We start from the raw sequence: 55,052 nt of genomic DNA on the forward strand, positions 1-55,052 counted from the left end.
AGAGGCTGACTCAAAAAGACCTCAGCAATATCTGTATCTTGCGAGCCGCCGCGTGAGGATGCGGATGTGGGCGATTGTGATCCATGCCTCGGCGGAGGCGATCGTTTTCTCCCAATCTTTGGCCAGTCTACGGCAACGACCGAGCCAGGCGAAGGTCCGTTCCACCACCCAGCGACGCGGCAGCACGGTGAAGCCCTTGCCCTTGTCGGAACGCTTGACGATTTCCATCGTCCACTGGCCGAACTTCGCCAATCTCCCCTTCAGCTTGTCGCCCGCATAGCCGCCATCGGCGAAGACATGTCGGAGCCAGGGCCAGCGGTGGCGGATTGATTTCAGGAGGCCGGATGCCCCATCACGGTCCTGAATGTCCGCGCCATGCACCACCAGGCCGACCATCAGCCCCAGCGTGTCGACAATGATGTGGCGCTTGCGCCCCTTGATCTTCTTGCCGGCGTCATAGCCCGAAATCCCGCCGCTTTCCGTGGTTTTCACGCTCTGGCTGTCGATCACGCCAGCAGACGGCGAGGCTTGCCGACCTTCCAACTCGCGCGTCTCCATCACAAGACGATGGTTGATCCCGCTCCATAAACCCGTCGCCCGCCATTCGTAGAAATAGGCCTGAACTGTCGTAAACGGCGGAAAGTCCTTTGGCAGCATTCGCCACTGACAACCCGTCGAAGCAATATAAAGCAGCGCATTCACGACCTCGCGAAGATCGGTACGACGTGGCCTGCCCAAACGCCTTGGCCCAGGTAGATAAGGCGAGATCAATCCCCATTCCCGGTCCGTCAGATCACTTGCATAACGACTCGCGCGTCGGGCATATTGCCGACGGGTGAAATCAGTCCAACCCATTGTGGTCTCCGTTCGTCCTAAGCAAACAAACAGAATCACAAATGACTGATTTCACTCAACTCTTTTTCGGTCAGGCTCTTAGATATTCCGATGGATGAGGAGGTTCGACGTGAATATTTCAATGAAGATCTTGCCGTTTATATTTGTTTCCATGACGGCAATAATTGTTTCTTACAAGGCATATCGCGATACATTATTCTATTTTCGAAATAATTGGGATTTCAATATAGACAATAAATATTCTGGAACAACGTATAAGATAGACGGTCCGCACGAAGATTACAAAGAAAGCAATAGACGTAGGGTTTTTGGATCTCCGCTTATAGCGGCTCGCGTCCCCGGGCGCGGGCCCACGCGCTCACGCTCCCGCGATTGGGTGGGGCAGACAGCGGGGAGGGCAGCGCAACCCTGCAGGAGCGTTCCGAAGGATCGATTATTAGAACGAATAGGCGCGAGCGCAGCGAAGCCACCGTCAACATCACGCGGGTCATCCTCCGCAGTTCCTATGTACCCCCCGCCAACGGCCGATCTCGCCTAACTTTGGCCGGCAACAAACCTTTGCTCTTTTGGTTCGTACGTCTCCCTCACCAATCCCTTTCAGCGGTTTCCTAGCACGCGGGCCCGTAAGATCCGCTTATCGGCCGAAGTGCGAGCCCGCTAAACCGCGCTCTGACATATTCTCTGGCGACCGATCGAACCAATTCCGCCGATGTGAGTTGTTAGTACAGGCACCATTTCAGGGAGGAACGCACATGGATTGGAATCGGGTCGAAGGCAATTGGAAGCAGTTCAAGGGTAAGATCAAGGAGCAGTGGGGCAAGCTCACCGACGACGATCTCGACGAGATCGCCGGGAAACGCGACCAGCTCGAAGGCAAAATCCAGGAACGCTATGGTCTTGAGAAGGACCGCGCCAAGCGCGACATTGACGACTGGTACAGCAAACAGGATGATTGGTAAGGGTCCTCTCTGGCATAATCGAAACCCGCCGTCGGCGGGGTTGGATTTCCACTAGTCCGTTGTGCGTGATCGACGCACAAGCAGTTGCGCACCCTCCGTGGTTCTTGGTCGAACTACCGGGTGCGCAAATCATCCGTAATTCACTGAGGACGTTGGAACTTTAACAACCGTCATGGCGTTTTCGGGTTCCTGAACATCATCAAAGGAGTGGGACCATGCGACGCATTCTAATTGCTCTTGCAGCGACAACGATGATGGTTGGAGCGGCTGCCGCGCAGACGGCGGAAACCGCCACCACGGAAACCTTCGTTACCGCCAAGCCGACCGATGTGTTGAGCTATAACCTGGTCAATCTCAATGTCACCAACAATGCCAACGAGACGATCGGGGAAATCAAGGATCTGATCCTGTCGGAAGATCGGCTGACGGGTTACATCGTGTCGGTCGGCGGGTTTCTCGGGATGGGCGATCGCTACGTGATCGTGAGCCCGAAGGCCGTCAAAATCACCTATGTCGAAAATGACAAGAAGTGGACGGCGGTGATGGACGCGACCAAGGATCAGCTCAAGGCGGCCCCTGAGTTCAAATACGAAGGCCGCTGGGAACGCTAATCCGGGCGACGACCAAATATGAAAAGGTTCTGGAACTGACCTTTTCATTCGCAAGGGGCCAAGGATTTGTCCGCGACACGTGGATTGTACAAGGCCTTTTTAAGGATGCGTTGAATGGCCAAGCTCTCGAAGCCCGCCGCTCCGGCTGTCGGCGATACCCAGGACGCCCTGGAAAAGCAGATCGCGACGCTTCGCCATGAAGTGGCAAAGGTCAACAAGCTGCTTGCGGATCGAACGAACGGCGTGTTGGATCAAGCGCGCGAGCGGGCAGCCGATCTTTACGAGGATGTGTCGAAATCGGCGGCGGGGGCGGCGAAGCAAATGGGCACGCAGGCCCGGGCGGTATCAGAGGCCGCTCGAAAGAACCCGGGCACCACAGCGACTTTGCTCCTTGGGGTCGGCATACTCAGTTTCCTCCTGGGGGTGGCTGTCGGGCTGACTTTTTCGGATCCGCGTCGCCGTTGGTATTGATACAAACTCATCAAAACTTGGGTCGGATAATCGCTCTTCCCGCCACTTGTAAAAGGCAAGATTGGCTCTCATGCAGCAAAACAACACTCTCTACCTGATCATCGGCGGCCTGGTTGTCGCCGTTACAGTCCTCGGCGTCTACCTCTATCGCGAGGAAACGAAGCCGGCCGGCGTTGAACTGCGGCTTGACCGGAATGGCGTGTCCGTTCAGGAAAACTGAAGCCGAAGGCAGAGGGGAGGCAGTCGACCCAGCGTTCATCAGCCGTTTCCATGGTCGCGACTTCCACCGGTTCGGTCCCGAGGTTTCTCACCCAATTACGATCGCAACGTCGCCACGCTGACTGTTTAAAATGCGCGCTCTTGGTGGTAGTTTTGCCATTCGAGCATGCACGTGGACGTGTGGTCGGAAGAAGATCGATGACCGGTGACAATTCGCGAATAGTCTCCGAAGAGGAGATTGCTCTCTACGCTGCCATTGAACGAGCGATCGCGAATGTGCGCGCGGCTCTTGCTGAAATCGATCGCGCCTGGGTTCGCATCACTGCGGAACGGCCCAATCCGACTGCGGCTGCTTTCGCGGCTCTGGATACGGCAGACGCGATGTTGACCGTCGCCCGCGAAGATCTCGCCCGCGCCCGCGCTTCGCTCATGGCGTATCCCCGGACGAGACGCATCCAGTAATCGTAAGAGATGCGACGGATTTCGTCCGCCGCATCTCACGACCGTGAAGTCGATGTCAGGTCGCCTTCACCTCGATCTTCCTCACGTGCGACAGCGCTTCCTCCGTTTTTGGGAGCGTCACAGTCAGGACACCATTCTTGAATTGCGCGGCGGCCTTGTCCGTATCGACGCCCGACGGGAGCGGGATTGAGCGGTAGAACGACCCGTATGAGCGTTCCAACAAGTGATACCCCTTCTTGCTCTCTTCCTGCCCACTCTTTTTTTCTCCCTTAATCGTGAGCGCGCTGTCCGTCAGGGAGACATCGACGTCCTTCTGATCGATTCCAGGAAGTTCCACCGAAACCTCGAGCGCACTCTCGGTTTCGGCGATGTCAGTTCGCGGCCCACCGGTATCCCAGCGCCCGAAAGCGCCGAACGGTTGATCGAACCGCTTCCAGAAGTCCTCGAAGATACGGTTCACATCGCGCTGCAAAGAAAAGACGGGGTTTCCATCGTCTGGCTTCGCAATTTCGCTTCCCTTGTTGTTGCCCCAGGGGATCTGATCTCTAATCTGCATGGTCAACCTCCTTTCTCCGGACGAATTACGCCATCTTCAGCTGGATCTTTCTCGCCTTGGCCGGCGCGGCCTTCGGAAGGACCAGCCGTAGGACGCCGTTCTTCTGCGATGCCTCGATACTGTCCCGATCGATATCCTCGGACAGGGTGAAGACGCGCTCATAATTGCCCGCGCCATATTCGGCGTAGATTTGGCGATAGTTGTCATGCTGCTGGTCCGTCGCGTAGCCGCGAATCGCCAGCGTCCGCTTCTCGAGCGTGATGTCGACACCCTCCGAGGCGACGCCGGGCATGTCGACGAGAACAACGACATTGTCCTCTGTCTCATAGATATCGGTGCGCGGGACAAACACCGGGCGCGAATGGGTCGGTTCGCCACCGTCAAGCTTGCTTGGGGCCCGGCGCTCGGTCGTTTTCAGTTCCTGAGCCATGTTTACCTCCTTATCCTTTGATCTGGATCTTCTTCGGCCGATCCGTCTCAGGCCGGTGCAGTTCGACTTCGAGTAGCCCGTTGGCGAAGCGCGCCTCGACCTGTTCCGGATCGACGCGGAAAGGCAATTGCACCGTTCGAGAGAAGTTTCCGTACACTCGCTCGCGCCGGTGCCAGACGGACCTCTCGTCCTCCGCCGGGGATCCGCGTTCGCCCGTCAATGTCAGCGTGTTCTCGCGAACCGTGAGATCGACATCGTCAGGCGCGATCCCAGGCAATTCAGCAGTCACCGCCACGCTGTCCTCACCCATCCAGAGGTTGACGGGTGGAAACTCCTGGGCGGCTTTGGCTGTCATGTCGGACAAGCGCTGATTCATTTCCTGCTGCATGCGCAGCATTTCCAGAAACGGGTCGAACCCGATGCGGCCAAAATCCGATACCAGCATGTGCATCCTCCTTCGTTTCTTAATCAGCCATGTTGCTTGCGACGTGCCAAGCACGTGCATGCCGGAGGCCGAATGGATCGGAGGCGGTCGGGACCAGACGATGAGAAGACCGAGACGGTCGATCGCACACCGCGCTACGCAAGAAGGTGGGGGGGTCGGGCGGACGCCGGACCATATCCTCCTTGCGAAGCGATATGAACCGAACCCGGTCCAACACATGAATGGACCATCGTTCCCGTGCCAGGACCCGAGAGGGGCATCCGGCAAAAATGAGGTAGTTGAGCAAAACGCGCGTTTCAAGGGCCGACGTTGCTTGAGAGTAGTTCATTCTTTGCTCGGGCGGGCTCTGATCTCACCGAACGCGCGGCCTGGCTTTTGCGTTTTGATCGTTTCCTAGCCGGTGCCTCGATCAGCTCCTCTGGGGCTCGCGGACACGCGATGCGTGCTCGGGCGGCGTCAGCCGTCCAAACACCAGCCGCCATCCGGGAGGGGTGACGTTTGGTACGCTCCTGCGATTGCTCATGTTATGTGCGTCTGGGATCGCATAATGTATCATCGGGAATGACATCGTTGTCGGAATGCCGGACGGGTGTTCCGGGGCTCCACGGGGACGTAGATGGTGTGGGCGACACGTTCCTCGATCGACTCTGACTGTCACCCCCTTGAGGCCGCCGCATCAGACGGCACGAGCGGCCTCGTAAAATGTGAACGTTTCCATCATGCTTGCCTCGCTCGCCTAGACCGCATAATCGACCTGGTAGCGGGCCGTTCGGACGCCTTCGAGCTCTTTTCTTATCCGTAGATGGGCGGGATGTTCGGCGTAGGCGGCCAGCGATGCTCTGTCAACAAACTCTGAATAGAGCACGGCATCGCAGGCAAATGATTGACGGCTTATGTCGATGCCAATTTCCAGAGTTATGAGTCCCGGTATCTGGCCAATGAGCCTCTCAAAACGCGCCTTGAGATCAAGAGCCGACGCATTTCGCTCTTCTTCGTTCTCACCTCGAATGTTCCACATCACGATATGCTTGATCACTCGGTGCATCCGTCTCTGTTGGGTGTGGTGGGCCAAATGGCTGCATCAGCCGATCGTACAAAATAATCTGGGGCGAAGACTGTCTGCCGGGCNGGCCGGCCCGGAGCGGCGTCTATTTGTTATTCGTCGTACCGGGCCAACACGAAATTGTACTCGGATCGCCATGGGGTTTCGCCGTCCATCGTCCGTTCGAAGGCCGCAACAAGCGATCGCTTCACTCCGAAGACCGTATCTGAAGCCAGGTACGGATCCCCTCCCACGAAGGTATGTGTCACGAGCTTCTGAAATCCGTCGGCGTGAACCATGTAGTGCATGTGCGCAGGTCGGTACGGGTGTCGACCGAGCGCCTCAAGCATCTTGCCGACCGGGCCGTCATCCGGAATCGGATAGGAGATAGGCTTGATCCCCACAAAGCGGTAGCAGCCATCAGGACCTGTGAAGAACGTCCCTCGGTTGTTCCATTTCGGCTGCACTTCCGGTTGCTGGACGTCATAATAGCCGTCGGCATTGTCTGACCAAACGTCAATTCGGGCGCCCTCGATCGGTTTCCCATCAAGATCCATGACGTGTCCTTCGAAAAGGCACCCTTCTCCCTTTCCATCCAGGGTGATCCTGTCGCCGGCATTTCTAATGGGCGCGCCCGCGACGAAGAATGGACCGAGAACTGTGTTTTCGGTAGCTCCTTCCGGCCTGCGATTGTTGATTGCGTCAACCAGCATGGAGAGACCGAGAGTGTCGGACAGGAGGATGAATTCCTGGCGCTCTTCCGTGCAGATCTGCCCGGTGCGCGTGAGGAAGCTGATTCCGGTTTCCCAGTCCTCCTGCGAGAGATTGATTTCGCGAACGAACGCATGGAGGTGTTTCACCAGGCACGTCATCACCTCGGCCAGCCGCGGTGATGCGTCCGGCCCAATCCTCGCATTGACGACGTCCACGGAATTCGCCTCGGTAAAGAAGGCGGATGGCAAATCCGCGTTGGATGGGAAATGTGTCATGGGTAATTCCTTATGGTAGCGAAGGCCGTATGCGACGACGTCTTCCTTGCTGTCAGCTTCGAATAGGACCAGAGAAGCGATCATCGCCTCGTTGTCATCAGCAAGCGGCGGGCCTNAAGACGCCGACGCGGTCCTTGTCAGGCAGCGTCGACGCTGACCCGCTCGCCCGACGAGCCGATGTAGCCCTCGTGTACGTCCTGAGCCCGTGCATACTCGGGCTGGAAGCGGACGTTGGCGTAGTGGGAGTTCTTTTCGGCTTCCTGCGCGCGCTTGCCCAGTTCGGCAGTGTCGCCGAAGCCGAGCACCTCACGGGCGAGCGCCGTCAACGGGCCGTCCACGTGATATTCGGTCCGCTGCATCGTGAGCAGGTTGATCAGATACAGCGGCGTGCCGTTGAACTTCTCGAACATCTCGTGGCGCGTGCCCCACTCCGTCAGGAAGCGCTCGCTGATCTGGCGGAAGATCTTGATACGGTCGTAGGCACTGATCTCAGGCCCACGCAGCGCCTCTGCAAGCTTGGGACCGATGTACGGGTCGTCAAGCTCACGCTTGGTCGGCTGCAGGACGATCCCACGACCGCAGAACTCAATCAACAAATTGACCATCTTGGGCTGGTGCTCGAGATAGTGGGCGCGACCAAAATCGATATAGATGTTGTTCGGCTTGAACAGCCCGCCAGGTGTCGCGAAGCCTGTCTCTTCGGCGGCGAGCATGAAAGCCGTGCAGGTCTCGCGGAACCTGATGAGCTCGGCGAGTTGCGACTGGACGACTGGGTTATTGCTCGTGCCGAGGGATTGAGTAAGCAGCAACGCCAGCCCGACCATCAGTTCGGCATGAACGCAATGGCGGATCTGTGTTTCGAGATGAACCCAGTCGAACTGACGCTGGGGATACCACTTGGCATGATCCGGATTGCCGACATGCTGGACCTGCGGCCACGGAATCAGGACATCATCGAAGTAAACCATCGCGTCGAGTTCATCGCCGATCGTTGCCAACGGACGATCATAGGGATCTGCATCCGGCTGTACGCGTGACTCGCGGGCAACGATCGAGAGGCCCTTGGTGGCGATCGGTACGAGAGCGTAGATGGTCTGTTCTGCTGTCTGACCAGGCCGCCACAGGTTGCCAATCAGAAGGTGATTGACGAATGGGACTGAAGTTCCGATGGCTTTCCATCCCTTTACGATGATGCCTTCGTCCGTCTCTTCGACGATGCTCAGCATCGGCGTTTCGCCCAGTGCGTCCGTTCTGCTGCGGTCGAACTGGACATCGACGAACATCGGCGAAATGGCCAGGTCCTTGCTGGTGACTTCATCCCACTGACGCTGAATGTTGCCTGACAGATCGCGATGACCATTTTTGAACCGCGAGTTCTTCGCCCACGGCTCCTGGTCGTCGACCTGCGTGAACATCACGCAATTCATGCCCATTGGCGGGCGGGTAAAGATGCCACCCTTGAAGTGGCGGAAGATGAAATCGGCGTACTTGCGTCTGCGGACGGTGTCTTCCTTCGAACGCGGCAGGAACCAGTGCATGGACTGACGATTGCCCTTCTCGTCGATGAACGTGGCGATGTCCTGGTTCTTGGGATCAAGATGCAGATCGTAATATTCGGCAATCGCTTGGGCATAGCCGCGCGTCTTGGGGTGCGTGGTCACGTCGTCGATGAGCTCGCCGCCGACGTACACCCGACGATTGTCGCGCAATGACTCAAGGTATTCCTTGCCCGTTCTCATGATTTCTCCTCCGGAGTGTTGAAACTCAGTTGTTTCTGGAACGTCGTTGCGTCCCAGTAGTCTTCACTGCGCTGAATCTTGCCGTTCTCGATCTTGAGAACCTGTATTCCGCGCAACGAAATCCTCTGACCGCGTGGTGCCACGGGCCCCATTGGCATTTGAAGCGTGCCGGTAAGTGTGTAGGCGACGGCGACTTCGTGGCCTTGACCCGCGATGATCGACCGAAGCTCTCAAGCGGCATCGGGAAACCAGCCCAAAAACTTGCGCAAGCCGTCCGCGATCGCAACGCCTCCCACTTTGGGCCTGCCATGTGCTACATCTTCGTGCGTCGCGTTCTCGGCATAAAGTTGCGAGACAATGTCCAACCGGTGACCGTTGCAGGCAGCCAAAAGCTGCTCTGCGACCGATGATGATTCGACCGACGTTTCCATCACGCCACCGCCATCTGCAACTCGACGCCATGCATGTACTGTCCTTCCCCATAAAGAAGCGGCTTTTTGGCAGTTGGGGCGAGAACTGAGGTCACCCGGCCCATCACGACCAAGTGGCTGTTGACCACCAGGGTTGCCGTCGCACTGCAATCGAATGTGATGAGAGAATTCTGCAGGACCGGCATGTGGATCCTGTCCGGATGTTCGCATCGCGGAACTACGAACTCTTCGACGAACTTGTCTTCGCGCGGCCGCGAACAAAACTGCGAGATTGCCAATTGATCCTGGCTCAGGACATTGACGGCAAACCGCTGCAGCTTTGTGATGCAGTTCGCTGTGACGGTATCGCGGTTCACACAAACCAGCAGTGTTGGGGGATCCATGCAGACGGGAGTGAATGCACTGACCGTCATGCCCCACGGACGATCCTCGTGCAGCGTGGTGATGACCGTGACGCCACCGACGACCTTGCGCATTGCCGAGCGGAAGGCAACGGTGTCAGGACCCGCGTCCAGTTCCCAGTTCCGGCAATATTCCTCGGGTCGATCATTGCACACGGCTAGATCTTCATTCGTAAAATTGCGCATGACTCCTCCAGTTGCACGAGCGTTACTTGCCTCGCGCATGTGCAATTTTCGCATTACCTAGAATTCCGCAGAGTCGCACTCGATGTACTACTGCGACCTCTGTTCCAACTGCTGTTGTTTTTGTTGACAGTGATGTTATCGTTCTGTCGTATTGTGTCCAATCGATAATTCGGAAGCTATCTATCCACCGCATCAATACCTAGACGGAGCACCCGATGAACCTTCGCGCTGTCGATCTGAACCTTCTGGTCGTGCTGGACGCGCTTTTGAGAGAGAAGAGCGTCAGTCGCGCGGGTGAGATCGTTGGTCTTAGTCAGTCTGCGACCAGTGCGGCCCTTAGCCGTCTGCGGGAAATCTTTCACGACCCGCTGCTTGTGAGGGTGGGTCGACAACTCGCGCTTACGCAGAACGCTGAAAACCTTATCGAACCCCTTCGCGACGCGCTCAGTAAAATCCAGCAAACGCTCATGCAACAAGGCGGATTCGATCCCCTCGTAGACAAGCGGACGTTCACGATCAGTGCGTCGGACTACGCCGTTCTAGTGCTGTTGTCGCCGCTCGTGAAACGGTTGGAGGCAGAGGCTCCCAATGTGACGATTCACCTTCTTCCGCGGTCACGAGAAACGGAAAAAATGCTGGTCGAAGATCGCGTGGACGTGGTCATTGAACCCAGCGAACTCTTACCCGATAGCGAGTTTCCGTCAGAGCCTCTAATATTCGACAGATGGCTGTGTGCGGCGGATTGTGACAACAAACTCATCGGGGGCGAGAAAACGCTTTCGCTGGAAAAATTTCTGGCTGCTCCGTTTCTAGCTTACGGGATAGGTATGGACCGCCAGTTCAATCTCGCCGATCAGCACCTCGCACGTGCGGGCGTGAATCGGAAAATCGCAGCAACGGTGGAAAGCTTCGTGCTCGTCCCGTTCCTTCTTCGCGGGACCAACTTGATTAGCCTGGTCTTGGAACGAGCAATCCAAAAACTCGCCGTGCCCGGTATCGCTGGTTTTGAACCGCCACTATCACTGCCAGACATCCACGAGCGCATGTTCTGGCATCCGCGTCACACGAGCGACCAAGCACACATTTGGCTTCGGAATCGCATATCGGAAACCGCTGCAAGTATTGCTCGCGTTGAATGAAGGGTTGTTTCCGAGTGACAGCCCGCCCATCGTTGAGGTCGAGCCCCCACGACGTTAGGCAGAAAACCAAAGTCATCGACGGGTCCCACAACCCCTCCCTGATGGCCTTACAAGTTTGAAAAGAATATCTTGGCCTTGCGACCGGTTCAAATCGAGGTCGCTATCCGGCTTGTCGTCCCCGCGGGCAGCGCTGCCACAGATGAAAAGGCTCACGACCAGCTTGTTTGCGGCGTGAAGCGCTATTTCCTCTGTCTTGAGGTTGAAGCTGGTCTGCAACACTGGAGGGACCGATGCAAGTCGCCTCACAGAAATGGGGCTCGCTGACGATCAACGGCACGGATCGCTACAACGCGCTCGCCGTCGAGCTTGCCGCCGGGCACGGTTTCAAGATCACCAATCCGGAGATGCAGCGATACGCGAAACGTTGATTATCACCAAGAACGGTCGCCCGCGGACGAATCTGATCGCCTATGAAATTATCTTCGCTTGATGCGGCGCGAGCGTTGTGCCGAACTTACGAGCGCCTGGGACGCGGACGAGCTCGCCGCAGTCGAACCTTCCGCAGGCGAACGTTCGGCGCTACGATCTGCGGCGTCGATATCCCTAAGCGGGATCAATCGCGAGAGAACCGGGCGCCGCTGGCCTCACGCATCACCATGGGCAGGGTCTCCCAAGCCCTGATCAACTCGCCGATCGACCCGGCTCCCATCTTGCGCATGACGTTGGCCCGGTGCAGCTTGACCGTGACCTCGCTTATTCCGAGGTCGAAGGCGATCTGCTTGTTGAGCCGCCCCTGTGCGACTTCGCGCAATATCTCGCGTTCCCGGTGGGTCAGCGTCTCCAGGCGTTCAATGTTGCGACTGACGATTAAGGCGTTGGCCCGTCGCGCGGCGTCGAGCGCAATGCCGGTTATTACTGCATCGAGCAGCGTCTGGTCGCGCACTGGCTTTGTAAGAAAGTCGACGGCGCCCGCCTTCATAGCCTGCACGGTCATCGGAATATCCCCGTGTCCGGTCAGGAAGATGATCGGCTTCGCGTTGCCGTTTTCCGCCAGATGGCGCTGCAGGTGAAGGCCGCTCGCTCCCGGCATGCGCACATCGAGGATCAGACAGCCGGGCCTGTCCAGTATGTCGGCGTCGAGCACTTCACGGGTCGAGGCAAAGCTCAGGGGCTTCAGGCCCGCCGAGAGGATCAGCTCCGACAAGGCCTCACGAACAGCCGCATCGTCATCAACTATGATAACGATGGGCTCACTTGTGTCATTCTGCTGCCGCGGGGGCGGTGGCGATCTCCGGAGCGGCTGGTCAATTCTCATGTCACCCTCCTTTAGTCGATTTCTGAAAAGCTTCGCCTATCGCGTTGAGTAGGGCAGGCGCGTCGAATGGCTTCCGGAAAAAACCGTCCACGCCCTTGGCGCGGCGTTGGTCGCCGATCTCGTGGCGGCCGGTAACCAGAAACACCGGTAGTTCTGGACGCTCCTTGTTGACAATGTCACGAAGTTCAAAGCCGTTCATGCCCGGCATGCCGATATCGGTGATCAGAAGGTCCAGGTCCGCGAGGCCGTGGGCGAGAAGGTGCTCGGCCGAGCGGAGACAGCAGGCTGCATATCCAGCGGATTCCAGTAGCTCCTCAAGCGACTCAAGCAACCGAGGATCGTCATCAACCACCGCGACGGTCGGTCTTGTCTTGTCCATGCTCAGTTTCCTCCCGCACGGCGCGAATGGGTGATTGGTATCCCCAATCGCTCTGCTATGCGCACCAAGTCGGCGAGCGATGCTGCCGCCATTTTCTGCATTACATTCCTCCGATGGATTTGCAGTGTCACTTCGCTGATTCCGAGTTGTGATGCCGCCTGCTTGTTGAGCAGGCCACTGACGACGAGCGGCAGTACGTCCCGTTCGCGTGGCGTCAATTCGAGATAGCGTTGTCTCAGCATGCCGAGTTCAGCCCGCTCTGATCGGTTTCGCCGATCCACGGAAATTGCCGTATACACCGCAGTCATAAGGTCCGCGTCGCTGAACGGTTTGGTGAGAAAATCCACCGCACCGTGCTTAATCGCCCGCACCGAGGAGGGGATGTCGCCATAGCCCGTAATGAAGACGATCGGCGGATGATCACCGTCGGCAATCTGCCTTTGTAGTTCCAAGCCGTTAATATCGGGCAATTCCACGTCGAGTATCAGGCAGGCCGGTAGATCCGGTTTCTCGGCGTCCACATAATCGCCCGCCGAACCGAACGCGATGGCGCGCATGGCGTGGGTTTCCAGGAGCTCGCCGAGCGCCTCCCTGATGCGTTGGTCATCATCGACGATGAAAACAACAGGATCATCCGTCGTCATGGTGCCGCTTTCCCTATGATTGGTAAGGTGAAAATGAACCGCGCGCCATGCGGCTCATTTTTCTCGGCCCGCAAACGTCCACCATGTGCCTCGACGATAGAGCGGCAGATGGCAAGCCCCATGCCCATTCCGTTCGCTTTCGTCGTGAAGAAGGGTTCGAAGATCTGATCCGGGAACTCGATGCCATTTCCTTGGTCGCCTATTTCGGTCTGCACCTCACTGCCCACGCGATGGGCGCGCACGGTGACCGATTTTTCCATTGCGACGTCCTCCATTGCCTCCATGCCATTACGCATGAGATTGATCAGCACTTGCTGGATCTGTATGCGGTCAATAGCGACAGGCGGAAGATCACTTTCCACGTTGATGTCGATCCGGATGCGACGACGCAACGCCTCCCCAGCCACGAGGTTGCATGCTTCTGCAATGACGCCGGGGAGAGCCAGGCTGGCTCTATCCTCCACGGATTGCTTGAAGAGGGCCCGGATACGGCTGACTACTTCCGCGGCCGAGTTGGCGTCTCGGATGACCCGTTCGGTGGTGATTTTGGCGCGCGCAACATTGACGGGCTCAGCCGAGAGCCAGCGGAAGCACGCATGCGAATTGGCAACGATCGCTGCCAACGGTTGATTCACCTCATGGGCGATGGAGGCAGACAGCTCCGCGAGGCTCGCAGCTTGACTGGCGCGCGCAAGCCGTTCTTGAGCTAGACGCAGCTCCTCCTGCGCGCGGACCTCGCCGTCCACATCCAGGCAGATGACGTTCCATTGCACGATGGTACCATCGTCCTTCCGCATCGGCGCGGCGCGCGTTTCGACCCAGATATAATCGCCATCGAAGCGCCGCAGGCGGTGCTTTCTGCGATAGGGTTCGCCGGTGGCCAGGCAATGGGCATATTGTTCCTTGACGCCCGCCACATCGTCGGGATGAACTCCGTCATCGAGCGTGCCGTTCAGACGCGATTTAGCCTTCCCATCTAGTTCCTCCAGTTCATATCCAAGGAATTCGCGCAGTTGCTGGCTGCGATAGACCGGTTCGCCGTTCGGCGCTGCACAATCGATCATCGCCGGGAGTGTTTCAACTAGTTGCCAAAGGAAGCGTTCTCTCTCGCGCAACGCCGCCTGTGCGCTCATCTCGTCTTCAATGTCGATCGAAGCAATATACCATTGCACGATTGTGCCATCTGCGTTGCGCAAAGGCTGTGCGCGCGCCTCTATCCAGCGATAGACGCCCTGTTTGTTGCGCCGGCGGAACCGGTTCACGAAAGGCTGACCGGTTGCAAAGCCATCCATCGCCCTCTGAAACATTGTTGAAAAGTCGTCTGGGTGGGCCACGTCTCGGGCCAGCGCATCGAAGTCTTTAATGTCCGCCGTCGGCGAACCAACGTCGTCGAGATATCTCTTGCTGGTGTAGGTCATATCGCCTGAAGCAGCAAAGCTCAGGATATTGAAGGGCATGGCGTCAATCATTTGTTCCAATTGCCGCTTGCTGCTCTTCAGCGCTTCTTCGGCCCGCACCTGATCGTCGATGTCGATAGATACCTGATACCAGTGAACGATCGCTCCGTCTTGATCGCGCAGAGGCTGCGCGCGCGCCTCCATCCAGCGATAGTTGCCGTCTTTCCAACGCCGGCGATACCGCATCATGAAGGCGTCGCCAGTTTTAAGCGAGTTGGCTGACGCTCGCAGCACCTCGGGGGCATCTTCGGGATGAACCAGCTTTTGAGCCACCCGGACACTTTCTTCGAAGTTCGCCTTTGTAAGGCCGAGATCCTCCAAAGATCGCTTGTTGACGTAGGCCAGCTTGCCATCAGGCGTCCAGCTCCAGATGTGGACTGGCAAGGCGTCCACAAGCTGCGAAAGCTCGCGCTCCCGGTCGCGCAAGGCTTCCTGTGCGCGCACCTCATCATCGATGTCGATGGAGATTGCGTACCATTGCACGATCTTGCCGCTGTCGTCCCGCAGTGGTTCCGCCCGGCCGTCAACCCAGCGATACACGCCGTCGGCGCGACGCATGCGATATTTCATCGAGTATGATTCGCCTGTGGCGACGGCGTAGCGCACCGCCTGCAATAGACTGGGCGCATCATCCGGATGGACAAGAGTCTCGACGTTTGTCGCCAGTTGGCTTGTGCCCGGCCTTTTCAACTGTTGCAGGTCAAACCCGAAAAAATCCACCAGGCGCTTGTTGAAGAAGGTCGGCTCGCCTTCAGGCGTCAGCCGTCTGATGTGGACTGGGACCATGTTCACGATCTGCGAGAGCTCCCGCTCTCGATCGCGCAGGGCCGCCACACTCTCGCGCAATGTCAGCAACGCGAGCTGGTGCTGCCGCGATATGGCCGCCACGACCAAGGCCGAAAAGGCCGAGATCGCGAGGAAGAGTTGCAGCATGATCTGGTTGTGGCGCTGATTCTCAACATTTCCGGCAAACTGGCTGGCGCCGGATATCGTGAAGATCGCGGCTATCACCGCGAGCAGGGCGAGAGTAACGGCAGCCCCCTTGAATTCGAAGCGCACAGCAGCCCAAAGCAGCGGCGGCATGATGATGTAAGCGAAAGGCAGGTAGCCGCCGAGAGAAAGGGCCGCTACGCCGAGAAGAATCAGTCCCAGGACGCACGCTTCAATCCATCGCGCAGCCGACAGCTTGGCCTTGCCGTTCCAGTTCTCGATTACGACCAGCGCGAGCGGCGCGACGATCAAGATCCCAGCGGCATCCCCGATCCACCAGAGAGGCCACGCCCCAAAGAAGGTCTGCGAAAATATGCCGAACCAGGCAAGCGTCGCGCTACCCAGCGTAGCACTCACGACTGGCGCAGCCACCGCGCCCAGTGCGGCGAATAGGAGAACTTCCTGCAGCGTTTCCAGTCGAGCCGGTCGGCCTAGGACCCGGTTCACGACCCACGCGCCGAACACGGCTTCGAGCGCATTGCCTGCATATATCAGGAAGGCTGCAGGCAGCGGGCTATGGAACCAAAGGACATTGGCGAGTAGCTCAGCCAGCCCACCCACTATCACCCACCACGGCCAACTCTTCATGGGGGCAAGGATGAGGGTGGCGATGAACAGCCCGCTCGGAGCCCAGATGGAAATGCCCGTTCCAGGAACGATTGCAAGAGCCTGCGCGAAGCCGCAACCCAGGACATAGGCCACAAAAAACAGACCCAGGTGCAGGAGTTGGGGGCGGTTCGACCAGACACGCGTCATCGGCGGCTCCTGCAGGGAACATAAAGCTTGGGCGGCGCCAGCATGTCGAATGGCTAGTCTCGACATCAGCGCCAGCGATCCCGTGTCGCACCCTATTCGCGCCATTGCACGGCCGCAACTTATGGAAATCCATGTATTGGCGGGAATACCGTCGCTTGGCAACCCTGGTGAAAAACTGTCAAGCCTCAATGATATCCGACACCGCTTGGATGTTTTTGTCTCAGTCCAAAAACAGCAAGGGCGTGGCATCCTCGTCGAAGTCCGTCGACGGCTGACCTTGTTCCACTGCAGTGCGGCTGTCGATCGGACCACGGGATCGAGGAACTGGNCCAGTTCTGGACGGGACGGAGCACGGCGGTTTGCTCCGCGATCCGTAGCGAATTCAAGCCTTAATGAAGGCGAGCAGGTCGGCGTTGACCTGGTCCTGATGCGTGGCGGTAATGCCGTGCGGGGCGCCGGGATAGTAGATGTCCTTGGCGCCTTTGATCAGCCGAGCAGACTTGACGGCGGAATCCTTTACCGGAACGATTTGGTCGTCCTCCCCGTGCAGGACGAGCGTCGGCACATTGAACTTCTTCAGATCTTCGGTGAAGTCGGTTTCCGAGAATGCCTTGACGCATTCGTAGGCGTTCAGGAGACCCGCCTGCATGCTCCAGAGCCAAAATTGGTCGAGCATGCCCTGGGAAACGTTCGAGCCGGGTCGATTAGCGCCGTAGAATTGTGGGGCAAGGTCACGGTAGAATTGCGAGCGATCCTTGACGAGGCCCGCGCGGATCGCGTCGAACGCTTCGATCGGCAACCCTTCCGGATTGGTCGCTGATTTAACCATGACCGGCGGCACAGCAGCGATGAGGACGGCCTTGACGACGCGCTTCGTACCGTGCCGGCCGATATAGCGGGCGACCTCGCCGCCGCCGGTAGAGTGACCGACCAGCGTTGCGTCCCTGAGATCCAGCGCCTCGATAACGGCGGCCAGATCGTCGGCATAGCCGTTCATGTCGTTCCCCGACGTCGTTTGGCTGGAGCGTCCATGACCACGGCGATCGTGCGCCACGACGCGGAAGCCGTGCTGAGCGAGGAAGTGCATCTGGCCGTCCCACGCATCGGAGTTCAGCGGCCAGCCGTGCGAGAAGGTGACGACCGGACCGGTGCCCCAGTCCTTGTAATAGATTTCTGTGCCGTCCTTGGTGGTGATCGTGCTCATGGCTTGCTTTCCGTGACTGATGGTGGCGGGGAGAGGCTGCTTCGAAGTCTTTGCGACGGCAACCGCGGGCAAGCCCACTGCGATGCCGGCGGTGAGGCTGCCGAGCAGGGCTTCGCGGCGTGTAACGCCGACAGGCAATGGGTTCTGCATTTTTTTTCCTTCACGATGATTGAAATGCGAAAGAGGATGGCGACCGGCGGCCCAAAAAACTATTGGCCGAAAGCATCTGCGGACTGTGCGAAAGTTTAGCTGATCGGATCGGACGCCTAGACAGCAGGTCTGTCGGCCTTGATGACGAGCGAAGCCGATTGAACGACAACGATTGACCGCGTGGGATAAGGTTATCGTCGGAATAGTAGAGGACGTCGGAGACTTCCTTACGGTGCAGGAAGCAATTCAGCCGCGCTGACGTTTGAGATGTCTTAGGGAACAATCCTTTTTGATTGCCCTACCCAAACTTACGCATAGCTGACCGGCAAAATTCACGAACCTAGAGTTCGCTACGTGGCCCGTGATTGCCACGCCTCAAAACCTACAATTGGAGCGTATCATGTCGAACGTAGAAGCAACATCTCCACCGGCGGGTCGGCAGGTCAAGCCGGGACCCGGCGAGCCGGTACCATCGCGCTACGCGGTGCGAGTCGGTGATATCGACGTAATGGTGATCAGCGACGGTGTACTGACGCCGCCGGCTGAATCGATGGCAACAAACGCCGATCCAGCCACCCGTGGGGCTTGGTTGGATAATCAATTTCTTTCGAAGGAGGCCTTCGACTGGGCACTCAACGCGGTCGTGGTCCGCACCGGGAAGCAGACGATACTGATCGACAGTGGCCTCGGCGAGGAATATCCGGACTTTCCGCGTGCAGGACAGTTCGTGCACCGGCTGGAGGCGGCTGGCGTCGATCTCGGGGATGTTACGGATGTCGTGTTGACCCACATGCATTTCGACCATGTGGGCGGGCTTCTGGCCGAAGGTGTGAAGGAGAAGATGCGTCCCGATCTGCGGGTACACGTCTGTGCCGCTGAAACCGAATTCTGGAAGTCGCCGGACTTCTCCCGCACCGCTATGCCGCCGACGCTCGCCGCGCTGGCCCGCAAGGCGTCGCTTGATTTCATGAATGTCTATGGCAACCAGATACGCACCTTCAAGGACGAGGCCGAAGTGGCTCCCGGCGTTTCCGTAAGCCGTACAGGCGGTCACACGCCCGGACATAGTGTCGTCCGCGTGAAGTCTGGCAAGGAACGGCTGATGTTCGGCGGCGACGCGATCTTCCCGGTATCGTTCGATCATCCGGAATGGCACAACGGCTTCGAACATGATCCGGAAGAAGCCACGCGCGTTCGTCTTCGTCTCATGCGCGAGCTTGCAGATAATGGCTCCTGGCTGATCTCAACGCACATGCCGTTCCCGTCCGTGGGTCGCGTCGCGGGGGCCGGCGACCTCTTCCGGTGGGTGCCGGTCTGGTGGGACTACTGAGCTCAGTATCTGTAGATAGATAGCCGGCGCATCGTTTGATGCGCCGATTTTCGCAACAATGGCATGCCCCCCTTGTTCGGATTGTGGAGCGCTTCGCTTGGATGCCGTCCGGGCTAAGTCAAGAATCATGCCGCGATTTCGTTTGGGGCGAAACTTCTCCACACCGACAGTGACGCTCCGTTCAGCGAGCGGATGCCGCTTATCTTCGATAACCTCGCCAGTTTGTGAGACCATTAGCGCGTGCGAGCCCCCGTCGACCACGACAGTCTTACGGATTGCCCTTTGCCGCTTCGGTGATGATCGGTCCACCGTACGAGTGGCTGACCAGAACCCCAGGCCGGTCGATGGCGCGAACGACCGCCGCGACGGACACCGCATCCGACGCGACACTGCGAAGGGAGTTGGCTGCCGCGATCGCCACATAGCCATCCTTGGTCAGGCGGGCGACCCCAGCTTCAGGATTCGGCAAAAGCGCCATGAGAACGATTGTCGACTCGACCTGAGATCGTGATCTTGGGACTGTGCGCTGGCGACGGTCAATGTGGCGATCACGGCGCCAAGGGCCAAAGGCCTTGATGGTTCTGAACATCTGTTTCTCCAATGAAAGAACGCAAGGGGCAAAACGCCTTGAACCGGCGGCTTTTCCTTGGGTTCGGTTCGGTTTTGATCGGCATTGGCGCCGATCAGCTCAATCGTTCCTTTCCGCTGGGCAGGTTTGTTTCCCGTCCTTCGGTTCTCGAACCATTCTCCAATGCGTGACCCTGATGCCGTGTCTGGCTTCGGTCACAGAGTGGTGTTCGGCTCCCGGTTTCCCATTCTCCTCCTTTAAGAGCGCAGCCCAGTCCTGCCGGGCTCGCTAGAAACACATCAGGACAACCGGGATATCGTCGACGCCCCTTCCGTCTTGGTGCCGCGCCGCTCGTAGGCGCGCTGGTCACGCAGGATCTGGAAGGCGATCGTCAAAAGCTTGCGCGCAATCGCCACACGCGCCTTGTTGGTTCCTCTGATCTTCAGGTGCTCGTACTGGGCGCGAAGCTCGAGGTCGCTGGCGACGGCCGGTGCGACCGCCTCGACGAACGCCCAGCGCAGCCACTTGTTGCCCTGCTTGATGATCTTGCCGTGGAAGGTCTTGCCGCCAGACGAATAGGTCGACGGCACCAGTCCGGCATAGCCGGCCAGCTTCTTCGGGTTGCGAAAGCGGGATATATCGTCAATCTCCGCATCGATCAGCCGGGCGAAGAACTCGCCGATGCCGGGGATCGTCTTCAACAGCTTGACGTTGGCATTGGCCTTGGTCAGTGCCCGGATCGTTGTCTCCGCCTGCTTGATCCGCACGTCGATGTCGCCGATGAAGTCGAGGCCACGGTCGATCTGGACGCGGTCGATCTTAGAGACGTCGACCTGCGCCAGTTGGATGCGACCGGCCTTGCCGAACAGATCGCCAAGCTTCTTGAGTTGGGCTGTCTGCTCCGGATAGCGGTCAAACACCGTGACGATGCGGTTTTTCGTCATCGTGCGCAGCCGCACGTAAAACATCCGCTCGCGCAGCGCGACACGCAACTCGCGGGCCTTGTCGCTCGGTGCCCAGGCCTGTGGCACCAGGTCGGCCCGCAGCAGATGCGCCAACACCGTCGCATCGATCTTGTCGGTCTTGATCTTGGCGTCGGCAATCGCCTTGACCTTCAACGGATGGGCGAGGACGACATCATCACAAATGTCGTCGAGCCAGTCGTAGATCACCATCCAGTTGCGCGTTGCCTCGACAACCGCATGGCTGTTTTCGCGGTACCGCTCGAGAAAGCTGCCGAGCGACTGGCGGTCGTTCTTCACCCGACCGGATCTGAGCGTCTTGCCGCCCGAATCCTGCACCACCAGATGGCTATAGGATTTGTGGTAGTCGACCCCGATATGGTAATCACAGGACGCAGTCATGCTACCAACTCCCGTGTTGAGATCTGCAAAACCCCAACAGGATAAGCCGAAAGGCTGGAAGCGTGACTGTCCCTCGATCATCACCGCCATCTCAGTGATCCGTTCTCTCAGCGGGCGCGGCCTCTTTCATGCCACCTCCTAACGCGCGGTTGCTTACGCTTGGAGAATGCGCGGGGTTTGAGGTCGCTCTGCGTAGGACAGGCCCTTGCACTGCCTAAGTATGGGATTGGATGGCCAAACAGCGGTGAAACCTGATCGACTGGCAAGGCTCAGCTCCATCTGATGTTAGTCGGCGAATTGGTTGCGATCGGGGTGCCCGGATCACCAATTATTCACGGTATGGCGAATCACCTATCTGGCCGGGAGGACGCTCCCGACGGGGGCAAGATGACCAGAGGGTTGAGCATATTCGCAAGGAAGATGGCGGCATCGCTTCCTCGCCGTCGAGGCCTGAATTGCCAAGAGCTTCGATCCCAAACTAATGGAGCTCTTCAAGGTGCGCGTGTCACAGATCAATGGCCGCGCTGAAAGCATAGGCTACCCTATCCTCAGGTATGGCCCTTCCTCTTCTCCCGCCGGATCGACCGCCAAACGTGCCTCAACATAAAATCCGCGCCGTGGCTTGTAACCGACACGTTTCGATCACGCAAAACAGGAGCGCATCATGTCGCAGACAGAAACAAAACCCCGTTCGATTGCTCAGCAGGAGACTAACATGAGCTTGGAAAACAACTCACGCGTCGGGAGAACAGGCGCCGACGAACTGGTCCCGTCGCGCTACGCGGTGCAGATCGGTGATATTGAGGTGCTGGTGATCAGTGACGGCGTGCTGCCGCTGCCGACGAAGATGCTGGGATACAATGCCGATCCGGCCGAGCGCGCGGCCTGGCTGAACCACATGTTCCTACCCCCGGACGCGTTCGATTGGGCGCTGAACGTGGTCGTGGTGCGCAGCGGCAAGCAGACGATCCTCATCGACGCCGGCCTGGGGCTGGACCCGGAATTGAACCTGCCTCGAGCTGGGCAATTGATCAAGCGACTGGAAGCCGCCGGCATCGACCTTGGATCCGTAACCGACGTGGTGCTGACCCACATGCATATGGACCACGTTGGCGGGCTGCTCGTCGACGGGGTGAAGGAGCGGCTCCGTCCAGACCTTCGGATCCATGTAGCGACGGCAGAGGTCAAATTCTGGGAGTCACCCGATTTCTCTCACGTGTCCATGCCGCCCGGCTTCCCGGACGCTCTTCGGGCGGCTGCGAAGCAGTTCAGAAAAGAATATGAGAGCCACCTGCGATTGTTCGACGATGAGTACGAGGTGGCGCCAGGCGTGGTGGTCTCTCGAACTGGCGGCCACACACCCGGGCACAGCGTGGTCCGCGTGGCATCGGGTAAAGACCGGCTGATGTTTGCCGGCGATGCGGTGTTTGCGGTCGGCTTCGATCACCCCGACTGGTTCAATGGCTTCGAACACGACCCGGAAGAAGCTGCCCGCGTCCGCGTTCGTCTTTTGCGGGAGCTGGCCGAGACCGGCGAGCTTCTGGTGGCCACTCATATGCCGTTCCCCTCCGTCGGCCATGTGGCTGCCGACGGCGAACACTTCCGTTGGGTGCCGGTCTTCTGGGACTACTAACCGCCTGCTGCACCAGAGTGAGCCGGCGCACGGCCCCCTTTAAGGCCACGCCCCGGCTCATCTGAGTGGATTTGCAGAACCGGCAGGGCCGGCCCGATCCTCGACCAATCATTCAAAAACGAATGAACAGTGCGGTGCGCAAAGCGGCCGCAAAATTGGAGAAGCTCATGAAAATCGTCATCATCGGCGGAACCGGCCTGATCGGTTCGAAGACAGCCGACCGCCTTCGCAAGCAAGGCCATGAAGTCATTGCCGCCGCTCCTAACACCGGCGTCAACACGATCACGGGTGAAGGTCTCGCCAAGGCGCTCGCCGGGGCCTCCGTCGTTATCGACCTCGCAAACTCGCCGTCCTTCGAGGACAAAGCCGCGCTCGAATTCTTCGAGACGTCAGGCCGCAATCTGGCGGCGGCGGAAAAGGCCGCCGGTGTAAAGCACCACATCGCGCTTTCCATCATAGGCACCGACCGCCTGCCTGAGAGCGGCTACATGCGCGCCAAGGTTGCGCAGGAAAAGATCGTCAGGGGCGCCGGCATTCCCTATACGATCATCCACTCGACGCAGTTCATGGAATTTCTCGGTGGCATCGCCCAGGCGGGCACGGTCGGCGACACGACCCACCTGTCGACCGGCTTTTTGCAGCCGATCGCCTCCGATGACGTCGCCGACTTCGTGACGGATGCGGCCCTTGCGGCGCCAGTGAATGGCGTCATTGAGATTTCCGGCCCCGAGCGAGCTCGGCTTGGCGATTTCGTCGCTCGCTACCTGAAGGCGATGAGCGACACCCGCAAGGTCGTCGCCGATCCCGAAGCCCTCTATTTCGGCACCAAGCTCGAGGACGGCTCGCTCGTCTCCGACAACAATCCTCGCATCGGCCGCATTTCCTTCGAGCAGTGGTTCGCAACCGCTGCGCGGAAATGACCGAGCCGCAATGCGTCCCATATGGCGGCGCACCTTCCTACCTCGAAAGGAGTTTCTCTATGATCAAGTTAATTTTCTCTGCCCTTACCGTGACTGCTCTCTTGTCCGCAGTCGCAGTTGCTGATGCCGGTAGCAAGGACGCAAAGGTTACGCTGGTTTACGAGCATGAATTACCGAATGTTCCGGGCAAAAGCATGAAAGGCATTCTTGTCGAATACGGTCCCGGCGGTTCTTCCTCAGCGCACACGCATCCCAACTCGGCCTTCATTTATGCGACGGTGCTTGAGGGCGCCATTCGCAGCCAGGTGAACGAGGCGCCGGCCAAGGTCTACAAAGCGGGCGAAAGCTTCTCCGAGATGCCGGGCGATCGCCATGGTGTCAGCGAAAATGCCAGCAAAACCAAGCCCGCCAAGCTGCTGGCTGTTTTCGTCGTCGACAGCAGCCAAAAGGAACTGACCTTCCCGATCAAGAAGTAGGCCAAGGGCCAGCCGCTGTCTGCGCATTTGGCCCCTTTCCCAATCGTTAAAAATCATCGCTGGTGAGTGCCATGTTCGATGAAGATCATTTCCTGCCGCTCCTCCTGATCAATATTCTGGGGTTTGCCGGTATTCTCGTATGGCACATTCAAGGGCGGCGCCGTCCGACCGGGCGCCTGATCGTGCAAATTCTGTGCTTCGCCACAATGAGCCTCGTGCTCGGCCTAGGCGGAATTTCACCTTACAGGCTCGATCAAGCCGAGTTCCAGGGCACCGGCGTCTTGATTGCCAAGTCCGCGAGGATTCTTTGGTGGACCCATCTTGCGTGGACGCTCATCGGCTTCGTTCATATCTATATCAGCCTCAACCATAGGCCGCGGGAGGCGCATCTCCTACAGGATCTGATCGTCGCCGTTGTTTATCTCGGCGTGGCACTTTCGATTGTCGGCTTCGTTTTCGGCGCGCCAATAGGCCCTTTGGTTGCCACCTCGGGCGTGGTTGCCGTCATCATCGGTCTGGCGCTGCAGAATACGCTTGCCGACGTTTTTTCGGGGATCGCGCTTACGCTGGGGCGGGCGTATGTCGTCGGCGACTGGATCCGGCTCAGCGACGGAACGGAAGGGCGGGTTGCCGAAACCAACTGGCGCTCGACGAATCTGCTGACGAGCGCGCATAATGTCGTGGTGGTACCCAACAGCGTCCTGGCGAAGCAGGGTGTGACCAACCTCAGCCGTCCTGACGAAACGCACTGGATTGCGTTTGTCGTCCGCATTGCCGCAACTCACGCGCCGTCCCTCGTGGAGGAGGTCATGCTGGGTATTCTGCAAGGCTGCGCGAGCATCGTTAAGGTTCCGCCGCCGGCCATCGCGCTCAAGGCGATCGATGCGACGGCGATCGAGGTCGAGCTGCAGTTCTGTGTGGTGAGCCCTGCGAGCCGGTTACCGGCGAAAAACGAGATCATTGACCTTGTATATCGCGGTTGCAAGACGAACGGCCTTTCTCTGGCAAGGCCGCCCGAGAGCCTGCTCTGGGGGCCAGCCGTTGCGGGCAGTGAGCCCGCAGCTATCGTCACTCCGTTCTCATCCAGCACGGTTTAACATGGACGTCAAACTGAAGCGCAGGATTGGCGACCTTGAGCAGCAACTGCGCTCCGCAGCGACCGAGAAGCGATTACGGCCTGATCGGCGAAGCTGTTCAGAAGGTTGATCTGGCTATCGCTGAAGGTCCCCGGCTCGGCGCGCGAAACACCGATCGTGCCGATAGCGACGCCCTCGCAAAGCATGGGCACCACGATGATGCTTCGGTATCTCCTGATGCGCGCCATCTCCTTGACGGCTTCAGGCACGCCGGGTTCGGTTTCGATATCGGAGCGAAACTCCATGACCGAGTTCATTGCGGCTCGGCTGTGAATCCCTGATGATGTCAGCGGAGCAGGAAAATGAAGCCCGAGTCTCCTCGTGGCTGGCTAGGCTCCCCGCGGTGCACGCCGCCAGGTGAAGCATGTCACCTACGACGCGCGTTACAAGTGCCGTTTGACCGCCGAGCAGCCGCCGCGAACTCTCAGAAAACGCACGGCTTTTTGAGGAGGTGCAGGCGCGCACCACACTTCTCGCCGAATCTCTCGACGATCTGCGCAGGGCACAGGACCGTCTGGTGCAGACCGAAAAACTAGCCTCGCTCGGTCAATTGACTGCCGGCATTGCTCACGAGATCAAGAACCCCCTCAACTTCGTGAACAATTTCGCGGCGCTTTCAGTCGAATTGACGGATGAGTTGAATGATGCGCTTACGCCGGTCGTGCTCCCGGACGATATTCGCGACGAACTCGACGAGCTACGCGGTCTTTTGAAGGACAATCTGCAAAAGATTCTGCAGCACGGAAGACGAGCCGATTCCATCGTAAAGAACATGCTCTTACATTCGCGCGGAGGCGGCGGCGAACACCGACCGACGGACGTGAATACACTGGTTGAAGAGAGCCTCAACCTCGCTCTCCATGGCGCGCGCGCCGAGAAGCCGCAATTCAACGTGACCCTCAGGCGGGATTTTGATCGAGACGCAGGCGTCGACGTGTTCCCGCAGGAGATCACACGCGTGTTGCTGAACCTGATCTCCAATGGCTTCTATGCGGTAGCCGAGCGACGCGGAGATAGCTGCCCCGGCTTTGAAGCCGAACTCTGCGCCAGCACACGCAATCGTGGTGAACGTGTCGAAATTCGCATCCGCGACAACGGAGCCGGCATTCCGCCAGAGGTCAAGGAAAAGATGTTCCATCCATTCTTCACGACCAAGCCACCTGGCGAAGGAACGGGACTCGGGCTCTCCATGAGCCACGACATCATCGTGAAGCAACACGGCGGCAGGATCGATGTCGAGACCGAGCCCGGTGTGTTTACCGAGTTCATCATCTTGGTGCCTCGAAAGTAATTCTTCGCACATTAGGAGAGAAACCGTGACACTGGATGACGGAGCGATCGTCGAGTTTTTCGTCCGCCGGCAATCCGCCGCGATCTTCGCGCCTGGCGTTTCGTAATGGATTTTGCCGCTCCGGTAGCCCAGGCTCCGACCCGCGTTATCGAAACTGGCGAGCAAACGCTGATCTTGATTTTCTTCGACATGCTTGGGATGCATGGCCTCGACATGTTGCTCGAGATGCGCGCCCAATGGCGGGAGTCAAGTCGCGCACTTTCCACTGCCCTTTGCGCCAGCGCCGCCTGTAGCTCGCCCGCTTGCCGCCAGGGCAACTGAGACAAGCTGCGTAATGTTAGCGGTTCATGTGCCCAGTTTGTTTCCGGTTTGTGCGTCCGGAATCGCATAATGTATCGACTGGAATGCGCCGTGCTGGTGCTGGGGCAGGATCCGGCTATATTGCTCAATCGACTTCCGGGATCAACTCAAGTTCGCCATGAAGCGCTATTTCTGTCTTGAGGTTGAAGCTGGTCTGCAACACTGGAGGGACCGATGCAAGTCGCCTCACAGAAATGGGGTTCACGCGCTCGCCGTCGAGCTTGCCGCCGAGCACGGTTTCAAGATCACCAATCCGGAGATGCAGCGATACGCGAACCGTTGATTATCACCAAGAACGGTCGCCCGCGGACGGTTCTGATCGCCCATGAAATTATCTTCGCTTGATGCGGCGCGAGCGTTGTGCCGAGCTGACGAGCGCCTGGGACGCGGACGAGCTCGCCGCAGTCGAACCTTCCGCAGGCGAACGTTCGGCGCTACGTGCGGCAAAAATGGGTAGGGTTTTTGGTTTTCGAAACTGCGCATTGTTGGGTTGAAATAAGATGCACTGGCCAATCCGGATAAGTTGCGTGTAGACGCAAATTCTGGTTGAAAACATATTCCTAAAATATCATAAATTGCAGCAAGGCTCTTGGGGGAGTCAGAACAGGTTTCTGCTAAGCCTCGCTACTTAATTACACATTCATTTCAACAACATGACCCGCTAATACCTGCGGTGCGTCATTCGACGTAACCGCTCGCCAGGAATAAACCAACGATCTCTCGCATGAGCTCGACCGCGAGCCTGTGCGCGTTCAATTCCCCTTTACCTTGGACACCATCCAGGTTTTGGTTTGCACGTCTGTGAACTGAATCAGGAGAATTATGCAGGTATGACGCAGTCTCAAAACGCACGAGTTTGGGCCAGCCGAGCCTTTATGGATTCAACGCGGATCAAAGGCTTTACTGCCGATCCGCTGCCGTCGGGGATGAGCCTCGGCCAGATGGCTGAGTTAAACGAAACCGGCGAACGGATGTCTGCGGAGCATTTTCCGAAGGAGGTCTTCGCCAAGTATCCCGACAAGAAGGAAAAGAAGCAGGCGGATCTCGTGCTTGCGGCAGGGGCAGTGGTGGTTTCTGCGGCTTGTGCGGATGTGCTTCGCCAATTCGATCTCGGCCATTCCTCGCTCTATCCGATTAAGCTTTTCCAGCACGACCGCAAGACACCCGTGGAGGGTGAATATTTTTGTCTTAACATCGGCGAGCGCAAGGATGTTTTTCGCCCTGAGCACTCGCCGCTCGTAAAAGTGCTCGGCAGCGGTCGATTGAAGATGCCGCCCTACCTTCAAGATGATGACATTGCCGTAAGCCCTGCAGCACTATGTGGGCCTGACTTATGGGTCAGCCCGCCTTTGAGCCGCATGTTCTTCCTGAGTGATCGGCTAACCGAAGCTTTGCGAGCGGCAAAGATGAGCAGGGTCTTTGGTTTCCGCGCCTGCCGCATTGTTCAAGGCAACTAAAATCACCCGGAGGGGGATCGATGGCAGTACCTTTTGCATTCCAGATACACCATATCTTCCCCGCGGAATTGTTTGACGATCCGAGAATTGCGGAGCAACTGAAATCTTTACTTACGGGCACCAACTTCACAATGGACATGGCTGGCAACGAGGTCGCACTATTCAGTGATCCCCAATACGCAGCCTATGTCCGGGCCACTTACAGGCGTGGATGGCGGCAATGTCTACTATGACAGCGGCTTTGGTAGCTCGGTTCACCGAGGCAGTCACCCGGGCTATACCGAGTTTTTGGTCGACCGAATTGATACCATCCTCGATTCCGGCGCCAGCCCCCAAACGCAACTCTCTGAAATCTACAAACTCATTTCTTTGCGGCACAGTTGAGCCAAGGGCTCATCACGTTCGAAGGTCAATCTTTAGGGGTAATGGGCACTACGGTCTACGCGGCCACCCTTGCCAGGGCGAGTGGGGAGAAGTCACCAGCACAACGATCGACGCGGGGCCAGCGATTTCTCATCATGCGCAATGCGTGTATGGGAATCTGAGGGCCACCAAAACAACGGTTCGATTCCTATCAAGGCGACAGAATTTATGGCGCTGTCTTGGCTGAAATCAGCCTCATGGGTTAGTCGGCAAATACTTTGCCGATGCGATCGAACGCGCGGGCGACGGTTGCACGTGGTGGTGCGTGTGCAGGATCCTGTTCGGCTTCGACGACCAGCCATCCTCGATAGCCACTGTTCCGAACGAAGCGAGCGATCGGAGTGAAGTCGAGGATACCGTCGCCTGGCACCGTGAACATTCCGCTGCGCACGCCGGCATTGAAGCTCAGGTCGCCGGTCCGAACCTCCCGCATCACCGATTTGCGGACGTCCTTTAGGTGGACGTGCACGATGCGATCGGAGAAACGCTCGATGAGCTGCGTATAGTCGAAACCAGCTGCGACCGCGTGGCCCGTGTCGAGCAGCAAGCCAACTTCCGTGCCGGTCTTGTCGAAGATGTTGGAAATTTCATCGAAAGTCTCTGCGACCATCATCAGGTGGTGGTGATAGGCAAGCGCAAGCCCGTACTCGCCCGCAAGACGGCTGGAGAACTCCGTCAATCGCGCTGCATAGGCTGCCACGTCCGCCGTAGGCATGATCAACCTCTGCGACATCGGTGCGTCCAGTGGGGATCCTGGCGTCATCATTGCAACCTCGCCATAGACCATGACTTTGCAGCCCATCGCCCGCAGGAGTTCAGCATGATCGGCGACCGCCTGCATTTCTTCATCGACGCTGCGTTCCGCCAATTCTCCTGAATGCCATCCGGACGCCAGGTCGAGACGGTGGCTTGCGAGAAGCGGGCGCAAGGTTGCAGCGTCCCTTGGGAATTTCCGGCCGAGCTCGACCCCCTGATAGCCGACCTCCGCTGCGTCTGTCAGGCAGGTATCAAGCGATATGTCTGCCCCAAGATCCTCAAGCACGTCGTTCGCCCAAGATAAAGGGCTTACCGCAAGGCGCACGCCGTCGGGCAAAGCAATGGCTTTCTGAGACATCATGGTTCTCCGCATTGGGACAGGTTCTTGGATTTTGGGTGTTCGACCTCCTTCAGAGGCGAAGACCTCGAGGATGAAGGTGCGTCAGGTGGAATTGCGGACCACAAGCTTGCCTGGCAGCGTCACCGTCTCCGGCTCCAGACGTCCTGCAATCATCCCAACGATGACCTGGATCATCTCCTGCCGCGGCTGCTCATATGTAGTCAGGCTGTAGGCGGGCGACCCACAGAACTCGTAGTTGTCGAAACCGACAACGGCGATGTCTTCAGGGGTCCGCAGGGCAAAACGGCTGCGGATCTCATCCATCGCCCCAAGCGCCAGGATGTCATTTTCGCACATGAGAACGTCGATCCTGTCGGTGGGGGTGGTCTGTTCGAGATAGCTGCGGACCGCTTGGGCTCCGGCTCCGGCACTGTACTTCTCGGCCGAAAGTACAGCGATATCGTCCACACCCTTCTGCTTCCAGAAGTCTGTAAAGTGATGCCGACGTCTCAGCGCAGTTGATAGCGCGGGCGCGCCGGTCATGAAGCCGGGACGCCGATATCCTCTCTCATGAAGATGGTCGACGATTTCGCGGAGCGCGAGTTCGGCATCACACACGACGGCCGGAACACCTTCGATCTGGCTGTCTCGCGCCAGCACGAACATCGGCGGCGTCCCGCGGCCAAGCTGCAGATCGCTCAGCGTCTCACTGCGAAACGCCGTACCGAAGAGGATAACGGCATCGACCTGGCGCTGATCTGCGTGAAGGAGCGCGTGCACGTGATCGAAGTGAGTGTTGATGTTGATCAGCACCGCGACCAACCCCTCGGCTTGCAGTCTCTCGGTCAAGGTTTCGAGGAAGGGCAATTTCTGAGGGTTAGCGAAATCGTCGACAAAGACCGCCACCTGGTGGGTGGCATTCGTCGCAAGACTGCGTGCGAGCAGGTTCGGCGAGTAGTTGAGCGCTGCGGCCGCTTCCAGAACCTTGCGCTTGCTTTCCTCGGCGATTGACGCGCCCGGGGTGAACGCACGGATGACCGTCCACTTCGAAACACCTGCAGCATCCGCCACTTCTTTCGCCGTCGCTCGTTTGCGCATGAAGACTCCCTGTGAAATGGAACACATATTCCATTTCGAATTCAAGATGAAATGAATGCTTGCTTTTAATTCATCCCAGCGTAATATGCACCTGTTTGCACCCGGTAGCAAACGGAATGCACCCGGTAGCATTCGTTTTTCTCGCCATCCTGTGGAGGGTATGGCGACTGGAGGAGGAACAAATGAAATCCATTCTGAAGAAGCTCGCATTCGGCGCGGTCGTGCTCGGCGTCGCCACCACGGCCGCCATCAGCGCGAAGGCTCAGGAGCCCACCATCATCGCGGTGACGCACGGGCAGGCGTCCGACCCGTTCTGGTCGATCGTGAAGAACGGCATCATGCAGGCCGGCAAGGACAGCAACGTCCAGGTCGATTACCGCGCGCCGGAAACCTTCGACATGGTGGCGATGGCGCAACTGATCGAAGCTGCCGTGAACCAGAATCCGGCGGGCATCGTTATTTCGAACCCTGACCCGGACGCGCTCGGCCCGGCGATCGAGAAGGCGGTTGCCGCGGGCATTCCGGTAATCTCGATGAACTCTGGCATCTCTGCAGCTGAAAAACTGGGTATCAAGCTGCATGTCGGCCAAGACGAGCTTCCGGCCGGCGTCAAGGTGGGCGCTAAGCTCAAGTCGCTCGGCCTCAAGCACGTGCTCTGCGTCAACCAGGAAGTGGGCAACGCCGCTCTTGACCAGCGCTGCGCCGGCACGGAGCAGGGGTTTGAAGGCGGCAAGGTAACGGTCTTGCCGACGACGGCAGACCCCGCCGAGATTGAGGCGAAAATCCAGGCGGCATTGACCTCCGACCCGTCGATCGATCTGGTGCTCGGGCTGTCCGCCCCGCTGGTCGGCGAGCGCGCCGTCGCCGTCGTTGAGAAGATGGGTGTTGGCGATAAGGTGAAGGTCGCTTCCTATGATCTCTCAGCCGGCTTCCTCCAGTCCGTCGCTGACGGCAAGGCGCTGTTTGCGGTTGATCAGCAGCCCTACCTGCAGGGTTATCTGCCGGTGACGTTCTTGGCGCTCAATGCCCGTTACGGCACCATTCCTGCCGGCAACGTGGCATCCGGTCCGAGCTTCGTCGAGAAGGACGCGGCCGCATCCGTAATCGAAAAGTCCTCCCAGGGCATCCGCTAGGCGGATCCGCGGCAGCTCCCGCGCCAGTGGGAGCTGCTCTCATCGCCCGACCGCTCCGCGCACCGCGTGAACGGGACGGATGGCGCACGGATAACAATTACACTGCTGAGGTACGACATGACCCTCGCCAACGAACAGAACGGGTCTGCTGCCAGATCCGACGAGCGGCTGAAGAAGGTATCGACGTTAACTGGTATACTACGCCGTCCTGAACTCGGCGCCGTCGCCGGTCTGGTGCTCGTGACCGTCTTCTTTCTTCTGACCGCGAACCCCGCGATGTTTACATTGGCGGGTGTCGTAAACTTCATGGCGCCGGCCGCCCAGCTCGGCATTCTTGCCGTCGGTGCGGCGCTCCTGATGATCGGCGGCGAGTTCGATCTGTCGATCGGATCCATGGTGGCTTTTGCCGGCCTCGTTTTCGGCACGGCGCTTGTCGTCTGGCAGGTACCGCTTAGCGTGGCGATCCTTGTCGCGATCGCCTTCGCAGTCTTCATCGGAGTAATGAACGCGCAGCTCACTATGCGCACCGGTCTCCCGTCGTTCATCGTCACGCTCGCATTTCTCTTCATCCTGCGCGGTCTGACGCTCGTCGGCCTGAAATGGGCAAGCGGCGGCGCCACGCAACTTCGCGGCATGAAGGAAGCCGTGGTCGACAGCCCGCTCGCACCTCTCTTCTCCGGTGACGCCTTTCCCGGACTGTTCACGTGGCTTGCGGGGGCTGGCATCATAGACACGTTCCCGAATGGCACACCGAAAGTTCCAGGCATTCCGATCGAGATCCTGTGGTTTGTCGCGATCGCACTTCTTGCTACATGGATTCTCCTGCGCACGCGCTTTGGCAACTGGATCTTTGCATCCGGTGGCGATCCGCGCGCCGCGCGCAAGTCGGGTGTACCGGTTGCCAGGGTGAAGACAACGCTTTTCGTCGTCACTGCTCTTTGCGCCACACTCGTCGCCATCCTGACCGTACTCGACGCCGGCTCGACGGACGCCCGCCGCGGTTTCCAGAAGGAGTTCGAGGCGATCATCGCCGCAGTCATCGGCGGCTGCCTTCTCACGGGCGGCTATGGCTCCGCCATCGGTGCGTTCTTCGGATCGATCGTCTTCGGCATGGTGCTGATTGGCCTGACCTACACGTCGATCGACCAGGATTGGTATCTCGTTTTCCTCGGCGGCATGCTGCTGACTGCCGTCGTCTTCAACAACGTCATCCGCAAACGCGTCACGGGAGAACGCTGATGAGCACATCTCAGACGCCCCTCGTCGAGGTGAGGAACCTCGTCAAGCATTTTGGCTCGGTCATCGCGCTCAACGGCGTTTCCATGAATGTCTATCCGAACGAGGTGCTCTGCCTGCTCGGCGACAATGGTGCCGGCAAATCTACCCTGATCAACACGCTTGCCGGTGTGCACAAGCCGACGTCGGGCGACTTCCTGGTCGACGGTCAGCCCCGGTTGTTTTCCGGGCCTCGTGATGCGCTCGATGCCGGCATCGCCACGGTCTACCAGGACCTTGCGATGATCCCGCTGATGTCGGTGACCCGCAACTTCTTCATGGGGCGGGAACCCTTGGTTGGTTTCGGTCCCTTCAAACGCATAAACATGGACGAGGCCGACAACATCACACGCGACGAGATGCACAGGATCGGCATCGACGTTCGTGACCCGCAGCAGGCGGTGGGCACGCTTTCCGGAGGCGAGAGGCAATGCGTGGCGATCGCCCGTGCCGTGTACTTCGGCGCCAAGGTGCTGATCCTTGACGAACCGACGTCGGCACTCGGCGTGGCCCAGACCTCGATGGTGCTGAAGTACATCAACCAGGTTCGCGCCAAAGGCCTGGGCGTGATCTTCATCACCCACAACGTCCGCCACGCCTACGCGGTCGGCAACCGCTTCACCGTGCTCAATCGTGGCAAGACGCTTGGCACCTATACAAAGGATGCCATCGGCATTGATGAGCTTCAGAACCTGATGGCAGGCGGCAAGGAGTTGCAATCCCTGTCCGAAGAGCTCGGCGGAACGATCTGATCGAATTCACATCCCAGTCTGTCGGCGCGGCGCCCCTTGCGCCGCTTACCCATCGTCATGTCCAAAAATATGGAATCCACCATGAGTGCGTCCACGATTTCTTCTTTCCCACTTGCCGCCTGCGCAGAGATGCTCTGGCGCGACAAACCGATCGAGTGGCGTGCTTCACGCCTCAAGGAAAAGGGTTTCGGCGTTGGTCTTTGGAACTGGCCGGAGCACGATCTCAACAAGCTGGAAGCGACCGGCGCCACCTTTACGATCATGAACGGCTACCTCACTGGCCGCCTTGCGGACGACGAGGGAGCGGCAGAACTTCTGAGAACGGCGCGCGAAACGGCGCAGGTTGGAAGGCGGCTCGGCGTCCAGCGGCTCAATCTTCATGGCACAGGTCTCGGAGACAGAGGCCTGCCGGTCCAACCCATCGAAGTCGTTACCGGCGCCATGTGGCTGAAGGCCCGCGACACGCTTTGCCGTGTGGTGGACATGGCCGAGGAGGAAGACGTCACCTTTACGCTCGAAAATCTCAATCTCCCGGTCGACCATCCCGGCGTACCCTTCGGTCGTGCTGAGGACACGCTGGCGCTGGTCTCAAGCATCGATCACCCGCGGCTGCGCCTCAATCTCGATCTCTATCATGCCCAGATCGGCGAGGGGAACCTGATCGAACTCTGCCGCAAGTGCCTTCCTTTTATAGGTGAGATCCAGGTGGCCGATGTGCCTGGCCGCTTCGAACCCGGAACCGGAGAGGTCAACTGGAACGGTATCGCCAGGGCGCTGGATGCCATGGGCTATTCCGGTCCGATCGGCATGGAAGCTTGGGCCGCCGGCGATTCCGATGCGGCGCTCGAGGCCTTCCGCGCCGCATTCACAATCTGACATTTTGCAAACCTCGATAGGAACAATCCCATGCCCAAGAACAAGCCCGTCAATGTCGGCCTCATCGGCGCCGGACGCATCGGTTCCTTCCACGGTGAGACCGTCGCACGCCGCCTTGTTGAAGCCGAACTCGTCGCCATCGCTGACCCCGCACCAGGGGCTGCCGCCGCTCTCGCCGGCAAGCTGGACGTTGATAGCTCCTACACCGACGTTGCTGACCTTCTTGCTCGCCCGGATCTCGATGCCGTGATCATCGCCACGCCGGCGCGGTTCCACACGAACGTCCTCATGCAGGCGACCGAAGCCGGCAAGGCGATCTTTTGCGAGAAGCCAATGGCGCTGACGCTTGAGGACGCCGATCGGGCCATTGCTGCTGCGCGCGCAGCCGGCGTTCCCCTTCAGGTTGGCTTCAATCGGCGCTGGGATCAGGCCTTCGCGGAAGGGCGCGCGGTGATCGATGCCGGCAAGATCGGTGCGCCGCAGCTTCTGCGCTCGCTGACTCGCGATCCCGGCCCCTTTGACGCCGATCCCGCCAAGATTCCGCAATGGACGATCTTTTACGAAACGCTGATCCACGATTTCGATACGCTGCTTTGGCTGAACCCGAATGCAAAGCCGGTCGAGGTCATGGCCGTTGCCGACGCACTCGTCCGGTCGGATTTCCGTGAGAAAGGCTTCCATGACACGGCGGTTGTGACCATCAGGTTCGACAATGGCTCGATCGCGGTCGCCGAGGCGAACTTCAGCGCAATGTATGGCTATGACATCCGGGGCGAGGTCTTCGGGTCCGGTGGCATGGTGACGATGGGGGATGTGCGCCGATCAAGCATGACGCTGTTCGACAAACACGGTACCTCCAACGACACCTGGCGTCGCGACACAGAGCATTTCGTTCACGGATACACGGCGCAGCTTGCCTCGTTCGTGAGAGCCGTTCGTCGCGGCGATATGACTGAAGGGCCGGGCGGTGCTGATGCGCGCAACGCGCTTGCGATCGCCCTGGCCTGCATTGAGTCCGTCTCGAAGAATGCACCCGTGTCGTTGCGATAGCGGCTCGACCGGGTTGGTGAAACGTCGGCGAGCAAGGGATAAGCCGTCATGAAAAGCAGCGAGGCAACCCGGCGTCCTGGTGATGTGGCGGAGCTTAGGGGCATGTTTGCATCCAGAACCCTAAGGCTGCCGAAACAACTGGAACAAGTCGCTCGCAAGGCATTGGCAAGGCCGGAACTCGTGGCCTTTGGCAGCGCTCGCTCCGTCGCGACCGCCTGCTCCGTTTCGCCGACCACGGTTACACGACTTGCGACCGCCCTCGGCTTTGAAAGTTTCCGGGATTTCAAGACGTTTTTCCAGCAACATCTGAGGAAGATGTCTCACTCATAGATCGCGCATTATTCTAGCCAATGGCCGTGGATCTCCACGGCCATTGTCGTTGAAAAGGGCTCTCGCGCAAGGTTCCCCGCTGTTGCCCTGCGGCCGAAGTAGTTCCAAAACCGCCTTCCGAATTCAGTATATGTTCTCGATTGTGCGTCCAAAGTCGGATAATGTATCGACTGGAAGCGGATCTTCTCCCTGCTGAAGATTCGGAACCCGATCGACGTTAATTTTGTGAGCCGGCGGCGACGGATGGGGGAGCGGAAACGAACGCTCAGCCCGCCGCTGAGCAGTCGCCCTCGTTCTGGAACAGGATGCCGGCGGCCTCAAATGGCAGCCTGATCAGTTTCAAATTGCTTTCCTTTCTCGCATCTCGCCCCCCTTTTCGAACGCTCGAATCGAGACCGCGTCGATTCCGTCGAAACGATCCCGTCGTTCGCGCCCAGTACGGCCGCCCTTAGCCAATCGATGTGGAAGACTAACAACCCTCCCTTACCCCGGGGATTGATACCGACCGCTGTGGCGGCCATTCGCACACGTCGCCGAACGTTCGAGTCACCAGTCTTGAGAGAGACTGAACGCGTGGCGGAAGCACCAGATTAGGGCTACTCTGATTGTTGTAAATCAAAGCGATTTTCGGCGTAAGGATTAGGATCAGCATTCGACAGAATGCATGGCCTTAAGGGAGGTTGAAATGGACTCGAATCAGGTCGAAGGAAACTGGAAGCAGATCAAGGGTAAGGTGAAGAACAGTGGGGAAACTCACGGACGATGACTTAGACGTCATCTCTGGGCGTCGTGATCAGTTGAAAGATTCAGGAGCGTTACGGCTACGCGAAGGACCAGGCGAAAAAGGAAATTGATCAGTGGTACAGTTCGCAGAAGTGGTAATGGAATCTTTGCTTTGTAAATAAAACGCTGAATATCCTAATAAGGGTGGGCTGTCGCCGGGGTTCTAGCTGCTGGGAGAACCGCTCATGAACCGAAATATCTTGTATCTGATTATCGTCTCACTGGTTGTTGTTGTATTCGCGCTCGGCTTTTTTTACTATCAGGAGAATAAGAGTAGGGGCGGTGTCGATATCACTGTGGACGATCAAGGACTTTCAATTCAGAAGAACTAGGATATATTCCATCGGAAAGGATAGACTATGTCGATTGGACTGATCCTGATCATCCTGCTGGTCATATTTTTAGCTGGTGGGTTCTCTGGTCGCTTCGGGGGGTATGGCTACGGGTATGGGCATGGCGGAGTTGGCATTATTGGCGTCATACTCATTGTTCTTGTCGTCCTGCTCCTGATGGGCCGTATCTAGGAAGGTTGTTTTTTGCGGGCCGCCCTCTGTTCGATGTCTTTCCGGATAATCCGGCGGACGAGACCGCCGACGGCGTCAGCAATCTGTTCGTCTCACTGAAACGAGTCATTGAAATAGGCGTTCCTGTCCGATGCCTGTGCAGCGCTATGACGTGCGGGCCGGATGGCATTGACGAAGTTCTCGAAGCCGGAAAATCGCCCGATTTTCGACCCCGATGGACGACTGGTTATTTGCTCCATCACATCGAAGACGTCACCGTCTCGTGATTGCTGGCCCCATCAGCGCCGGTCGCGTACACACTGAAACAGCGGTTTGACCGACTAAAAGGGGCGGCAGCGATGGGGGCTCGCTTGGCGGTCGACAACTGCCATCGTGCGGCGCGTTAAGTTGTCACGGGCCACAAAGATCGCATGGAAAAGCCCACGCTCCACCTCTCTTTGAGTTGATCGATAAAGGTAACTTTTCTGGGGTACGTACGAACTGTTAGTGCCGGTTGGGCCTACGCGTAGACGGTTATTGATGCTGGTCAAACGGGATGATTGGTGACGTGGTAGGATGTTTCATGGATGTCCGGTAGCGGCCTTTCCCGCCCTTCCGACGCCTTAAATCGGGCCGAGCTGCTGCTCGCGGCAATCGCGACCTGGATGATCAAGGGGATCGAAGTTGTCATGCCCTTCCTCGCTTCCACTCTCGATGGTGTCGATGTGATCCTGCATGCCGCTCGACAAGACGAACCGCCGCGTATCGTCTCCGTCGATGACGAACTCGAGGTCGATACCGATGAAACGGACCAGCGTCTGAACTGCTGCAAAAGAATTTACGTAAATGCGGCACGATCTTGAGGAACGTCGCTCTCGCTGCCCGCCTCGATGGCGTCATCCGGAGAAAGTCATGAGGAGTATTCATCGCGAAACTCATCTCGTCTCCCGGATCGGATGGCTGCGGGCCGCAGTCCTCGGAGCGAATGACGGCATCGTCTCGACGGCGAGCCTGATCGTCGGCGTTGCCGCGTCGGCGGCGGGAAGTTCCGAGATCCTGATCGCCGGTGTTGCCGGGTTGGTGGCCGGTGCGATGTCGATGGCGGCGGGCGAATATGTTTCGGTCAGCTCGCAGGCGGATACCGAGCAGGCCGACCTCGCACGCGAAAGGCGGGAGCTCGAGAGGCAGCCCGATGCGGAGCGTGAGGAACTGGCGCAGCTTTATGCCAAGCGCGGGGTCGATATCGCCTTGGCCCGACGCGTCGCCGAGCAATTGATGCAGAAGGACCCGCTCGAAGCGCATGCACGCGACGAGCTCGGCATTTCCGAAATTTCCACCGCAAGACCGATCGTTGCCGCCCTGACGTCGGCTCTGACTTTCGCTGTCGGTGCGATGATGCCACTCGCCATGGTGTGGCTGGCGCCGGCGAAGCAGCTCGTGCTGCTCGTCTCTGCAGCGTCGCTGCTGTTCCTCTCCTTGCTCGGTGCAATCGGTGCCAAGGCTGGTGGAGCGAACGTGGTGAAAGCCACGGTCCGTGTCACTTTCTGGGGTGCCTTTGCCATGGCCCTGACAGCAGGCATAGGCGCCTTGGTCGGAACCGCCGTCTAGACGCGCTGCGCACAGATGAAGTGCTTCGGTGTGGGGCCACACCGGCAACAAGGATCGGCAGGTGCCGGTCGCATTGGAGACAGACAATGACCTACACGCTCGACATAACGACCAACGACATGCCCTTCGACGAGGTGGTGGCGGCAACAAAGACCGCTCTCTTGGCCAAGGGGTTCGGTGTGCTGACTGAAATCGACGTCCGAGCGACGATGAAGAAGAAGCTCGACATCGATGTTGCGGACTATCTCATTCTGGGAGCGTGCAACCCGAAGATGGCTCTCGAGGCTATGAAGATCGAACCAAAGGTCGGCGCCATGCTGCCCTGCAATGTGATTGTACGATCGCTGGGAAGTGACACAATCATGGTCAGCGCCATCGATCCCGTTGCCTCCATGCAGGCGATCGACAACCAGGAACTCAAGAAGGTCGCCGGGCAGGTTCGGTCTCTTCTTGAAGAGGCGGTCGCAAGCATCTGAGGAGGCTAGCTATTAACGCGGCCGCAGGTGCCGTACCGGATGATTGTCTCGGGGACGGGCCGAAGCTGGCTGCGGCGCCCTTCCTGAACAATGCTATTCAGCGGAGGGTCTTGACCAGGGCGCAGCTAACTGCCGCTCTTCGTAAACGAGGCGACGCGCCAGGCGGACGAAATCAGATTTCAGCACAAAAAAATCCAAAACATCAATCGATGGGAGAATGAAGGCGGCGCAATCGCACGCCAACCTGAAATCTCGCCCGCGATACGTGAGGTCGGTGCAGGCGCTGCCAAGGCGGAACGGCGGCGAGGTCGCGAGCCCTCCTCGCCGCCGGTCTCATGTTCCTGACGGTAGCTGATACTGAAAACTCCGGCGCCCTGTTGACGCGCCGGGTCGCATTCCCGGCTGCCGTCTGTCACTTCTGGATCACTCCCGTCGCCAAGGGAGCTTTCAGGGTCCAGGACACGCCCTTTGGAGCAACTATCAGATCCGCCGTGCCACCGAAAGCCGCCGGAACAATCGACTTAAGAATGACTGACCCGAAGCCTTGACGTTCTGGAGGCTGAGCGGCTGGTCCGTTGCGCTCCGTCCATTGAAACTCGAAAAGCTGCGCTCTCGGATCAAATGACCATCGAACATCGACGATGCCGGTGGGCACGGAAAGTGCGCCGTGCTTGACGGCGTTGGTCGCAAGCTCGTGAACCGCCATGCCAAGGTATTCCGCTGGAGCCGGTTCCAGGCAAATCTCCGGTCCTTGAATGTCAATCTGGGACATGCCCTCCGTCGTGAGGAATGCGATCTGGGACTGGACAAGATCGCGGACAGGTGCTGCTTGCCAGCGTTCTTTCTCAAAAACTCGATAGGACGCGGAAAGTGCCTCGAGACGATCTTCCAATGCGTCCTGGAAATTCGAAACAGAATCGCTGTGCTTACCAAGCTGCCGAGAAATGGCGCAAATGATAGCGAATACATTGCGAGCGCGATGTGTCAGTTCCTTGACGAAAAACTCTGTTCGCTCCGCCAGTTCGCGGGCCGATATGTCGATTACGGTTAGAATGACCGCGACCTCCGATGTTTCGAGCACCACGGGGTTCATGGCGATATGGACGGTCACTTCCGTGCCATCCTTCTTGCATGCGACCAGCCGCCGCCCCTCCGCCATCGGTCTCGAAACCGGGTGGGCCATATAATCTTGCCGTAGCTGCTCATGATGCAGTCGTTTATCTGAGGGTACGAGGGCTTCCACCGGCTGCCCGATCAGCAATTTCTTAGGGTAGCCAAAGAACTCCTCGGACGCCTTGTTAATGTGTTCTATTGCGCCCGCAGCGTCGACCATGATCATTGGCACTGGGGAGTGTTCGAACAAAGTTCTGGCGACGAACTGGGTCGGCTCTAAATCCGGCAAGGACTTGCTTGACGCTGCATCGCACGCATCCCCAAGAGGCGCATCTCGCTCATTCGAGCTTGCCCCATCGCTCCCGGGCTTCATTTTGACCTCCCTCAGGCGGTGCAAGCGCAAGGGGCTATTCTATCCTGCTTGTTAGTAGTCGCTTTGATCTCAAACAAATCCGTAACGTTGATCATCTTCGGTGACGGCGTGGCCGAGCAGGTAGTAGTGTGTGTTGCGAACCGCAAAGGGCGTCGAGGACGTCGAGCGAACCAAGAGATCTACAGGGAGAAACGCCAATGAGATTGCGCGAGATGCTATCCAGCGAATGCAGCATGCTCATCGCCGAGCAGCGCGTGGCCCGTCTTGGGTGTTGTCGTGACAATCAACCTTATGTTGTGCCGATTTATTATGTCCGCGCAGAGGGCCAGATTTTCGGGTTTTCGATGCCGGGACGGAAAATTGAATTCATGCGGAGCATTCCACTGATCAGCACCGATGGAAGTGCGTCGTCATTGAAGGCAGGTACCACGAATTCCACAAAGAGACGGAGAAGAAACACGCCTGGAACATACTGAAGGTTTACAACGATTGGTGGGATCCAGGTGCCCTCAACTGGGGCTCGGATGCCAGGCCACCGGGGTACCTTCCCGTTTTTTTCGCCATCAGTATGGACAATGTTACGGGCCGAGAAGCGATTTTAAGTTAGTTCGGCGCAGGCTCCCAGCCAGCGACTGCTGGCCTTGCTCGCGCCTCAGCTGTGTTGAGTTGACAACTCCGACACGTACTCCAAAATTCCTTTCGTGGGTTACGGAGAGATGCAGCCGCGATGCGAAGTCGTGCTTGGCAGATAGGCGCATTTGTCAAACGGCTACTCTTCCGCGAGGCAGGCAGCCACACAAGCCCTGTTTCTTCGATGCGCGGCTTCTGGGGCCTTATGCGCGCCTATTGGTTTTCCGAAAGCTGGCGCGAGGCTTGGGGGCTAACGTTCGCCATCCTTGTTCTCACGGCATTTTCCGCCCAGGCCAGCGTCTGGTTCGCTGTCACTTCGGGCGAGTTGATCAACCGGATCGCCTATTTCCACCATCCCGCTGCACCCACCACGCCCGTGGAATTGTTGACAACAGCGGCAACGCTTGCCGCGATCGCGATCATGAGGGACGTGTGTTTCACCGCTGTCCGCCATTTCTTCTCGACCACGCTGCACCGCAAATGGCGCGCGTGGCTCGACCGACGCTTCAACGAAGCTTTGCTCGACAGCAACCATACGCATTTCCATCTTCTGCAAATGGGCTCCGATGCGTCCGGGTCCGCTGTCCCAGCGCCGGACAATATCGACCAGCGTGTCCAGGAGTCGATTAAAGGCTTGACCGGCGGCGCAATCGGGCTGGCGATGGGCATTGCAGGAGTCGTGCTGTCGCTTGGTTTTATCGGCAGCAAGCTTATTGAGATGTCGAGCGACGTCAGAGGGCTTGAGTTCCTGGGCAGCTATGGAAGTGCCTGCTTGGCTTTCGTGGCCGTCGCGATTTATGTGCCGCTCAACACCGTCATTGCCGCCAAGCTTGGTGGGGTTCTCCAACACCTGTCGGTACGCATGCAATGGGCGGAGGGAAGCTACCGCACCGAATTGAACGCTCTCCTGCACCGCAGCTTCCATGTTGCCGTCCTCCATGGAGAAAGAGCCCAGAACGTCGTCAACAAGCGCCGATATCTCGACATTGATCAAACCTGGGCCAGCCTGAATCGGGTGACTGCCGGCTACATGGGGTTCGAACTGGTCCATAATTTCATTGGCTCGCGGATTGTCGCCTATGCACCCGGCCTGCTCCCCTACATGGACAACAAGGTCAGCCTGCAGCACTACGTTACGGGTGCTGAACTGGCGACTGCATTGATCAACGAATGCTCGTGGTTCATACATGTGATGCCCGACATTGCGACGCTGAGGGCGAACGCTCGGCGCATAACCGATCTCGCGAACGCGATCGAAACCGTTCAGCGACCCGAGGCGTTTTATGCGCAAACAGGCCTTTACGAATTCCAATATACCAAGCAGGACCCGGCGCTCGGCCTGACTGTTGAGCAGATCGGCCTCCTGCACGCGGGGACCGAGCTTCCATTTCTGACGGCGGACAGACTTCAGTTCCTGCCCGGCGAGTGGACCTTGGTCGTCGGCGAGTCAGGGAGCGGCAAGACCTCGCTTATCAAAGCGATAAACGGTCTTTGGGCGCACGGCCGTGGCACTGTCGCAACTCCAAGAAACATCAGAACCCTCTATGCCGCCCAGGACGTCAAGCTTCAGGCGGTGTCCTTGAAGGAGTTGGTTTGCCTTCCGGACCCGGCGAGCGATTATCCGGATACGCGTGTCGCGGTGGCGTTGCACGAGGCGGGGCTCGGCGAATTCATCGATGAACTCCCCAAGGATGGCCGCGACGGTCAAAGCTGGGATCTACTTCTATCGGGAGGCCAGAAGCAGAAGCTCGTCCTTGCCAGGATCCTTTTGTTGCGGCCGGGCCTCCTCTTTCTCGACGAGGCCACGAGCGCGCTTGACACTCAGGCAGTTCACGCATTCTACCAGGCGATCCTGGATCATTGCCCGGAGGCGACTGTGATCGCCGTCATGCATGACGTTTCGCCGATCCGATCAGCAAGTGGCGTCGATTTCTTCGACAGCGTGCTCACGATTGACAGGGGCGTGGCAAAGAAAATGCCCATCGCGGCTTGGCGTCAGACAGCGCCGAGGTGACGGCGACCCTGGAAGATCACTCCATGCCGCTTGTCGCTCGTTTCGATCGCACCGATTGTGCGTTGCAACGCCACGACGTCGAAGTGGGCCTAGCGCTTGTCTTCAAACGCAACTTTGTCAGTGAAAAATTTGTGCTTCGACATTTTTTTGCAGAACGCCTTTAGCTTGCTGTTTATCGCGTTCAGACGCTCGCTTGAATTGAGCTGGAGGCCACTTTGAAGCCGTTGAAAGAAGATCATCAGTTCCTCATCCGAGGCATCTTCAATTTCATCGAAGTCGATCTCGAAATCGTCGACCTTGTCCGAGATGTCGTCCGGAAGAGCTCAATCTCATCGGATAGAAACTCGAAAATGGCTGACAAGCGCTGCTGGCCATCGACCACCTCGTAGGAGATTGGCGACGTACTCAACGCCACGAAGTAAAAACTTCGGCAGCCGCCAACCTCTGAGAATAGAATCAATAAGCGCCTGTACGGGACGATCATGGTCGATCTTGAGCGTCATTCGGTCGTCGATGTTTTGGAGGACCGCAGCGTCGAGAGCGCAAAATCTTGGTTGCAAGAGCGTCCGACGATCGAGGTCGTGAGCCGAGATCGCTGTGGTTTGTATGCTCAGGCAGCCCGAGAGGGCGCCCCGCAGGCCCGCCAGGTGGCTGACCGTTTTCATCTGGTCCAAAATCTCAGGGAGGCAATCAAGGAACAGATGAGCGTCTACGGTCACGCCAATGTTAGACCCATTCTCTCTGAAGATGCTATCGCCAGCGCCAGGTCACAACAGCGCCGTGCCCGCTTGGCGCACAGGCAATCTCGTCAGGAAATATTCGACACGTTTCAAGCTTTGCGGCAGCAGGGCCTCACCTACAGCGAGATTGCAAGGCGGACCGGAAACGAGCGCCGCAGCATCGCGAATTGGCTTACTTCTAATGCACCTCGAGACAGGAATCGGGCGGCATTGAATCCGACATCGCCACTGTATTTCGAAGCTTTTCTGGCTGAATGCTGGAAAGATGGAAACCGGGTAGGAAGCCATCTGTTTTACGATATCAAGAACCGCGGTTACACGGGCAGCCGCTCCAATCTGGAGCGCCTGTTGAAAGTGTGGAGTGACGTCGAAAACATTCAACCCGACGGGCCGCCTCCGGAGATGGATGTTTCAGAACCCGTTCGCGATCCTAACACGGGCCATATGATCTCGTCTGTTGTGGCAGCAGCTTTGTGTATAAAACCGCGCGGCCTGCTGACAGATCGTCAGGCCAGAAAGGTCAATGCATTGAAGCAGGGCTCTCGAGTGTTCGCCATAATGCGTGGCTTGGCCATGCGCTTCAACGGCATCTTGCGCAGCAGGAGCCCGGACGCACCGGATGAATGGATCGACGATGCCATCGACACCGAGCTCACGGCAATCATGCGTTTCGCCAGCGTTATGCGCCGGGATGTTGATGCCGTAAAAAGCCGCGCCGTTAACAGCCGCCTCTCACTTGATGCCGTTCGCCTCGGCGACGAAATCCGACAGCATCGGCACGTATTCCTCGCCGCGACCAGCTGCGACCGCCTGGGCGAAGGAATTCCTGACTGCGGCCCCGATCGGGTTCGCGACGCCGCTCGCATTGGCGAAGCCGGCGAGATAGCTCATGTCCTTGAAGCCGTTGCGGATTGCGAACTTGTGGGCGTTCGGGTCACGCTCCAGCACCCAGCGGAAGAACGTCTGATAGAAGGGGCAATCCATGCGGCCCCCTCGGATGACGCTGTCGAAGACTTCCGGGGTGAGCCCCGCCTTGCGTCCGAGCATCAGCGCCTCGGAATAGAGCGCCGCATAGCCCATCGAGAGAAAGTTGTTGAGCAGCTTCATCGTGTGACCGGTGCCGGTTGGGCCTGTGTGGACGATTCTGCCGGCGAAGCATTCGAGCACGGGCCAGACACGGCGCACGTCCTCGTCCGCGCCGCCGACCATCACATCGAGCGTACCGGCGGCGGCGTCCGCCGGGGTACGGCTGAGCGGCGCATCGATGAGGGTAATAGCCTTGCCGGCGAGGTTCGCAGCGAGTTTTGTGGTGACGGAGGGATCGGAGGTCGAACAATCGACGATGGTGAGCGGCTTGCCGGCGGAAGCGATGCCGTCCGGGCCTTCAATCACCGAGAGGACTTCCGGCGAGCCGGTTACGCAAAGGATGATGATGTCGCAACGCTCGGCCATATCGCGCGGTGTTGCTGCCTCCGTCGCGCCCTCGGCGACCAGCGCGTCGACCGGCGCGCGATTGCGATGCGCCATCACGCAAAGCGGCGAGCCCTTCTTCAGGATATTCGCCGCCATGCCCTGACCCATCAGCCCGAGCCCGATGAAGCCCACATTTGATTTCGTCATTTGGTCGCCTCCACTGATTGGCTATCGAGATCACGATGATTCTGGGTCGGGGCCCGAGAGTCATTGAACGCGATCGATTCCGACAAGTCGAGCCTCGGGATTAGGCTAAAAACGGCGCAGGCGTTTCCGCGCTAGAATTTACGGCTGACGAAGGGCGAGTTGGCGAGCCCGAAACGCCACGGGTGTTCCACCGCCTTCGTAACTCCCACACGGATACCGCTGGAGATCGGCGGACGCTGAGCCGGTAGGTGGAGGTGAAACGGCTCCTGCCAAAGCGGCAGGCCATCCTGCGCTCTATTGATCGCCAGCGCCTGGCCGAGGCGTCCCGGCCCGGAGCACAAGAGCCTGTCCTTACGAACACCCCTCCGCGCTTGCATCGCCTCGATGCCCCACTTCGGCTCGATCGCGCGGATCAAGACGGCGCTGCCGGGCAAGCAAACGAAGTTGAGACACCAATGGAGGCCATAGGAGAGATAAACATAGGTGTGCGCCGGCGGACCGAACATCGCTCGATTTCGGTCGGTGGCGCCGGCGAAGCTGTGCGACGCGGCGTCATCGGGCAGATATGCCTCGGTCTCGACAATAATTCCGCCGACGCCGGACACCGCGAATTCGGCGCCGATCAGGTCCGCCGCCACCTCGACGGCGGGGCGCGCGAAAAACCTGGCATCCCAACTCAATCGATGCACCGCAGGGTCGTAGCCTCCATCTTTGCATGATGGTCTACTGGATGATTCCTTGGATAGGAATCGATTTAAAGGATCAGGCGGCAATTCACAGTGCCACGTCACCACGCTGTCGATCGGCGGAATTCACCTCCGCACGCAACACGTGCTTCCGGTGCTGCTCGCGGCCAGAGGGTGGGCCTCAGCCTCTTCCCTTTGCCAGCGGCAGTGGGATTCGTAGCGACGCCACCGCATCTTTTGGTGCGCCCACGACTCCGCCGCATTCCCCTTCATGCATCATTAGGTGCGGATGCAACGTGAAGAGGCCGTCACCCGACGCCCGTCAAGGCAGCCCGATACTGTAAGCACCGGGCTCTCGCAAACCACGCCTTCTCCGGGATCGTCTCGATCCAGTTGTTCTCCAGCCCTCGGGCGCCTTGGGCCCGACATAGAGATCGACACTGCCGTCCTCGTTCTTCTTCAGGTTCTGCGCGGCGGAGGCAAACCGGGCGATCATGCGAAGTACCGACGGTCGATGTTTCTCGAAATGGCAACCGGAAGCCCAGTTCGGCTTGGCCATTCAACAGGGCCTCGATGCTTTCCGTGCCCAACTTCGCGGTCGATCCGCATGCACAGCTGCACCACCGCGGCACACGCACTTGGCAAGATCCAAAGAGCGAATTGATCGTACGGTACTTACTATCATGCACCGAGCGACGGCGGTTGCAGTCTTGGCGCTTCCGATCTCGGCTTGATCCGTCTGAAACTGCGTCAGTTCCTTGGCTTCTTCGAAGGAGAGGCCAAAATCGTTGAGACCGGGTCCCATCGAGAGACCGGCCGACGTTGGCAATTTTGCAACGCTGCGACACGCCGTCAATGCCAACAAGCTCGACCGAGATAAGTGCGACGCCCGCGGATGCCCGTTCAGAAATGACACCTGCTTAACCGAAATTCACCTCCCATTTTCCCGCTCCCATGCGCTCAGTCCCTTGTTTGCCACGGCGTCGGCATTGCGGAAAAGTTGCGAGCTCCGGCAACCTACTACCGGGAGCCTATGGAACAGGGGAAACATTGCGCGCATCATTGCCAGCGATTGCATGGAGGCTGGCCCGCGCTTCGCCTGCCTCCCCATGCGAAGGAGGACCGCATGTCTTCCAGAAATCCAGATCAATATCTAGACTCCGAAGACATCAGTCTTTTGGTGGAAATACTAAAAGCCGCTGGTTATTCCGAAGCAAAAGAGAAAGATGAACGCGGCGAAAAGCTTGCTGCGGCGCGATTCCTGACGGATCCTATTCAGAGGGGCGTCCTGACCAAGGCGCAACTGACCGCCGCTCTTCGTAAGCGAGGCGACGCGCCAGGCGGACAAAGTCAGACTCCTACCCAAACCAAAACGGAAGCCATCAATCGGTGGGAGAATGAAGGTGGCGCAATCGCACGTTCACCTTTTGAGCATTCCTCGAAGCCCGATATGGCGCGCACCCCGCTTCTTTCATAGGAGGTGTCAGTGCATATACCGCCCAAACTCGCGATCCAACATCTTGGTCCCCACGATCTTGCTTTGATACGAAGGGTCTTCGAAACGGCCCGCGCCAAGGCTCGCATTCCACGTCTCAGTAGACACGCCGACCGACTAGCAAGCTTCATCGCCGATGAGTATCGGTTTGGGAACACGGATGAAGCCTCCCTTCTCGAATGCGCTCTGTGGTTCGGTACCGCCCGCATTCCATCAGCACTAGGGGAAGCTTCGATCGCCGACACCCAAGTTGCAGCGACACGATATGGCAGGGATCGGGCAGGCCTTCGGAAAACCGGCGTGCCCAAAAGCCAAGGCTAGATACGCTCTCGAACATGCGCCACCGCCCCACCCAACTAGCGGCCGGATTGGCGATACGGCCGCCTAGGACGCTGTGATCGAGCTTTACCACGCAGGTGAAGAGCATGTTCAAAGTCTTTATAGCGAGAGCGAACATCGAGAAGTTCAATGAACTGATTTCGAAGGAGACCGATCCTGAGAAGAAAGCTTTATTCAAGGAATTGTTGACACGGGAAGAAGACAAATAAGCTGCAGCCCTTATTGCAATTTCGCAAACCGGGACTGCTGATGAGGCCTAAGCTACCTGCTCTGGAGATCCGGGCGCGCTCCTGTGCATACGTTAGAACAGTGTCTGCATCCTGTGTGCTTCCTGAGCGAGGCAACTAGCGCTATCCTTAGGCTTTCGCTTCACTAGAGAGGTGTCGCCGATGAACCGTTGTCAGCCGAAAAAAACTACCTATCGGGCTCGCTCGTATCTTCGTGCAAGTGGAGTCCCTCGGTATCTCATGTCTGATGGTCGCTGGCCGTTGTGGCACTGGACCAAGGATGCTGAACGGCAAGAAGAGTTTCGAAATTACGGAGAGCTGATTGACGCCATCGCTAAAGCTGGCGGTCCAGACGAAAATAACCGCAGGGTTATCATCGAGACGGACACTCATGAGGAGCAAGAGTTTAGCGCCTCTGATCACGCTCGCTGGCAACGTGAGCGTGCCGGAACTGCGCCGTCCGAGTAAATGCACCGTACTTAGCTTTACCAGCAACAAGATTGCCCCGCGGCAACAGCCTGCGACGTATGGGAATGGCATTTTGCACCGGTCGACAAGTAGGACGCCCGCCACTCCCGGATCGGGAGCTGGTGGAAGATATCAAGGCCGTCATCGCCGACATGCCCACCTACGGCTATCGCCGGGTCCATGCCATCCTGCGCATGCCCGAAAACAGTGCCAAGCGCGTCTACCGGGTCATGAAGCTGCACAATTTACTGCTCGTGCGACAACCGGAGCCGTCGATGATCGTCTTCACGACGGCCAGGTCGCCGTCTCCCGCTCGAACACCAGATGGTGCTCCGATGGTTTCGAGATCGGCTGTGACAACAAGGAGAAGGTCCGTGTTGCCTTCGCTCTCGATTGCTGCGGTCGGGAGGCAATCGCCTATATCGCCACCACGGAAGGCATCAAGAGCCAGGATGTGCAGGACCTCGTGATCACGGCTGTCGAGAACCGCTTTGGCCGCATCAACATGTTGCCGCAGCCTATCGAATGGCTCACCGACAACGGCTCCTGCTTCATCGCCAAGGACACCAAATCCTTGCTCTGCGACATCGGCATGGAGCCGTGCTCGACGCCGGTGCGCAGCCCGCAGTCGAACGGGATGGCGGAGGCCTTTGTCAAAACATTTCGATCGTCGCGAGCGCATGATCTGCGCCTCCGGGTACGGTGACGGGGGGGAGAGTCTGCATTGGCGGCAAGGAAGAGGGCTGCCATGTTGGCAGGACGCCGACGTCTAGGGTGAGAAGATTGCATAATGGATCGACTGGAAATGATGCGGGCGCGCCTGAAGTTCCCGAGACCAGTCATCCCAATATGCGGACAAGGAGCTTCCGAAGTCCGGGCTGCCCCACTTCCTACGCCGCAATTGAAGCCGGCACCCAACGGTTCGAGCGGACACTCCTTTCCGGGTAATCAGAAGCGATCGAGCGCACGGCAATCAGGTGTACGCGAACCCGATGGACTAGAGCGCTGCTATCCTTGTAGTACGTAAGTCCACCCACTGAGTGTTCTGTGGGAACTCCAACGACGCCCGCCTCTTCAAATGCTTCACGAGCAGCTGCGTCCTTGGTCGTTTCTCCGGTTTCCAAGTGCCCCTTTGGGATGCCCCAGCACCCGGTGCTCTTCCCCGAAATCAGCAGCACATCATATCCATCGGCTCCACGCGCCCTGCGATAGCAGATGGCGTCGGCTTGAAATTGCGGTTGGCGCGGGACGCAGGGATTTTACGCCGGTTGGCAGGCGGGACACGAGTATCGTTTGCATCGTCGGTTCCTCGTTGAGGCGAACGGGAAACAGATTAAGGCTCGGCTTTGCGCGATCAGTTTTAGGACGGGACATCGCGGAACTCAACAGAAAGAGTCCCGAGATATGTCTGAACCGTCCCACAACTGGCCGCACCGCGAATGCCCCTCCGCTGGTCGACGATCGTCATGGGCAGGCTTTCGTTCACGGCTCGATTCTGCACATGAGCCGGATGGTTGGCGGTTATGCGAACCGGATAGCCGTTCTCGCCCGCGCCTTTGCCGCGACCTCCTCGCGATCACGAAGAAGATGCTCCCAGCGAAATGAGCAGGTCGCGGGCGCATGCCGCGATCGAACTGACCGTGCGCTCCATCGCGGCCGCATCGCGCGCCAACACATCGTTTCTGGCAGCGGAGGTTCGGTCCGCTGCCAGAGACGTTTCAACCAGTGGTCTGCTTATTTTGCCGGGGGCCTGTAGGAAGATGCGATTTTGCCCGCCTTCTCTTGCGCAGCCTTGAATTCCGCGCCCGTGTAGGCTCGCACGGTTTTGACATTCGAGACGGCTCCCGATGCGCCAACGACGAGAAGTGCGGGGACCAGGTCAGCGCCATCGTCGAATTCCGTGATGGCCATCCAATCGGTTTCGCCGGTCGTGACGTAGAAGGAATGCAGTTTTCCGCCCGCTGCTTCCATGATGTCACGGGCTGCCTTTTCTCGGTTCGATGGACTATCAATCATTCCCTTCGCTGACGTGGCTGTATAGCACCCTGTGGTTATGAACAGTGGCATAGTACATCCTCCCTCGATGATTGGGCAGATCGGGCGACCTACCGTACTCAATATCTCAAATAACTTGGTGTTAGACCAGCGTCGGACCGCGGAGCTCTGAATTGTGGCCGCCCCATCTTGGTGCTGCTCTTGGGCGCGTTGCCGTTCTGGGATTAGCCTACGGAAGCGCCCGAGCGTTGGGCCGGCCACTTGCACTCGATCGTGACCATCGACCAGTTCGGCGCCGGGCGACCATGAGACAGCAGCACCTCATAAATCTTATCGTAACCGCTGCCTTCCCGCTCCATCAGCCTGAGATCGTGGAAAAGTCGAGCCAAATACTCGTTGCGGCGCACGGTGGTGTGCAGCACGTTCTGTGCGGTGACGCCGAGAAAAGCAACCCCGGATTCACGACCTCCAGTCGATCCGGGTGCAAGTTCAGGAATGTGTCGCTTCGTTGCGTATAGGGCCAGCGAACTAGGGCATTGACCAACAGTTCGCGCACCACCACTTCGTCAAACGCCGGCACATTCTGACGAGAGAGTCCGTCGGGCAGTTCGTAGGACTCTTTGAAATCAGGTACCTCCTGCCAAATCGCCTCGATAACCTCCATGGGATTCAGAAGGTGGTCATCCCAGACCAGCTTGTTCACCTTTTGCCCATGTTCGTCGTATTTGATGAACTGAACCACTGAGGCAGTTGTCAACTGCGCTCGTCGTTTTGTTGTCTCACACAAATATGCCGAGATTGGTGAGAAGAGGCCCCTGCGCCACAGCGAAATCCCATAACCGGCAGCAGGCATAGACCTAGCTCTTGAAGGTGACCACGACCTTTCCCTTGGCGCGTCCGGTCTCGACATAGGCCAAGGCCTCCGCCGTTTGAGCAAAGGGAAACACCTCGTCCACGACCGAACGGATCACACCGGAGTCGATCAGCTTGGCGATCTGGGCCAACTGCTGTCCTTCTGCCCGCATGAACAGGAAGGAATACTCGACGCCTCGGCTTTTCGCCTTCTTCAGGACGCCCCGGCTCAGCATGCGCGTCACAAAGCGCAGGAACAGGCTCAGCCCCAGAGATCTAGCAAAGGGAACATCCGGAGGGCCGGAGATTGAGATCAGCTTTCCACCCGGTTTCAGCACGTTCAGCGATTTTGCCAGCGTCTTGGCATCCTGGCTGTTCAGCACCAGATCATAGCCGGACAGCACCTGTTCGAAATCCTGCGTCTTGTAGTCGATCACCACATCAGCGCCGAGGCTTTTGACCAGGTCAATATTCGCCGCACTGGTCGTGGTGGCCACAGTGGCGCCAAGATGCTTGGCAAGCTGAATGGCAAAGGTCCCAACCCCGCCGGAACCGGCCTGAATGAACACTTTCTGGCCGGGCTTGACCTTGCCCACCTCGACCAGCGCCTGCCAGGCGGTCAGTCCAACCAGCGGGATCGATGCGGCTTGCTCCATGGAAAGGCTCGCCGGTTTCAGCGCCACGTCGGCGGCATCAACCGCAATGAACTCTGCAAATGTGCCAGCCCGGTGATCGCGCGGACGGGCGTAAACCTCATCCCCCGCTTTGAATTGCCGCACATTCACGCCGACGCTTACAACCGTTCCCGCCAGATCGTGGCCTAGAACGAAGGGCGGACGATACGGCAGGAACAGCTTGAATTCGCCGTCCCGCACCTTAGAATCCAGAAGGTTGACCGCGGTGGCCTGAATACGCACCAGAACATCGTCCGCGCCCATCCGGGGATCGGGCATGTCGGCCAGACGCAACGCGCCCTTCTTCTTATATTTGTCGACGACGAAGGCTTTCACGGGCTTTCTCCAGTGTGAAACTTTTATCAGGTCAGGCAGCCAAAAAAGCCGAGGCTTTCGGTGCAAACTCAGCGTGGTATTGGAAGATCCCGCCGTGGCCAGCGTCTTCGTAGATCACCAATTCAGCATCTGGAATGCGCCGGGCCATGTCGCGACTGTTGAATGTGGGCACCATGATGTCATTATCGCCATTGGCCACAAGAACAGGAATACGGATCCGGCCCAGATCCTGCGACGCCTGGCGGCCCCAGGCCTGAATAGCGGAAAGCTGGCGCAGGAAGGCACGGGGTGTCGGACCTTTGCCGCGATCCAGCTTGCGCTCTTTCAGACGCGCCAAAAAGTCATTGGCTGCGCGGCGACCATTGGGGGTCGAGGTGAAGAACAGATAGGTTTTCGGGTCGCGCAGCGTCAGCATGCCCTTGATGATCAGTGGCCAGGACACTGCCCCCACCCTTGCAATTCCGGCTCCACCGGCCGGGCCAGTGCCGGTCAAGATCAGCTTGCGTACCCGACCGGGGGCTTTCAGTGCGATATCCTGTGCGACGAAGCCGCCCAGCAAAAAGCCCATCAGCTCAACCGTGCCAAATCCCAGCTTGCCGATCATGTCCATCGCGTCGCGGGCCATTTCATCTATGGTCACCGGAGCCGATCCGCTGGAAAGGCCGATCCCCCGATAGTCTACCGCGATCACGTGATGTGCGGCGTACTTTCGCGAACCTGAAGCTCGAAGCCCAAGTCGACGATCGGCGATTCAATTGGCCGGCCGGCAAGTCGATCCAGCACCATCTGCACCGAGCGCCGGCCGATTTCATAGCGCGGCGTGCGTACGCTGGTGAGCGACGGATAGGCGACGTGCATCATGTCGAGATCGTTGAAGCCACAGATTGCCATGCTGCGCGGCACGGCGATGCCCGCCCGCTGGCATTCGAACAGCACGCCCATGGCAAGGTCATCATTGTTGCAGAAGACCGCGTCAAGATCGGCGACCTTGGCAAGCGCATCGGCCAGGAGCGGCCCGCCGAGCGATACGCGTGAAGGCGTCAGCGTGGTGGTTACCAGCTTGGGATCAAAGAGCTGAGCGGTCTCCAGAGCCGAGCGGTAACCGGCGAGGCGACGCTGCGAGCGAGGATCCATTCGCGCGCCGATGAAGCCTATACGGCGATATCCAGCCTCGATCAGATGGTTGGTCGCCGCCTTGCCGCCATCGAAGTGGGAGAACCCGACCAGCATATCGACCGGATCGTCGCCATACTCCATGATCTGCACGATAGGGCAATCCGCGCTCTCGAGCAGTTTGCGGGTCGTTTCGGTCTGGTCGATGCCGGACACGATCAGCGCCGATGGCCGCTGGCTCAAAAACATCCGGATCAGCCGTTCCTCTTCCCGGGGCGAATAGTGGGTGTTGCCCATCTGTATCTGCAACGGACCGTCGCCGAGCTCGTCATAGATGCCTCTCACCGTGTCGGCGAAGACGATGTTTGTCAGTGACGGCACGAGAACACCGATCACATCGGCTCGGGAGGAGGCGAGCGCGCGCGCATTGGGGTCGGGCGCATAGCCGAGCTGGACCACCGCCGTATCGATCCCCGCGCGCAGTTCGGCCGAAACCAGCGAGGGATCGCGTAGCGCGCGCGACACGGTAATCGCGGCGACCCCTGCCAGTTTTGCGACGTCGGCTATGGTCGGTCTCCCACTGCCGCGTCGGCTTGCCTTCCGGCTCTG

General features: G+C 58.5%; 57 protein-coding genes and 9 pseudogenes (1 of these 66 running past the window's edge). 35 read left to right on the plus strand and 31 right to left on the minus strand.

Annotation, left to right across the window (positions count from 1 at the left end):
- Positions 1-21: 21 nt before the first annotated feature.
- Entirely contained in the window at positions 22-855 is an 834-nt protein-coding gene (locus tag ACTJKE_RS32750; RefSeq protein ID WP_058326576.1) for an IS5 family transposase, read from the minus strand.
- A gap of 752 nt (positions 856-1,607) precedes the next feature.
- Here ACTJKE_RS32750 and ACTJKE_RS32755 point away from each other — a divergent pair.
- From ACTJKE_RS32755 to ACTJKE_RS32775, 5 genes are all read left to right on the plus strand, one after another.
- Positions 1,608-1,814 (plus strand): CsbD family protein, encoded by a 207-nt coding sequence (locus ACTJKE_RS32755; RefSeq protein WP_057252157.1) that lies wholly within the window; start codon positions 1,608-1,610, stop codon positions 1,812-1,814.
- 215 nt (positions 1,815-2,029) lie between these two features.
- Positions 2,030-2,425 carry a PRC-barrel domain-containing protein gene (locus ACTJKE_RS32760; RefSeq protein WP_093234968.1) on the plus strand — a complete coding sequence of 132 codons (396 nt, stop codon included), beginning with the start codon at positions 2,030-2,032 and terminating at the stop codon, positions 2,423-2,425.
- A gap of 114 nt (positions 2,426-2,539) precedes the next feature.
- Entirely contained in the window at positions 2,540-2,896 is a 357-nt protein-coding gene (locus ACTJKE_RS32765) for a hypothetical protein (RefSeq protein WP_112996000.1), read from the plus strand.
- A 70-nt stretch (positions 2,897-2,966) separates the two neighbouring features.
- Positions 2,967-3,116 (plus strand): hypothetical protein, encoded by a 150-nt coding sequence (locus ACTJKE_RS32770; RefSeq protein ID WP_440639353.1) that lies wholly within the window; start codon positions 2,967-2,969, stop codon positions 3,114-3,116.
- Between the two features lie 197 nt (positions 3,117-3,313).
- Positions 3,314-3,577 (plus strand): hypothetical protein, encoded by a 264-nt coding sequence (locus ACTJKE_RS32775; protein ID WP_440693572.1) that lies wholly within the window; start codon positions 3,314-3,316, stop codon positions 3,575-3,577.
- Between the two features lie 55 nt (positions 3,578-3,632).
- Here the strand turns inward: ACTJKE_RS32775 and ACTJKE_RS32780 are convergent, their stop codons facing one another.
- The 9 genes from ACTJKE_RS32780 to ACTJKE_RS32820 all read right to left on the minus strand — a co-directional run bounded on the left by ACTJKE_RS32780 (position 3,633) and on the right by ACTJKE_RS32820 (position 9,796).
- A complete protein-coding gene (locus tag ACTJKE_RS32780) occupies positions 3,633-4,133 on the minus strand; it encodes an Hsp20/alpha crystallin family protein (RefSeq protein ID WP_440693574.1) in 501 nt (166 codons plus the stop codon).
- Positions 4,134-4,158: 25 nt separating this feature from the next.
- On the minus strand, positions 4,159-4,563 hold the full coding sequence (locus tag ACTJKE_RS32785; protein WP_440693576.1) for an Hsp20/alpha crystallin family protein: 405 nt from the start codon (positions 4,561-4,563) through the stop codon (positions 4,159-4,161).
- Between the two features lie 10 nt (positions 4,564-4,573).
- Positions 4,574-5,068, minus strand: a complete 495-nt coding sequence (locus tag ACTJKE_RS32790) for an Hsp20/alpha crystallin family protein (RefSeq protein WP_440639360.1) — start codon at positions 5,066-5,068, stop codon at positions 4,574-4,576.
- A gap of 676 nt (positions 5,069-5,744) precedes the next feature.
- A complete protein-coding gene (locus ACTJKE_RS32795) occupies positions 5,745-6,053 on the minus strand; it encodes a Dabb family protein (RefSeq protein ID WP_425989294.1) in 309 nt (102 codons plus the stop codon).
- Positions 6,054-6,163: 110 nt separating this feature from the next.
- Positions 6,164-7,039: a dioxygenase family protein gene (locus ACTJKE_RS32800; RefSeq protein WP_425989361.1), complete on the minus strand. Its 876-nt coding sequence runs from the start codon at positions 7,037-7,039 to the stop codon at positions 6,164-6,166.
- Between the two features lie 137 nt (positions 7,040-7,176).
- Positions 7,177-8,778 carry a 4-hydroxyphenylacetate 3-hydroxylase family protein gene (locus ACTJKE_RS32805; protein WP_425989297.1) on the minus strand — a complete coding sequence of 534 codons (1,602 nt, stop codon included), beginning with the start codon at positions 8,776-8,778 and terminating at the stop codon, positions 7,177-7,179.
- A complete protein-coding gene (locus ACTJKE_RS32810; RefSeq protein WP_440693613.1) occupies positions 8,775-8,996 on the minus strand; it encodes an ester cyclase in 222 nt (73 codons plus the stop codon). The genes ACTJKE_RS32805 and ACTJKE_RS32810 overlap by 4 nt, the downstream gene beginning before the upstream one ends.
- A 12-nt stretch (positions 8,997-9,008) precedes the next feature.
- Positions 9,009-9,209 carry a hypothetical protein gene (locus tag ACTJKE_RS32815; RefSeq protein ID WP_440693579.1) on the minus strand — a complete coding sequence of 67 codons (201 nt, stop codon included), beginning with the start codon at positions 9,207-9,209 and terminating at the stop codon, positions 9,009-9,011.
- The gene (locus ACTJKE_RS32820) at positions 9,209-9,796 is read right to left on the minus strand and encodes a flavin reductase family protein (RefSeq protein WP_162764823.1); all 588 of its coding nucleotides are present in this window, start codon (positions 9,794-9,796) and stop codon (positions 9,209-9,211) included. Before ACTJKE_RS32820 ends, ACTJKE_RS32815 begins: the two co-directional genes overlap by 1 nt.
- A gap of 215 nt (positions 9,797-10,011) precedes the next feature.
- On the opposite strand from ACTJKE_RS32820, the gene ACTJKE_RS32825 reads away from it, so the two are divergent.
- The 3 genes and pseudogenes from ACTJKE_RS32825 to ACTJKE_RS32835 form a co-directional block, all read left to right on the plus strand.
- Complete coding sequence (locus ACTJKE_RS32825; RefSeq protein ID WP_440639366.1) at positions 10,012-10,935, plus strand: LysR substrate-binding domain-containing protein; 924 nt, start codon at positions 10,012-10,014, stop codon at positions 10,933-10,935.
- A gap of 290 nt (positions 10,936-11,225) precedes the next feature.
- Positions 11,226-11,363, plus strand: a complete 138-nt coding sequence (locus ACTJKE_RS32830; RefSeq protein ID WP_164829399.1) for an LPD7 domain-containing protein — start codon at positions 11,226-11,228, stop codon at positions 11,361-11,363.
- Positions 11,339-11,616, plus strand: a pseudogene (locus ACTJKE_RS32835) (hypothetical protein); the annotation flags it as partial. The gene ACTJKE_RS32830 and the pseudogene ACTJKE_RS32835, both read left to right, overlap by 25 nt.
- On the opposite strand, the gene ACTJKE_RS32840 reads toward ACTJKE_RS32835, so the two are convergent.
- The 5 genes from ACTJKE_RS32840 to ACTJKE_RS32860 form a co-directional block, all read right to left on the minus strand.
- The gene (locus ACTJKE_RS32840; protein ID WP_425988342.1) at positions 11,549-12,250 is read right to left on the minus strand and encodes a response regulator transcription factor; all 702 of its coding nucleotides are present in this window, start codon (positions 12,248-12,250) and stop codon (positions 11,549-11,551) included. The pseudogene ACTJKE_RS32835 and the gene ACTJKE_RS32840 overlap by 68 nt on opposite strands.
- Position 12,251: 1 nt before the next feature.
- On the minus strand, positions 12,252-12,629 hold the full coding sequence (locus ACTJKE_RS32845; protein ID WP_113514897.1) for a response regulator: 378 nt from the start codon (positions 12,627-12,629) through the stop codon (positions 12,252-12,254).
- A 2-nt stretch (positions 12,630-12,631) separates the two neighbouring features.
- Positions 12,632-13,273: a response regulator transcription factor gene (locus ACTJKE_RS32850; protein ID WP_113514899.1), complete on the minus strand. Its 642-nt coding sequence runs from the start codon at positions 13,271-13,273 to the stop codon at positions 12,632-12,634.
- The gene (locus tag ACTJKE_RS32855) at positions 13,270-16,476 is read right to left on the minus strand and encodes a PAS domain-containing protein (protein ID WP_113514901.1); all 3,207 of its coding nucleotides are present in this window, start codon (positions 16,474-16,476) and stop codon (positions 13,270-13,272) included. The genes ACTJKE_RS32850 and ACTJKE_RS32855 overlap by 4 nt, the downstream gene beginning before the upstream one ends.
- Positions 16,477-16,858: 382 nt before the next feature.
- The gene (locus ACTJKE_RS32860; protein WP_440693581.1) at positions 16,859-17,830 is read right to left on the minus strand and encodes an alpha/beta fold hydrolase; all 972 of its coding nucleotides are present in this window, start codon (positions 17,828-17,830) and stop codon (positions 16,859-16,861) included.
- A gap of 400 nt (positions 17,831-18,230) precedes the next feature.
- On the opposite strand from ACTJKE_RS32860, the gene ACTJKE_RS32865 reads away from it, so the two are divergent.
- Positions 18,231-19,160 carry an MBL fold metallo-hydrolase gene (locus ACTJKE_RS32865; protein ID WP_440693615.1) on the plus strand — a complete coding sequence of 310 codons (930 nt, stop codon included), beginning with the start codon at positions 18,231-18,233 and terminating at the stop codon, positions 19,158-19,160.
- A gap of 268 nt (positions 19,161-19,428) precedes the next feature.
- Here ACTJKE_RS32865 and ACTJKE_RS32870 read toward each other — a convergent pair whose 3' ends face one another.
- Positions 19,429-19,749 (minus strand): hypothetical protein, encoded by a 321-nt coding sequence (locus tag ACTJKE_RS32870; protein ID WP_440693583.1) that lies wholly within the window; start codon positions 19,747-19,749, stop codon positions 19,429-19,431.
- A gap of 11 nt (positions 19,750-19,760) precedes the next feature.
- Between ACTJKE_RS32870 and ACTJKE_RS32875 the strand changes: the two genes are divergently transcribed.
- Positions 19,761-19,919 (plus strand): hypothetical protein, encoded by a 159-nt coding sequence (locus tag ACTJKE_RS32875; protein WP_156433020.1) that lies wholly within the window; start codon positions 19,761-19,763, stop codon positions 19,917-19,919.
- A 108-nt stretch (positions 19,920-20,027) separates the two neighbouring features.
- Here ACTJKE_RS32875 and ACTJKE_RS32880 read toward each other — a convergent pair whose 3' ends face one another.
- Positions 20,028-21,092: an IS110 family transposase gene (locus tag ACTJKE_RS32880; RefSeq protein WP_440693585.1), complete on the minus strand. Its 1,065-nt coding sequence runs from the start codon at positions 21,090-21,092 to the stop codon at positions 20,028-20,030.
- Between the two features lie 454 nt (positions 21,093-21,546).
- Here ACTJKE_RS32880 and ACTJKE_RS32885 point away from each other — a divergent pair.
- The 5 genes and pseudogenes from ACTJKE_RS32885 to ACTJKE_RS32905 form a co-directional block, all read left to right on the plus strand.
- Positions 21,547-21,627, plus strand: a pseudogene (locus tag ACTJKE_RS32885) (carboxymuconolactone decarboxylase family protein); the annotation flags it as partial.
- A 129-nt stretch (positions 21,628-21,756) separates the two neighbouring features.
- Positions 21,757-22,725, plus strand: coding sequence for an MBL fold metallo-hydrolase (locus ACTJKE_RS32890; RefSeq protein ID WP_113514909.1), 969 nt, complete (start codon positions 21,757-21,759; stop codon positions 22,723-22,725).
- Positions 22,726-22,892: 167 nt separating this feature from the next.
- Positions 22,893-23,645, plus strand: coding sequence for an SDR family oxidoreductase (locus tag ACTJKE_RS32895; RefSeq protein WP_113514915.1), 753 nt, complete (start codon positions 22,893-22,895; stop codon positions 23,643-23,645).
- Between the two features lie 59 nt (positions 23,646-23,704).
- Positions 23,705-24,121 carry a cupin domain-containing protein gene (locus tag ACTJKE_RS32900; protein WP_003526819.1) on the plus strand — a complete coding sequence of 139 codons (417 nt, stop codon included), beginning with the start codon at positions 23,705-23,707 and terminating at the stop codon, positions 24,119-24,121.
- Positions 24,122-24,192: 71 nt separating this feature from the next.
- Complete coding sequence (locus tag ACTJKE_RS32905) at positions 24,193-25,218, plus strand: mechanosensitive ion channel family protein (protein WP_440693587.1); 1,026 nt, start codon at positions 24,193-24,195, stop codon at positions 25,216-25,218.
- Between the two features lie 8 nt (positions 25,219-25,226).
- Here the strand turns inward: ACTJKE_RS32905 and ACTJKE_RS32910 are convergent, their stop codons facing one another.
- Positions 25,227-25,514, minus strand: coding sequence for a GAF domain-containing protein (locus ACTJKE_RS32910; RefSeq protein ID WP_440693589.1), 288 nt, complete (start codon positions 25,512-25,514; stop codon positions 25,227-25,229).
- A 170-nt stretch (positions 25,515-25,684) separates the two neighbouring features.
- On the opposite strand from ACTJKE_RS32910, the pseudogene ACTJKE_RS32915 reads away from it, so the two are divergent.
- The 3 genes and pseudogenes from ACTJKE_RS32915 to ACTJKE_RS32925 form a co-directional block, all read left to right on the plus strand.
- A pseudogene (locus tag ACTJKE_RS32915) lies at positions 25,685-26,548 on the plus strand (sensor histidine kinase); the annotation flags it as partial.
- Between the two features lie 618 nt (positions 26,549-27,166).
- A pseudogene (locus ACTJKE_RS32920) lies at positions 27,167-27,402 on the plus strand (hypothetical protein); the annotation flags it as partial.
- A gap of 336 nt (positions 27,403-27,738) precedes the next feature.
- Positions 27,739-28,365, plus strand: a complete 627-nt coding sequence (locus tag ACTJKE_RS32925; RefSeq protein ID WP_440693591.1) for an imm11 family protein — start codon at positions 27,739-27,741, stop codon at positions 28,363-28,365.
- A 625-nt stretch (positions 28,366-28,990) separates the two neighbouring features.
- Here the strand turns inward: ACTJKE_RS32925 and iolE are convergent.
- Both iolE and ACTJKE_RS32935 read right to left on the minus strand, forming a co-directional pair.
- Positions 28,991-29,902 (minus strand): myo-inosose-2 dehydratase, encoded by a 912-nt coding sequence (iolE, locus tag ACTJKE_RS32930; protein ID WP_440693593.1) that lies wholly within the window; start codon positions 29,900-29,902, stop codon positions 28,991-28,993.
- A gap of 84 nt (positions 29,903-29,986) precedes the next feature.
- Positions 29,987-30,982 carry a LacI family DNA-binding transcriptional regulator gene (locus ACTJKE_RS32935; RefSeq protein WP_440693617.1) on the minus strand — a complete coding sequence of 332 codons (996 nt, stop codon included), beginning with the start codon at positions 30,980-30,982 and terminating at the stop codon, positions 29,987-29,989.
- A 182-nt stretch (positions 30,983-31,164) separates the two neighbouring features.
- Between ACTJKE_RS32935 and ACTJKE_RS32940 the strand changes: the two genes are divergently transcribed.
- The 11 genes and pseudogenes from ACTJKE_RS32940 (at position 31,165) to ACTJKE_RS32990 (ending at position 39,768) form a co-directional block, all read left to right on the plus strand.
- Positions 31,165-32,115 (plus strand): sugar ABC transporter substrate-binding protein, encoded by a 951-nt coding sequence (locus ACTJKE_RS32940; protein ID WP_058325855.1) that lies wholly within the window; start codon positions 31,165-31,167, stop codon positions 32,113-32,115.
- A gap of 117 nt (positions 32,116-32,232) precedes the next feature.
- Positions 32,233-33,354, plus strand: coding sequence for an ABC transporter permease (locus ACTJKE_RS32945; RefSeq protein WP_440639445.1), 1,122 nt, complete (start codon positions 32,233-32,235; stop codon positions 33,352-33,354).
- On the plus strand, positions 33,354-34,142 hold the full coding sequence (locus ACTJKE_RS32950; RefSeq protein ID WP_113513384.1) for a sugar ABC transporter ATP-binding protein: 789 nt from the start codon (positions 33,354-33,356) through the stop codon (positions 34,140-34,142). Before ACTJKE_RS32945 ends, ACTJKE_RS32950 begins: the two co-directional genes overlap by 1 nt.
- Before the next feature lie 81 nt (positions 34,143-34,223).
- Entirely contained in the window at positions 34,224-35,018 is a 795-nt protein-coding gene (locus ACTJKE_RS32955; RefSeq protein ID WP_440693595.1) for a TIM barrel protein, read from the plus strand.
- 30 nt (positions 35,019-35,048) lie between these two features.
- On the plus strand, positions 35,049-36,068 hold the full coding sequence (locus tag ACTJKE_RS32960; protein WP_440693597.1) for a Gfo/Idh/MocA family oxidoreductase: 1,020 nt from the start codon (positions 35,049-35,051) through the stop codon (positions 36,066-36,068).
- Between the two features lie 48 nt (positions 36,069-36,116).
- On the plus strand, positions 36,117-36,398 hold the full coding sequence (locus ACTJKE_RS32965; protein ID WP_440693599.1) for a MurR/RpiR family transcriptional regulator: 282 nt from the start codon (positions 36,117-36,119) through the stop codon (positions 36,396-36,398).
- Between the two features lie 685 nt (positions 36,399-37,083).
- Positions 37,084-37,280, plus strand: a pseudogene (locus ACTJKE_RS32970) (CsbD family protein).
- 260 nt (positions 37,281-37,540) lie between these two features.
- Complete coding sequence (locus ACTJKE_RS32975; protein ID WP_082663389.1) at positions 37,541-37,705, plus strand: DUF3309 family protein; 165 nt, start codon at positions 37,541-37,543, stop codon at positions 37,703-37,705.
- 566 nt (positions 37,706-38,271) lie between these two features.
- Positions 38,272-38,547 (plus strand): hypothetical protein, encoded by a 276-nt coding sequence (locus ACTJKE_RS32980; protein WP_440693601.1) that lies wholly within the window; start codon positions 38,272-38,274, stop codon positions 38,545-38,547.
- A gap of 49 nt (positions 38,548-38,596) precedes the next feature.
- Positions 38,597-39,292, plus strand: coding sequence for a VIT1/CCC1 transporter family protein (locus ACTJKE_RS32985; RefSeq protein ID WP_058325779.1), 696 nt, complete (start codon positions 38,597-38,599; stop codon positions 39,290-39,292).
- Positions 39,293-39,378: 86 nt separating this feature from the next.
- Positions 39,379-39,768, plus strand: a complete 390-nt coding sequence (locus tag ACTJKE_RS32990; RefSeq protein ID WP_440693603.1) for a DUF302 domain-containing protein — start codon at positions 39,379-39,381, stop codon at positions 39,766-39,768.
- A gap of 412 nt (positions 39,769-40,180) precedes the next feature.
- On the opposite strand, the gene ACTJKE_RS32995 is transcribed toward ACTJKE_RS32990, so the two are convergent.
- Positions 40,181-41,254 carry a sensor histidine kinase gene (locus ACTJKE_RS32995; RefSeq protein ID WP_245296000.1) on the minus strand — a complete coding sequence of 358 codons (1,074 nt, stop codon included), beginning with the start codon at positions 41,252-41,254 and terminating at the stop codon, positions 40,181-40,183.
- A 233-nt stretch (positions 41,255-41,487) separates the two neighbouring features.
- Here ACTJKE_RS32995 and ACTJKE_RS33000 point away from each other — a divergent pair, with 233 nt between their 5' ends.
- From ACTJKE_RS33000 to ACTJKE_RS33010, 3 genes and pseudogenes are all read left to right on the plus strand, one after another.
- The gene (locus tag ACTJKE_RS33000) at positions 41,488-41,730 is read left to right on the plus strand and encodes a pyridoxamine 5'-phosphate oxidase family protein (RefSeq protein WP_440693619.1); all 243 of its coding nucleotides are present in this window, start codon (positions 41,488-41,490) and stop codon (positions 41,728-41,730) included.
- Between the two features lie 338 nt (positions 41,731-42,068).
- Positions 42,069-43,898 carry an ABC transporter ATP-binding protein/permease gene (locus tag ACTJKE_RS33005; RefSeq protein ID WP_440693621.1) on the plus strand — a complete coding sequence of 610 codons (1,830 nt, stop codon included), beginning with the start codon at positions 42,069-42,071 and terminating at the stop codon, positions 43,896-43,898.
- 470 nt (positions 43,899-44,368) lie between these two features.
- Positions 44,369-45,349 (plus strand): annotated as a pseudogene (locus ACTJKE_RS33010) (transposase); the annotation flags it as partial.
- Between the two features lie 21 nt (positions 45,350-45,370).
- On the opposite strand, the gene ACTJKE_RS33015 reads toward ACTJKE_RS33010, so the two are convergent.
- The 3 genes and pseudogenes from ACTJKE_RS33015 to ACTJKE_RS33025 form a co-directional block, all read right to left on the minus strand.
- Complete coding sequence (locus ACTJKE_RS33015; RefSeq protein ID WP_058325160.1) at positions 45,371-46,258, minus strand: NAD(P)-dependent oxidoreductase; 888 nt, start codon at positions 46,256-46,258, stop codon at positions 45,371-45,373.
- A gap of 131 nt (positions 46,259-46,389) precedes the next feature.
- Positions 46,390-46,947 (minus strand): DNA-3-methyladenine glycosylase, encoded by a 558-nt coding sequence (locus ACTJKE_RS33020; RefSeq protein WP_112948558.1) that lies wholly within the window; start codon positions 46,945-46,947, stop codon positions 46,390-46,392.
- Positions 46,948-47,450: 503 nt separating this feature from the next.
- A pseudogene (locus tag ACTJKE_RS33025) lies at positions 47,451-47,855 on the minus strand (hypothetical protein); the annotation flags it as partial.
- Positions 47,856-48,070: 215 nt separating this feature from the next.
- On the opposite strand from ACTJKE_RS33025, the gene ACTJKE_RS33030 reads away from it, so the two are divergent.
- The 3 genes and pseudogenes from ACTJKE_RS33030 to ACTJKE_RS33040 form a co-directional block, all read left to right on the plus strand.
- Positions 48,071-48,421 (plus strand): hypothetical protein, encoded by a 351-nt coding sequence (locus tag ACTJKE_RS33030; RefSeq protein ID WP_082663398.1) that lies wholly within the window; start codon positions 48,071-48,073, stop codon positions 48,419-48,421.
- A gap of 824 nt (positions 48,422-49,245) precedes the next feature.
- Positions 49,246-49,473 carry a hypothetical protein gene (locus tag ACTJKE_RS33035; protein WP_156436776.1) on the plus strand — a complete coding sequence of 76 codons (228 nt, stop codon included), beginning with the start codon at positions 49,246-49,248 and terminating at the stop codon, positions 49,471-49,473.
- Positions 49,474-49,556: 83 nt separating this feature from the next.
- Positions 49,557-50,140 (plus strand): annotated as a pseudogene (locus ACTJKE_RS33040) (DDE-type integrase/transposase/recombinase); the annotation flags it as partial.
- Positions 50,141-50,363: 223 nt separating this feature from the next.
- On the opposite strand, the gene ACTJKE_RS33045 reads toward ACTJKE_RS33040, so the two are convergent.
- The 7 genes and pseudogenes from ACTJKE_RS33045 to ACTJKE_RS33075 form a co-directional block, all read right to left on the minus strand.
- Positions 50,364-50,690, minus strand: coding sequence for an NUDIX domain-containing protein (locus ACTJKE_RS33045; protein ID WP_082663400.1), 327 nt, complete (start codon positions 50,688-50,690; stop codon positions 50,364-50,366).
- Between the two features lie 517 nt (positions 50,691-51,207).
- Positions 51,208-51,540: a GYD domain-containing protein gene (locus ACTJKE_RS33050; protein ID WP_058325856.1), complete on the minus strand. Its 333-nt coding sequence runs from the start codon at positions 51,538-51,540 to the stop codon at positions 51,208-51,210.
- A 152-nt stretch (positions 51,541-51,692) separates the two neighbouring features.
- On the minus strand, positions 51,693-51,890 hold the full coding sequence (locus tag ACTJKE_RS33055) for an ATP-binding protein (protein WP_058325857.1): 198 nt from the start codon (positions 51,888-51,890) through the stop codon (positions 51,693-51,695).
- A complete protein-coding gene (locus ACTJKE_RS33060) occupies positions 51,827-52,321 on the minus strand; it encodes a hypothetical protein (protein WP_440693625.1) in 495 nt (164 codons plus the stop codon). The genes ACTJKE_RS33055 and ACTJKE_RS33060 overlap by 64 nt, the downstream gene beginning before the upstream one ends.
- A 4-nt stretch (positions 52,322-52,325) precedes the next feature.
- Positions 52,326-53,330 (minus strand): NADP-dependent oxidoreductase, encoded by a 1,005-nt coding sequence (locus ACTJKE_RS33065; RefSeq protein WP_440693605.1) that lies wholly within the window; start codon positions 53,328-53,330, stop codon positions 52,326-52,328.
- Between the two features lie 31 nt (positions 53,331-53,361).
- A pseudogene (locus tag ACTJKE_RS33070) lies at positions 53,362-54,027 on the minus strand (alpha/beta fold hydrolase); the annotation flags it as partial.
- On the minus strand, positions 54,018-55,052 hold the 3' portion of the coding sequence (locus ACTJKE_RS33075) for a LacI family DNA-binding transcriptional regulator (protein WP_440693607.1). Its footprint extends 27 nt past the window's final position; the window shows 1,035 of its 1,062 coding nt (coding positions 28-1,062); its start codon lies beyond the right edge, outside the window; it ends in the stop codon at positions 54,018-54,020. The gene ACTJKE_RS33075 and the pseudogene ACTJKE_RS33070, both read right to left, overlap by 10 nt.

It is taken from the genome of Ensifer sp. 22521, from assembly GCF_052044795.1.
Lineage (GTDB): Bacteria > Pseudomonadota > Alphaproteobacteria > Rhizobiales > Rhizobiaceae > Ensifer.

Coding starts and splice junctions, on each gene's coding strand:
- ACTJKE_RS32950 (WP_113513384.1), top strand. CDS start 33,354: ATGAGCACATCTCAGACGCCCCTCGTCGAGGTGAGGAACCTCGTCAAG.
- ACTJKE_RS33005 (WP_440693621.1), top strand. CDS start 42,069: ATGCGCGGCTTCTGGGGCCTTATGCGCGCCTATTGGTTTTCCGAAAGC.
- ACTJKE_RS33000 (WP_440693619.1), top strand. CDS start 41,488: ATGCTCATCGCCGAGCAGCGCGTGGCCCGTCTTGGGTGTTGTCGTGAC.
- ACTJKE_RS32980 (WP_440693601.1), top strand. CDS start 38,272: ATGTCCGGTAGCGGCCTTTCCCGCCCTTCCGACGCCTTAAATCGGGCC.
- ACTJKE_RS33060 (WP_440693625.1), bottom strand. CDS start 52,321: ATGCCTGCTGCCGGTTATGGGATTTCGCTGTGGCGCAGGGGCCTCTTC.
- ACTJKE_RS32985 (WP_058325779.1), top strand. CDS start 38,597: ATGAGGAGTATTCATCGCGAAACTCATCTCGTCTCCCGGATCGGATGG.
- ACTJKE_RS32820 (WP_162764823.1), bottom strand. CDS start 9,796: ATGCGCAATTTTACGAATGAAGATCTAGCCGTGTGCAATGATCGACCC.
- ACTJKE_RS32825 (WP_440639366.1), top strand. CDS start 10,012: ATGAACCTTCGCGCTGTCGATCTGAACCTTCTGGTCGTGCTGGACGCG.
- ACTJKE_RS33050 (WP_058325856.1), bottom strand. CDS start 51,540: ATGCCACTGTTCATAACCACAGGGTGCTATACAGCCACGTCAGCGAAG.
- ACTJKE_RS32785 (WP_440693576.1), bottom strand. CDS start 4,563: ATGGCTCAGGAACTGAAAACGACCGAGCGCCGGGCCCCAAGCAAGCTT.
- ACTJKE_RS32940 (WP_058325855.1), top strand. CDS start 31,165: ATGAAATCCATTCTGAAGAAGCTCGCATTCGGCGCGGTCGTGCTCGGC.
- ACTJKE_RS32910 (WP_440693589.1), bottom strand. CDS start 25,514: ATGAACTCGGTCATGGAGTTTCGCTCCGATATCGAAACCGAACCCGGC.
- ACTJKE_RS32905 (WP_440693587.1), top strand. CDS start 24,193: ATGTTCGATGAAGATCATTTCCTGCCGCTCCTCCTGATCAATATTCTG.
- ACTJKE_RS32850 (WP_113514899.1), bottom strand. CDS start 13,273: ATGACGACGGATGATCCTGTTGTTTTCATCGTCGATGATGACCAACGC.
- ACTJKE_RS32780 (WP_440693574.1), bottom strand. CDS start 4,133: ATGCAGATTAGAGATCAGATCCCCTGGGGCAACAACAAGGGAAGCGAA.
- ACTJKE_RS32995 (WP_245296000.1), bottom strand. CDS start 41,254: ATGAAGCCCGGGAGCGATGGGGCAAGCTCGAATGAGCGAGATGCGCCT.
- ACTJKE_RS32770 (WP_440639353.1), top strand. CDS start 2,967: ATGCAGCAAAACAACACTCTCTACCTGATCATCGGCGGCCTGGTTGTC.
- ACTJKE_RS33035 (WP_156436776.1), top strand. CDS start 49,246: ATGTCTGATGGTCGCTGGCCGTTGTGGCACTGGACCAAGGATGCTGAA.
- ACTJKE_RS32960 (WP_440693597.1), top strand. CDS start 35,049: ATGCCCAAGAACAAGCCCGTCAATGTCGGCCTCATCGGCGCCGGACGC.
- ACTJKE_RS32900 (WP_003526819.1), top strand. CDS start 23,705: ATGATCAAGTTAATTTTCTCTGCCCTTACCGTGACTGCTCTCTTGTCC.
- ACTJKE_RS32855 (WP_113514901.1), bottom strand. CDS start 16,476: ATGACGCGTGTCTGGTCGAACCGCCCCCAACTCCTGCACCTGGGTCTG.
- ACTJKE_RS32965 (WP_440693599.1), top strand. CDS start 36,117: ATGAAAAGCAGCGAGGCAACCCGGCGTCCTGGTGATGTGGCGGAGCTT.
- ACTJKE_RS32895 (WP_113514915.1), top strand. CDS start 22,893: ATGAAAATCGTCATCATCGGCGGAACCGGCCTGATCGGTTCGAAGACA.
- ACTJKE_RS32935 (WP_440693617.1), bottom strand. CDS start 30,982: ATGCGCAAACGAGCGACGGCGAAAGAAGTGGCGGATGCTGCAGGTGTT.
- ACTJKE_RS32955 (WP_440693595.1), top strand. CDS start 34,224: ATGAGTGCGTCCACGATTTCTTCTTTCCCACTTGCCGCCTGCGCAGAG.
- ACTJKE_RS32755 (WP_057252157.1), top strand. CDS start 1,608: ATGGATTGGAATCGGGTCGAAGGCAATTGGAAGCAGTTCAAGGGTAAG.
- ACTJKE_RS32775 (WP_440693572.1), top strand. CDS start 3,314: ATGACCGGTGACAATTCGCGAATAGTCTCCGAAGAGGAGATTGCTCTC.
- ACTJKE_RS32830 (WP_164829399.1), top strand. CDS start 11,226: ATGCAAGTCGCCTCACAGAAATGGGGCTCGCTGACGATCAACGGCACG.
- iolE (WP_440693593.1), bottom strand. CDS start 29,902: ATGTCTCAGAAAGCCATTGCTTTGCCCGACGGCGTGCGCCTTGCGGTA.
- ACTJKE_RS32800 (WP_425989361.1), bottom strand. CDS start 7,039: ATGACACATTTCCCATCCAACGCGGATTTGCCATCCGCCTTCTTTACC.
- ACTJKE_RS32790 (WP_440639360.1), bottom strand. CDS start 5,068: ATGCACGTGCTTGGCACGTCGCAAGCAACATGGCTGATTAAGAAACGA.
- ACTJKE_RS32875 (WP_156433020.1), top strand. CDS start 19,761: ATGAAAGAACGCAAGGGGCAAAACGCCTTGAACCGGCGGCTTTTCCTT.
- ACTJKE_RS32845 (WP_113514897.1), bottom strand. CDS start 12,629: ATGGACAAGACAAGACCGACCGTCGCGGTGGTTGATGACGATCCTCGG.
- ACTJKE_RS32975 (WP_082663389.1), top strand. CDS start 37,541: ATGTCGATTGGACTGATCCTGATCATCCTGCTGGTCATATTTTTAGCT.
- ACTJKE_RS33030 (WP_082663398.1), top strand. CDS start 48,071: ATGTCTTCCAGAAATCCAGATCAATATCTAGACTCCGAAGACATCAGT.
- ACTJKE_RS32870 (WP_440693583.1), bottom strand. CDS start 19,749: ATGTTCAGAACCATCAAGGCCTTTGGCCCTTGGCGCCGTGATCGCCAC.
- ACTJKE_RS33015 (WP_058325160.1), bottom strand. CDS start 46,258: ATGACGAAATCAAATGTGGGCTTCATCGGGCTCGGGCTGATGGGTCAG.
- ACTJKE_RS32990 (WP_440693603.1), top strand. CDS start 39,379: ATGACCTACACGCTCGACATAACGACCAACGACATGCCCTTCGACGAG.
- ACTJKE_RS32860 (WP_440693581.1), bottom strand. CDS start 17,830: ATGCAGAACCCATTGCCTGTCGGCGTTACACGCCGCGAAGCCCTGCTC.
- ACTJKE_RS32840 (WP_425988342.1), bottom strand. CDS start 12,250: ATGAGAATTGACCAGCCGCTCCGGAGATCGCCACCGCCCCCGCGGCAG.
- ACTJKE_RS32795 (WP_425989294.1), bottom strand. CDS start 6,053: ATGCACCGAGTGATCAAGCATATCGTGATGTGGAACATTCGAGGTGAG.
- ACTJKE_RS32880 (WP_440693585.1), bottom strand. CDS start 21,092: ATGACTGCGTCCTGTGATTACCATATCGGGGTCGACTACCACAAATCC.
- ACTJKE_RS32760 (WP_093234968.1), top strand. CDS start 2,030: ATGCGACGCATTCTAATTGCTCTTGCAGCGACAACGATGATGGTTGGA.
- ACTJKE_RS32765 (WP_112996000.1), top strand. CDS start 2,540: ATGGCCAAGCTCTCGAAGCCCGCCGCTCCGGCTGTCGGCGATACCCAG.
- ACTJKE_RS32815 (WP_440693579.1), bottom strand. CDS start 9,209: ATGGAAACGTCGGTCGAATCATCATCGGTCGCAGAGCAGCTTTTGGCT.
- ACTJKE_RS32805 (WP_425989297.1), bottom strand. CDS start 8,778: ATGAGAACGGGCAAGGAATACCTTGAGTCATTGCGCGACAATCGTCGG.
- ACTJKE_RS32945 (WP_440639445.1), top strand. CDS start 32,233: ATGACCCTCGCCAACGAACAGAACGGGTCTGCTGCCAGATCCGACGAG.
- ACTJKE_RS32865 (WP_440693615.1), top strand. CDS start 18,231: ATGTCGAACGTAGAAGCAACATCTCCACCGGCGGGTCGGCAGGTCAAG.
- ACTJKE_RS32750 (WP_058326576.1), bottom strand. CDS start 855: ATGGGTTGGACTGATTTCACCCGTCGGCAATATGCCCGACGCGCGAGT.
- ACTJKE_RS32890 (WP_113514909.1), top strand. CDS start 21,757: ATGTCGCAGACAGAAACAAAACCCCGTTCGATTGCTCAGCAGGAGACT.
- ACTJKE_RS32925 (WP_440693591.1), top strand. CDS start 27,739: ATGACGCAGTCTCAAAACGCACGAGTTTGGGCCAGCCGAGCCTTTATG.